The sequence below is a fragment of the Salinivibrio sp. PR5 genome (genome assembly GCF_001996085.1).
GTDB lineage: Bacteria > Pseudomonadota > Gammaproteobacteria > Enterobacterales > Vibrionaceae > Salinivibrio > Salinivibrio proteolyticus.
The window spans coordinates 1-43,774 of sequence record NZ_MUFK01000028.1 but is presented as its reverse complement, the minus strand read 5'-3'; the positions used below and the strand labels follow the sequence as shown (position 1 = coordinate 43,774).

Genomic DNA, 43,774 nt, shown 5'->3' with positions numbered 1-43,774 from the left:
TATTTATATATAGCTAACGCCCAGAGACGATCTTGATCAAGGTTTGGTTCACTGTTGGCAGAAAAAGCGCTAGAATGTCGCCCCTTTTGCTTAGTTCATGCTCACACACTTACCCAGGTTGAGGCTTTAATCATGTTTTACCAGGATCACTTTGACGTCATCGTTGTTGGTGGTGGCCATGCTGGTACCGAAGCGGCACTTGCCGCAGCACGGATGAACCAAAAAACGCTGTTATTGACCCATAACATTGATACGTTGGGTCAAATGTCGTGCAACCCAGCGATCGGTGGGATCGGGAAAGGACACCTGGTAAAAGAGATCGATGCGTTAGGCGGTGCGATGGCGCAAGCCATTGATAAAGGTGGGATCCAATTTCGAATCCTCAATGCGTCGAAAGGTCCAGCGGTACGCGCGACACGTGCTCAAGCAGACCGTGCACTGTACAAGGCAGCCATTCGTCATACTCTTGAAAACACGCCAAATTTGTCACTGTTCCAACAAGCCGTGGTGGATTTGATCGTCGACCAAGATCGTGTCACTGGCGTCGAGACCGAAATGGGGCTCAAATTCAGTGCCACTACCGTGGTCTTGACCGTGGGAACTTTCCTTGGCGGTAAAATCCATATTGGACTGGATAACTATGCCGGCGGTCGTGCTGGGGATCCACCGTCAAACAAACTCGCGGATCGCTTACGTGCCTTGCCATTTCGGGTGGATCGCCTAAAAACCGGCACTCCCCCGCGGATCGATGCCCGCTCGGTCGATTTTAGTGTGATGCAAACCCAACATGGTGATACTCCATGTCCGGTGTTTTCATTTTTAGGCGATGTGTCTGAGCACCCACAACAAGTTCCGTGCTACATCACCTATACCAATGAAAAAACCCATGATGTGATTCGCGCTAATCTTGATCGCAGCCCGATGTATGCTGGGGTGATTGAAGGTATTGGCCCACGTTATTGCCCGTCGATCGAAGACAAGGTGATGCGTTTTGCGGACAAAGACAAACACCAAATTTTCGTCGAGCCGGAAGGGTTGACCAGCACTGAGCTGTATCCAAATGGGATATCCACCAGCTTGCCGTTTGATGTGCAAATGGGGATCATCCACTCGATCAAAGGGTTCGAGAATGCGCGCGTGATCCGCCCAGGCTATGCGATTGAGTATGACTTCTTCGATCCGCGCGATCTCAAGCACACCCTGGAAACCAAATTTATCCACGGTTTGTTCTTTGCTGGACAAATCAATGGCACCACCGGCTATGAAGAAGCTGCAGCACAAGGGTTGTTGGCCGGTTGTAATGCCGCGTTACAAGCACAAGGCAAAGAAGGATGGAGCCCACGTCGCGATCAAGCTTATATGGGCGTGTTGATTGACGACTTGTCCACCATGGGCACCCAAGAGCCTTACCGGATGTTTACCTCGCGCGCCGAGTACCGTTTGCTGTTGCGTGAAGATAACGCCGATATGCGCTTAACCGAAAAAGGGCGAGAGCTGGGACTAGTAGACGATGTGCGCTGGGCTCGCTTCAACCAAAAAATGGAAAACATGGAGCAAGAGCGTCAGCGTCTGCGTAGTACTTGGATTCATCCTCACTCAGACGATGTCCATGCGCTTAATGCCATGCTAAAAACACCGCTGACGCGTGAAGCAAACGGAGAAGATTTACTCCGTCGCCCAGAGCTACGCTATGAAAATATCGTCTCGTTGCCGACCTTTGGTCCGGCGCATGACGATGTTCAAGCTAGCGAGCAAGTTGAGATCCAAGTGAAATACGCCGGCTATATTGAACGTCAGCAAGACGAGATCGAAAAGTCTCAGCGCCATGAAAATACAGTGATCCCATTTGATCTTGATTACATGCAGATCAAAGGCCTTTCAAACGAAGTACGTGGCAAGCTACAAGACGCGCGTCCGGAAACGATCGGTAAAGCATCGCGTATCTCAGGTGTCACGCCGGCGGCTATTTCGATTTTGCTGGTGCATTTGAAAAAGCACGGCATGCTCAAAAAAGGAGCCTAAATGCAACAGCAACTTCAACAAGGGCTGGCGAAAGCCGGCCTTGCGCTTTCTCCGTCGCAACAACAGCAGCTGCTTGATTATGTAGGCTTGCTCGACAAGTGGAACAAAGCCTATAACTTAACCTCGGTTCGTCGCCCAGAAGACATGGTGGTGAAACATATCCTTGATAGCTTGGTAGTATCACCACACTTGGAAGGTGAACGCTTTATCGATGTCGGGACAGGACCAGGTTTGCCCGGGATCCCTTTGGCCATCGCCAACCCAGATAAACAGTTCACCTTGCTCGACAGCTTAGGTAAGCGGATTCGTTTTATTCGCCAAGTGCTGCACGAGCTTGGCATCGACAATGTCACGCCGGTACAAAGCCGTGTCGAAGCGTTTATCCCTGAAACCGGGTTTGATGGTGTGCTAAGTCGCGCGTTTGCGTCGATGAATGACATGGTGAGTTGGTGCCATCACCTCCCTCATGCGCGGGGGCTGTTTTACGCTTTGAAAGGACAGGTGGACCAACAGGAGCTAGATGCCCTGCCGACTGATTGTTCTGTGACCGATATCAAAGCTTTGAAGGTGCCGGGATTGGAAGGGGCGCGTCATCTAGTAATCTTGAGAGCAAAGATTAACGAGTAGAGGTCATAGGCACGTGGGTAAAGTTATCGCGGTAGCAAACCAAAAAGGCGGTGTGGGTAAAACCACCACGAGTGTCAACTTAGCGGCATCGCTGGCAGCCACTAATCGCAAGGTGCTACTTATCGACCTTGACCCACAAGGGAACGCGACCATGGCCAGTGGTGTGGATAAATACGATGTCCATGCCACCGCCTACGATCTACTGGTTGAAGAAGCCCCGTTTGAACAAGTTGTGGTCAGCGATACGTCCGGTGGCTATGACCTGATTGCGGCGAACGGTGATGTCACTGCCGCAGAAATCAAGCTGATGGAAGTATTTGCCCGTGAAGTGCGCCTACGCACCATGCTTGAGCCTGTGGTTGCACGCTACGATTACATTTTTATCGACTGTCCCCCGTCTTTGAACCTCCTTACCATCAATGCGATGACCGCAGCAAACTCGGTACTCGTCCCCATGCAATGTGAATATTTTGCGTTGGAAGGGCTCACTGCATTGATGGATACCATCAGTAAACTGGCTAGCGTCGTGAACGCCGACCTTCATGTTGAAGGTGTATTGCGCACCATGTACGACCCAAGAAACCGATTAGCGACCGAAGTATCGGATCAGATCAAAAAACACTTCGGTGATAAGGTGTATCGTACTGTGATTCCCCGCAATGTGCGGCTCGCGGAAGCGCCAAGTCATGGCCGACCCGCCATGTACTATGACAAGTTATCCAGTGGTGCCAAAGCCTACCTAGCCCTTGCGGGTGAAATTCTGCGTCGAGAAGAGCAATCACGCGCTTCTGCCGACGCTGTCAATGCCTGAGGAACACAATGAATTCAGCGAAACGCGGTCTTGGAAAGGGCCTGGATGCCTTATTGGCGACCAGTGCACAAGCTCAGTCTCGTTATACATCCGAACCTGAATCCACCGATGCGAGCAATAGTGAATTGCAGCAATTATCCGTATCGGCGTTGGTGCCGGGTCTGTACCAGCCACGCCAAGATATGGCGGAAGAGGCGCTGGAAGAGTTAACCGAATCCATTCGCGCTCAAGGTATTATTCAGCCCCTCGTGGTTCGCCACGCAGAAAACGGGCAGTACGAAATTATTGCTGGCGAACGTCGCTGGCGAGCAGCAAAGCAAGCCGGTTTAGCCAAAGTGCCCTGCTTGGTCCGTGAGATGAGTGACAAAGTCGCCAGTGCGGTGGCGTTGATTGAAAATATCCAACGCGAAAACTTGAACGCGATGGAAGAAGCTCAAGCGCTCGAACGCTTGGTCAATGACTTCTCACTCACCCACCAGCAACTGGCTGAATCGCTCGGTAAATCTCGCACCACCATCAGCAATTTATTGCGCTTGAATGGGTTAGAGTCTGGGGTAAAACAACTGCTGCTTAACAAACAACTCGAGATGGGCCACGCACGTGCCCTGCTGGCGTTGGAAGGAGACGCGCAAATTGATGCGGCACTGACTGCCGTCAACAAAAAAATGACCGTCCGCCAGATAGAGAAACTGGTGAAAAAAATGCTTTCACCGCAAGTTGAAGCGAAAAGGCCAGAATTATCACCTGAAGTAGAGGCACTGCAGCAGCGCCTCGGCGACAAGCTTGGGGTGAAAGTGGCATTAACACAACAGAAAAATGGTAGTGGTAAATTGGTGATCAATTTCGAAGAATCTGACAAGTTAGCGCAAATTCTTGCAATTTTCGACGAAGAAGTGTGACCCGTGCCATTCGCTTTTTGTTACATAAAAGCGCTTACTGTGATCAGGTTACTCTGTTGTAAAATTTTCCCCGCTTTTTTACATCGATGCGATTGCATTAGCTGGGGTGAAACGTATAATTTTCGCTGTTTTCCCAGCACGGCAACAGTGCTAAGTGGAACGGAATCGAGGAACAAATACATGGTATCGACGCTCGCGCGGCCGGGTCGTGTTATCGCGACAAAATTGGTGCTTTTGCAAGCTGGCGTCGTATTAGCAACGGCAAGCGTGATGGCACTCGCTATCAATGTCGACTGGGGAAAATCCGCGCTGATCGGCGGCGGCATCTTTGTGATTGCCAATGCTGCATTTGCGTCGTGTGCTTTCCTTTTTAGTGGGGCAAGAGCTGCAAAATTTGTAGTCGCGTCCTTCTTCAGCGGTGAAGTGTTAAAAATTTCACTGACCGTCGTCCTGTTTGTCCTTGCTTACCTGTATATCGAGGTGGAACTCGTTCCCCTCAAACTGGCCTATTTGCTGGCATTAGGGATTAACATCCTCGCGCCAGTTTTATTCATTAACAACAACAAATAGGATGAGTTATGGCTGCGTCAGGTGATGCGCTTACACCGTCTAGCTACATCACTCACCACCTGACTAATTTGTCAGTGGGTGAAGGATTTTGGGCGGTTCACATTGATAGCCTGTTTTTCTCTGTCCTCATCGGTATCGTCTTCCTAGGCATCTTCCGATCGGTGGCAAAGAAAGCATCGACAGGTGTCCCAGGTAAGTTTCAGTGCTTCGTCGAGATTTTGGTTGAGTTCGTTGATGATAACGTTCGCGAAACCTTCCACGGACGAAATCCACTGATTGCACCTTTGGCCCTGACTATCTTCGTTTGGATATTCCTGATGAATACGATGGACTTAATCCCCATCGATTTTCTACCGTATCCAGCGGAACATTGGTTAGGCATTCCTTACTTGAAAGTAGTGCCAACTGCAGACGTAAATATCACCCTTGCGATGGCGCTGGGCGTGTTCTTCTTGATGATTTTCTACAGCATCAAGATTAAGGGCCTAGGCGGCTTTGCAAAAGAGCTGGCTCTGCACCCGTTCAATCACCCTATCATGATCCCGTTCAACCTCCTGTTGGAAGTCGTCTCGCTGCTGGCGAAACCGATTTCTCTTGGGATGCGTCTGTTCGGTAACATGTTTGCCGGTGAGGTGGTATTTATTCTTATCGCGGCATTGCTGCCGTGGTGGGCGCAATGGCTGGGTTCTGTGCCGTGGGCAATCTTCCACATTCTAGTCATTACAATTCAAGCCTTTGTCTTTATGATGTTGACCATCGTGTATCTCTCGCAGGCACACGAAGACTCAGATCATTGATGACATTTTTTAGTTAGTAAGCAATTTGTTAGTCATTATTGGCGTTTACGCCGACAACGAAAACTGGAGATAGTGATGGAAACTTTATTGAGCTTTTCTGCAATTGCCGTGGGCATCATTGTAGGTCTTGCTTCCCTAGGTACTGCGATTGGTTTCGCCCTGCTGGGTGGTAAATTCCTTGAAGGTGCAGCACGTCAACCTGAGATGGCTCCTATGCTGCAAGTGAAGATGTTCATCATCGCGGGTCTTCTGGACGCCGTACCAATGATCGGTATCGTAATCGCACTGCTGTTCACTTTCGCGAACCCATTTGTAGGTCAACTGTAATCTGGCTAGTAGCTGAACAGACCCTTTAGCTAATGATTAAGGAGGCGCTGTTGTGAATATCAACGCAACTCTGCTAGGCCAGGCAATCGCATTCACAATCTTTGTGTGGTTCTGCATGAAATATGTATGGCCACCATTGATGCAAGCGATTGAGGAGCGTCAGAAGAAAATTGCTGACGGACTCGCGGCGGCAGATCGTGCTGCCAAAGACCTGGATTTGGCCCAGGCAAATGCTTCTGAGCAAATGAAAGAAGCGAAGCGCGCTGCAACTGACATCATCGAGCAGGCGAACAAACGCAAAGCACAAATCCTCGACGAGGCGCGTGCTGAAGCGGCTGCTGAGCGCGACAATATCCTGAATCAGGGTAAAGCCGAGTTGGAAGCAGAGCGTAACCGTGCTCGCGATGAGCTGCGTAAGCAAGTTGCATCGCTCGCTGTTATTGGTGCCGAGAAAATTATTGAGCGTTCTATTGATGAGAATGCCCATAAAGATCTTCTCGATAAAATCACTGCAGAACTGTAATAAGGAGGGGCAGCAATGTCTGAACTGACAACAATCGCTCGCCCCTACGCGAAAGCAGCCTTTGATTTTGCGGTAGAAAAAGGCGAGCTGTCCCAATGGGCAGAAATGCTCGCCTTTACTGCTGAGATCGCCCGTGATGAGCGCGTCCAACATATGCTGGACGCCTCTTATTCCGCTGACAAGTTAGCGGAATTATTTATCGCAGTTGGTGGCGATCAGCTCAACACGTTCGGCCAGAACCTGATTAAGGTAATGGCAGAGAACCAGCGCCTAAAAGCCCTGCCTGAGGTTTGTGAACAGTTCCTGGCCATGCGCCGCGATCTGGAAAAAGAAGCGGAAGTCCAAGTGATTTCAGCGACGGCTCTTTCCGAAGAGCAACAACAAGCCATCAGTGACAAGCTCGCCGCGCGTCTTGAGCGCAAAGTAAAGCTGAACTGTAGTGTAGACGAAGCCCTGGTTGCCGGGGTTGTTATTCGAGCTGGAGACTTGGTCATCGATAACTCAGTAAGCGGCCGTATGCGCCGTCTGAGCGATGCATTGCAGTCTTGATTTGGGGAATTGGAGCATGCAACTTAATTCCACGGAAATAAGCGATCTGATCAAGCAGCGTATCGAGAAATTCGACGTTGTAAGTGAAGCGCGTAACGAAGGTACCATCGTGTCAGTCAGCGACGGTATCATTCGCATCCACGGCCTTGCTGATGCTATGCAAGGTGAAATGATTGAACTGCCTGGCAACCGCTATGCACTTGCATTGAACCTTGAGCGTGACTCAGTGGGTGCGGTTGTGATGGGTCCTTATGCGGACCTGCAAGAAGGCATGAAAGTGACCGGTACAGGTCGCATTCTTGAAGTCCCGACTGGCCCTGAACTTCTGGGTCGCGTTGTGAATACGCTGGGTGAGCCGATCGACGGTAAAGGTCCGATCGAAACCAAAACCACTTCGCCAGTCGAAGTGATTGCCCCTGGTGTTATCGCACGTCAATCGGTCGATCAACCTGTTCAAACCGGCTATAAAGCGGTTGACTCGATGATCCCAATCGGCCGTGGTCAGCGTGAGCTGATCATCGGTGACCGCCAAACCGGTAAAACCGCGCTGGCGATCGATGCCATCATCAACCAGAAAGATTCTGGTATTTACTCTATCTACGTTGCGATCGGCCAAAAAGCGTCGACCATTGCGAACGTAGTGCGCAAACTGGAAGAGCATGACGCACTGAAAAACACCATTGTGGTGGTGGCTTCAGCGTCTGAAGCAGCAGCATTGCAATACCTCGCGCCTTACGCGGGTTGTGCAATGGGTGAGTACTTCCGTGACCGCGGTGAAGATGCTCTGATTGTTTACGATGACCTGTCTAAGCAGGCTGTTGCATATCGTCAGATCTCGCTGCTGCTACGTCGTCCACCAGGCCGTGAAGCTTTCCCAGGTGACGTTTTCTACTTGCACTCACGTCTTCTAGAACGTGCGGCACGTGTTAATGCGCACTATGTTGAGCAGTTCACTAAGGGTGAAGTGAAAGGAAAAACCGGTTCGTTGACCGCACTCCCTATCATTGAAACCCAAGCCGGTGACGTATCTGCATTCGTACCGACCAACGTTATCTCGATCACTGATGGTCAGATCTTCCTGCAAACTGAGCTGTTTAACGCAGGTATCCGTCCAGCGGTTGACCCAGGTATTTCGGTATCGCGTGTTGGTGGTTCTGCGCAAACCAAGATCATGAAAAAACTGTCTGGTGGTATTCGTACCGCGCTTGCACAGTATCGTGAACTTGCGGCGTTCGCTCAGTTCTCTTCCGATCTGGATGACGCTACTAAGAAGCAATTGGACCACGGTCAGAAAGTGACCGAGCTGATGAAGCAGATGCAATATGCACCTATGTCTGTGTTTGAGCAGGCGCTGGTGATTTTCGCTGCGGAAAAAGGCTTCCTAGCAGACGTTGAGTTGAACAAAATCGGTGATTTTGAGCGCTCTCTGCTGGCCTTTGCTAAGAGTCAGTACGCTGACCTAGCGGCTCAGATCGATGAGTCTGGTGCTTATAACGATGAAGTTGAAGCACAGCTGAAAAAGCTGTTGGAAGATTTCAAAGCGACCCAGACTTGGTAAAACGTAGGTGACCACTCAGGTGGTCACCCACTAACGGAGAGTAACTATGGCCGGCGCAAAAGAGATTCGTAATAAGATCGGAAGTGTGAAAAACACACAGAAGATCACTAAAGCGATGGAAATGGTGGCAGCCTCCAAAATGCGTAAAACGCAAGAAGCCATGGAGTCGTCACGTCCATACGCTGTCACTATGCGCAAAGTGATCGGTCATCTTGCACTGGGTAACTTGGAGTACCGCCATCCTTATTTGGAAGAGCGGGAAGCCAAGCGCGTTGGTTACATCATCATTTCTACAGACCGTGGGCTGTGTGGTGGCTTGAACATCAATATGTTCAAAAGCGCTATCAGTGACATGGAAAGCTGGACCCAAAAAGGGGCTGAGATTGATTTAGCCTTAGTGGGCGCTAAAGCGACAGCTTTCTTCAACAGCTACGGCGGTAATGTAGTGGCGCAAGTGTCTGGTCTGGGTGATACCCCAGCACTGGAAGACCTCATCGGTACCGTTGGGGTGATGCTGAAAAAATATGATGAAGGTGAGCTGGACCGCTTGTACTTGGTTTTCAATAAGTTTGAGAACACCATGGTGCAGACCCCAGTGATCGATCAATTGCTGCCTTTGCCAAAGTCAGACGACGAGGAAATGCAGCGCAGCCATGCTTGGGATTATATCTATGAGCCTGAGCCAAAGCCGTTGCTCGATACCCTATTGGTCCGTTATGCGGAATCACAGGTGTATCAAGGTGTGGTTGAGAACCTCGCCAGTGAGCAAGCGGCACGTATGGTGGCGATGAAAGCTGCGACTGATAATGCAGGGAATCTGATTGATGATCTGCAATTGGTCTACAACAAAGCCCGTCAGGCTGCGATCACCCAAGAGCTGTCAGAAATTGTTTCTGGCGCAAGCGCGGTGTAAAGGCAAGGGTTAACGAACTAGTTTAGAGGAATAACGATGGCTACAGGTAAGATCGTTCAGATCATCGGTGCGGTAGTCGACGTAGAGTTTCCACAAGACGCAGTACCTCAGGTATATGATGCGTTGAATGTGAAACGTGAAGGCGAGCGTCTGGTGCTGGAAGTTCAGCAGCAGCTAGGTGGTGGCGTAGTCCGTGCCATTGCTATGGGCTCATCTGATGGTCTACGTCGTGGAATCGAAGTAGAAAATACAGGTAAATCAATCGAAGTCCCTGTGGGTGAAGAAACCCTCGGCCGTATCGTCAACGTGCTGGGTGATGCGATTGATGAGCGTGGCGATATCGGTGAGAAAGAGCGTTACTCTATCCACCGTGAAGCGCCAAGCTACGAAGAACAGTCAAGCGCGACTGAGCTTTTGGAAACGGGTGTAAAGGTTATCGACCTTATCTGTCCGTTTGCGAAAGGCGGTAAAATCGGTCTGTTTGGTGGTGCGGGTGTCGGTAAGACCGTTAACATGATGGAGCTTATCAACAACATCGCACTGCAACACTCAGGTCTGTCTGTATTCGCTGGTGTAGGTGAGCGTACTCGTGAGGGTAACGACTTCTACTACGAGATGCAGGAAGCGGGTGTTGTAAACATTGAGAAGCCCGAAGAGTCAAAAGTGGCCATGGTATATGGTCAGATGAACGAGCCACCAGGTAACCGCCTGCGTGTTGCACTGACCGGTTTGACCATGGCGGAAAAATTCCGTGATGACGGCCGTGACGTACTGCTGTTCATCGATAACATCTATCGTTATACCCTTGCCGGTACTGAAGTATCCGCCCTGTTGGGTCGTATGCCATCGGCAGTAGGTTACCAGCCAACACTGGCTGAAGAGATGGGTGTGCTGCAAGAGCGTATTACCTCAACCCGTACCGGTTCTATCACCTCGGTACAGGCGGTTTACGTGCCTGCGGATGACTTGACTGACCCGTCACCAGCAACCACGTTTGCTCACTTGGATGCAACCGTTGTTCTGTCACGTAACATCGCGTCTATGGGTATGTACCCAGCGATCGACCCATTGGACTCAACATCGCGTATGTTGGACCCATTGGTGGTTGGTCAGGACCACTATGATGTGGCACGTGGCGTACAGTCTGTGCTTCAGCGCTATAAAGAGCTGAAAGACATCATTGCCATCCTGGGTATGGACGAGTTGTCTGAAGACGACAAACTGACCGTTGCACGTGCACGTAAGATTGAGCGCTTCTTGACTCAGCCTTACCACGTTGCAGAAGTCTTCACCGGCCAACCAGGTGTCTATGTTTCGCTGAAAGATACCATTGCAAGCTTCAAAGGCCTGCTCAGTGGTGAGTACGACGATATCCCAGAACAGGCATTCCTGTACTGCGGTAACATCGACGAAGTGCTCGAAAAAGCGAAAAACCTGTAAGGCTTGAGTAGGAGGCGATATGGCAGCGATAACCTTCCATCTGGATGTGGTCAGCGCAGAGCGACAATTGTTCTCTGGCCGTGCCGAGCACATTCAGGTGACCGGTAGCGAAGGTGAACTGGGTATTCACGCAGGACACACACCGCTGCTGACCGCTATCACGCCTGGTATGGTTCGCATCGTCAAACTAGGCGGTAGCGAAGAGATTATTTATCTTTCTGGCGGTACCCTTGAAGTACAGCCTGGCACAGTGACTGTGTTGGCTGATACGGCAATTCGGGGTGAAGAGCTAGACCAAGCCAAGGCAGAAGAAGCGAAGCGCCGCGCTGAGGAGCGAATCCATAATCAGCACGGTGACATCGACTTTGCTCAGGCGGCCAGTGACCTGGCTAAGGCGATTGCGAAGCTTCGAGTGATCGAGCTGACCAAGCATAAGCGTTAATCAGGCGCTCACGGTGAAATAAAAGCGACGCGTTGGCGTCGCTTTTTTATTGCCTGTACGAGTGTACTTTTTCGGCGGCGATTCGCTCGCAAGCCAAAACGCGTTACACTAAGCGCAATATCATAGACAACTCATCTCTCTTATCACGGAAAGACTATGCAATACAGTGCAGTAATTCTTGCGGCCGGAAAAGGCACGCGTATGTATTCTAATACCCCCAAAGTGCTTCATACTCTCGCCGGTAAACCTATGGTGAAACATGTGATTGACACTTGCCAAGGGCTAGGCGCCGCGTCGATTCATCTGGTTTATGGTCATGGTGGCGATACCATGAAGCAGGTGCTTGCTGATAGCGATGTGAACTGGTGTTTGCAAGCAGAGCAATTGGGGACTGGTCATGCGGTACAGCAGGCGGCGCCGCATTTTCGTGATGATGAGCAGGTTTTGGTGCTGTATGGCGACGTGCCTTTGATTTCAGAGCAAACCTTAACCCGTTTGCTTGAAGGACAGCCTGAAGGCGGGATTGGTCTATTAACGGTGCATCAAAACGATCCGACCGGTTATGGCCGTATTGTGCGTGAAAACGGGGAAGTGGTCGCGATTGTTGAGCAAAAAGATGCCACTGATAGCCAGCTTGCCATCACTGAAATCAATACCGGTGTGCTGGTGGCGACTGGACGTGACTTGCGTCACTGGTTATCGCAGCTTGATAACAATAACGCGCAAGGTGAGTTTTATCTCACCGATGTGATTGCGCTGGCCCATCAACAAGGCCGTACGATTCAAGCTGTGCACCCTGTGAATGCGATTGAAGTTGAAGGGGTCAATAATCGCCTGCAACTTTCACGCCTTGAGCGGGAATATCAAAAAATGCAGGCTGAACAGTTATTGCTTAGTGGCGTGATGCTCATCGACCCTACGCGCTTTGATTTGCGTGGCCAACTGCAATGTGGGCTGGATGTCACCATTGACGCCAACGTGATTATCGAAGGCAATGTCACCTTAGGGGATAACGTGACCATCGGTGCTGGCAGTGTGCTGATTGATTGTGAGATTGATGACAATACTTTAGTGCGCCCGTACAGCGTCATTGAAGGGGCCAGCGTTGGTGAAGAGTGCACAGTCGGTCCGTTTACGCGGTTGCGTCCGGGGGCCGAACTAGCTCGCGATGCGCATGTCGGTAACTTTGTGGAAATGAAAAAGTCTCGCTTAGGGGAAGGGTCGAAAGCCAACCACTTGACTTATCTGGGTGATACAGAGGTGGGACGCGGCGTGAATATTGGTGCTGGGGTGATCACCTGCAATTACGATGGCGCCAATAAACATAAAACCGTGATTAAAGACAATGCCTTTATCGGCTCAGACTCTCAGCTGGTGGCACCTGTGGTGATTGGCGAAGGGGTGACCGTCGGAGCCGGTAGTACCATCAGCAAAGATGTCTCCGATGGTCAACTTATCATCACTCGCGCTAAACCAAGGACAATTGAGGCTTGGCAACGGCCGAAAAAACAGTAAAATCACTGTCTGTTGAGCGCGTATCAACGGCTTTTTCACGCAAGCGGCTAAAACTTGCGCGGTTGGTAAAATCAGGTGTTGACTCCCGATAAAAACCAGCCTAGTATACGCGCCTCAGTTGGGGTATCGCCAAGCGGTAAGGCAACGGGTTTTGATCCCGTCATTCCCAGGTTCGAATCCTGGTACCCCAGCCAACGCGTCCGTAGCTCAGCTGGATAGAGTACCTGGCTACGAACCAGGCGGTCGGAGGTTCGAATCCTCCCGGACGCGCCATCTTTCTTCAACTACCATGAAGTGAGATGAACAACTTGGAATGCGGAAGTGGCGGAATTGGTAGACGCACCAGATTTAGGTTCTGGCGCCGCAAGGTGTGAGAGTTCAAGTCTCTCCTTCCGCACCATTATTTGAAAGCATGTGGCGTAAAGCGGCATGACTAAGTTGGGGTATCGCCAAGCGGTAAGGCAACGGGTTTTGATCCCGTCATTCCCAGGTTCGAATCCTGGTACCCCAGCCACTTTAGGTTGGCTACGTAGCTCAGTTGGTTAGAGCACATCACTCATAATGATGGGGTCACAGGTTCGAATCCCGTCGTAGCCACCATTCTTTTCGATTTGTCGCCAAAAGCGGTAAATCACACCGGTTTGCGGCGGTGGCGGAATTGGTAGACGCGCTAGCTTCAGGTGCTAGTGTCCGAAAGGACGTGAGGGTTCAAGTCCCTCCCCCCGCACCAAGAAAATTGGTACTCAGCCCGCCCGCTGAGTTATCATAAAAATATGCGGAAGTGGCGGAATTGGTAGACGCACCAGATTTAGGTTCTGGCGCCGCAAGGTGTGAGAGTTCAAGTCTCTCCTTCCGCACCATCTTAGAAGCCCATCAGCTGTTGCTGGCGGGCTTTTTTGTTATTTCTTGTTTATCCGCTTATTTCTCGTCACTTTTTGTGTTCTTTTCTTGATCTTTGATGTGTTTTCACTACCATAAGTTTCGAAACGAAAGTTGGTAGGTTACATGTCGAAACGAAACACGCAACAGCGTCGTCATACCATCGTTACCTTGCTTACCGAGCAGGGCAGCGTCAGCGTTGACGAACTCTCTCAACGCTTTGAAACGTCAGAAGTGACTATCCGTAAGGATCTTGCCGAGCTAGAAAAAAATGGCCTGTTGCTGCGCCGTTATGGCGGAGCGGTGCCTGTGCCGCAAGAAATGGTCTCGGAACAAGCCGTCAAAGTTTCGAAACAAAAGCAAAGCATCGCCGATGCCGCCGCTGCGCGCATTCGGGACCACAACCGTATTGTGGTCGACAGTGGCACGACCACCGCCGCTTTGATCCCTTTATTGGATAAAAAGCGTGGCCTAGTGGTGATGACTAACTCACTCCAGGTGGCCAATGCCATTCGTGAACTCGAACACGAGCCAACGCTGCTGATGACGGGCGGCACTTGGGATACCCATTCTGAATCGTTTCAAGGCCAAGTGGCAGAACAAACCTTACGTGCGTACGACTTTGACCAGCTTTTTGTGGGCGCTGACGGCATTGATGTGGCGCGCGGGACGACCACCTTTAACGAGATGACGGGCCTGACTCGGGTGATGGCGGAAGTCGCGCGAGAGGTGGTGGTGATGATCGAGTCTGAAAAAATTGGCCGTCGGATCCCTAACTTGGAGCTTGCGTGGTCCAGTATCGACACCTTGATCACTGATAATGCGTTGGATGAAGACACTCGGCGCGCGATAGAACAAACCGGCACAGACGTTATCTGTGTAGACAATGTATAAGGACTCACTATGTGTGGAATTGTAGGCGCTGTGGCGCAGCGTGATGTGGCAGAAATTCTGGTTGAAGGCTTACGTCGCTTAGAATATCGCGGATACGACTCAGCAGGGGTCGCCATCACCGATACAACAAGCGGGCAGATGACGCGTTTACGCCGACTGGGTAAAGTAGCGGCGCTTGCGGACGCAGTGGCTGACGCCAACCCTGCGGGAGGCACAGGGATTGCGCACACGCGCTGGGCTACGCACGGTGAGCCAAGCGAAGCCAATGCGCACCCACACATGTCAGGCGATGATATTGCCATTGTGCATAACGGCATTATCGAAAATCACCACAGCTTGCGCGAACAATTGCAAACGCGTGGTTATCAATTCCACTCCCAAACTGATACCGAAGTGATTGCTCACCTCGTTGATTGGGAGCGTCGTCAATGTGGTGATCTCCTCGCCGCTTTCCAGCGCACTGTCAGTCAGCTTGAAGGCGCGTATGGCACTGTGGTGATGGACAAAAACCAACCTGAGCGTTTGATTGCGGCTCGTTCAGGCAGCCCGTTGGTGATTGGCCTGGGTGTGGGAGAAAACTTTCTCGCCTCTGATCAGCTAGCGCTGCTCAATGTTACCCGTCGCTTTATCTACCTTGAAGAAGGCGATGTGGCAGATATTAGTCGTCGTGAAGTGGTGATTTACAACCAAGAAGGTACGCCTGTTGAGCGAGAGGTGCATGAAGCAAGCGCCCAGTACGACGCGGCGGACAAAGGCCAATATCGCCATTACATGCAAAAAGAGATTTACGAGCAACCGACTGCGCTTACCAATACCATGGAAGGGCGTTTGGGCAACGATCATGTGATTGTGGATGCGATTGGTAACGGTGCTAGCGATATTCTTGCTAAAGCGCAGCATATTCAAATCATTGCCTGTGGTACCTCCTATAATGCGGGCATGGTGGCGCGTTATTGGTTTGAATCGCTGGCAGGGATAAGCTGTGATGTGGAAATCGCGTCAGAGTTTCGCTATCGCCAGTTTGTCACCCGTCCGAACAGTGTACTGATCACCTTATCGCAGTCTGGTGAGACCGCAGATACGCTAGCAGCGCTGCGTTTGGCCAAAGAGCGTGGCTATATGGCCACCATGACCATCTGCAACGTGGCGGGCTCCTCGTTGGTACGTGAATCCGATCTGGCCTTTATGACGCGCGCGGGCGCAGAAATCGGTGTCGCATCGACCAAAGCCTTCACCACCCAGCTTTCTGCCCTGCTGATGCTGGTCACTGCACTGGGTAAAATGCAGGGCACCATCGGATACGAAAAAGAGCGTGAGATTGTCGATGCCTTGCATCATCTGCCTTCAAGTATCGAGCAAGCCCTGACCTTTGATAAAGCCATTGAGCAACTGGCGGAAGACTTTGCTGACAAGCATCACTCACTGTTCTTAGGGCGTGGTGAGTTTTATCCGATTGCTGTAGAAGCTGCGCTAAAGCTAAAAGAAATCTCTTACATTCACGCTGAGGCTTATGCCGCTGGTGAGCTAAAGCACGGCCCACTGGCGCTGATTGATGCCGACATGCCAGTGATTGTGATTGCACCGAACAATGAGCTGTTGGAAAAGCTTAAATCCAATATCGAAGAAGTCCGTGCTCGTGGTGGTCAACTGTATGTGTTTGCCGATCAAGATGCCGGCTTTACACCAGAAGAGGGGATGAACATCATCGCCATGCCACACGTGGATGACATCATTGCTCCTGTGTTCTACACCATCCCGATGCAGCAATTGTCGTATCATGTGGCCTTGATTAAAGGCACGGACGTCGACCAACCTCGTAACCTTGCGAAAGCCGTTACTGTAGAGTAAGCCTGCCTAACATTCACCACGCTCTGACTAGGAGCGTGGTTGATCTTTTATCAATTACTGCCGTTTTGCTACAAAAATGCGATCTGCAGTGACACATTTTGCAAAATGCAAATCATTTTGCACTCAATCTCAGACATCCCGCCTGAAAATACAAACAGAACGCCATTCTATACCATAAGTTTATGATTTTTATTGCTTTTAATCCTGCCTAATAACTTGGCCTGCATTGTGCATAGTCGATGGACAAGTACCAACATTGATAAGTTGTAGAGAGGAAGCAATGATTGACTCTAAAAACCAAGTCGCTAAGCGCATCAAAGAAGCCCGTGAGTGGAAAGGGATCACTCAAGTAAAAATGGCCAAGCTACTCAATGTCGCACGCCAAACTTACTTGGATATCGAAAACGGTAAAACCGAACCGCGTGTGCGCATGTTGTCGAACATCGCTGAGCTGACTGAGCGCCCATTAGTTTGGTTTGTGTATGGCGATGAAGACGTCGAGATGCACGATGTGCAGTACAAGCAAGATGTAAACCGCTTGTTGGAGCACTTCTCTCGGTTACCGCATGAAGCACGTACGGCGATCTTGAACCAGAGCGTGAACATGGCCTCATTCTTGGTGAACTATTCTAAGGCCGCACAGCGTGCCTAAAGGCCTGCCTGCCTGATTAGATATGCGGGTAAGTGCCTGCTTACTGAGGTAGGCATCAGCAGCGTAGCATCACACTATCGATGACAACGCCCATGATAGGCCCGCCGAGCCATGCATAATGCAAGGTCGGTGATGTGACGGGAGCCGATGTTTAAACGGCCCGGGTAACAGAGATGAGGCATGGACCATGGTGATTTCGACAGCGCGCATGGCGCAACGGATCCGTGAAGCACGGGAATTCAGTAAAATAACCCAAGTAGACATGGCGAAGCGTTTGAATGTGGCGCGCCAAACCTACTTGGATGTGGAGTCGGGAAAGACCGATCCTAAGATTCTCGCGCTCATCACGATTGCAGAGATCACTGGTCGCCCATTTAATTGGTTTATTTATGGTGAAACAGACGAGCGAGATATTGCCTTCTCTCACCGCGATGATTTAGCGGCATTGACCAGTCTGTTAAGCCAGTTACCTCAAGTGGCGCGCCAAACGGTGATGGATAATGCCTTATCGATTGCCGAGTATCTGGTATCACTCTCGCCAGATAAGCGCGCTTAACCTCTGTTATCGGCCCGGCATCCCCTGTCGGGCCTTTTTGTATTATTCGCTTAACGGCGAGAGAGAAAGAAGCGATAGGCTGGATTAGCCGTTTCGTCCTTCCACGCATAACCCAGTTCACGCAAATGGGCGGTAAACGCGAGTAAGTCCTGCTCGCCAAGTTCAAATCCACACAGCACACGGCCATAATCTGAACCATGGTTGCGGTAGTTGAATAAGCTAATGTTCCAGTGGGTGCCCAAGGTTTGCAAAAAGTGCAGTAATGCCCCGGGGTATTCCGGAAACTCAAAGCTATACAGGCGCTCGTTAAGCGGCACAGATGGTCGCCCACCAATCATGTAGCGTACGTGTACCTTGGCCATCTCATCGTCAGATAAGTCCTCGACCGGATAACCGGCTTGGCGCAAATCATGCAAAATACTGTCGAGCTCTTCTTGCCCGCCCAGTAAACGTACCCCAACAAAAATATTGGCCAATTGGTCGTCGCCATAGCGATAGTTAAATTCGGTAACCGCGCGGCCACCGAGAATATCGCAAAACTGCAAAAATGCACCGGTTTGCTCAGGGATGGTCACCGCCAGTAGGCCTTCACGTTTCTCCCCCAGTTCAGCACGCTCAGACACGTAGCGTAGTGAGTGGAAGTTGGTATTGGCGCCTGACAGTACCGCTCCCAATTGCTTGTTTTGTAGTTGGTGCTTGTCGACATAATGCTTGAGACCGGCGAGTGCTAAGGCACCTGACGGTTCAGAGATAGCGCGCGTGTCTTCGAAAATATCTTGTACGGCAGCACAAATCGCATCACTTGAGACGGTAATACTGTCGTCCAAGTATTGCTGACACAGTCGAAATGATTCGTCACCAATCCGTTTAACCGCCACCCCATCGGCAAAAGTTCCCACCCGCTCTAAGGTGACGGGAAAGCCTGCATCCAAGGCGGCACGCAGACACGCGGAGTCTTCCGCCTCCACTCCGATTACCTTGATATTTGGCATAAGCTGCTTGATAAGCACCGCCACACCGGCAGCAATACCACCGCCGCCGACCGGGACAAAAATGTAATCAAGGTGGCTGTTTTGTTGCACCAGCTCTAGCCCGATCGTGCCTTGTCCGGCAATGACCTGCGGATGATCAAAAGGGGGCACAAAGGTATAGCCGTGTTGGTCGGCCAGCGCTTGTGCTTTGCTTTTCGCTTCATCAAAGTTATTGCCGTGTAGGACCACATTCCCCCCAAAGCCTTTAACGGCTTCAACTTTGATGGCGGGAGTGGTGCGGGGCATGACAATGGTGGCTTTGATACCCAGTTTACTGCCGGACAGGGCGACACCTTGGGCGTGGTTACCCGCTGATGCAGCGATCACCCCCGCTTTTTTCTGCGCCTCTGTCAGCTGCGCCATCATGTTATGCGCGCCGCGTAGCTTAAATGAGTGTACGGGCTGCCGGTCTTCACGTTTGAGCTGAACCTGATTACCTAAGCGTTCAGAGAGCCGCTTCATGGCCTGAAGTGGCGAGACAGTCGCCACTTCATAGACAGGCGCACGTAAAATATTCCTTAAGTAATCCGGGCCATCCATGGGGTGTTCGGGTGACGTTTGCGCCTGTTGCATGGTTATTCCTCCAACTTACTGCGATCGCGCACTGCACCCTTATCGGCACTGGTGGCGAGACTGGCATACGCTTTTAGCGCATAGGAGACTTGGCGTTGGCGGTCTTTAGGCTTCCAACCGCGAGCGTTCACCTCAGCACGGCGGGTGGCGAGGGTGGCTTCATCCACCAGCAGGCTGATTTCGCGGCTAGGAATATCGATACGAATCCGATCGCCATCTTCGACTAAGGCGATGGTGCCGCCATTGGCTGCTTCGGGCGAAACATGGCCGATGGACAGCCCAGATGTCCCCCCAGAGAAACGACCGTCGGTGAGCAGGGCACAGGATTTACCCAATCCCATCGATTTTAAGTAGGTGGTCGGATACAGCATTTCTTGCATACCTGGGCCACCTTTCGGGCCTTCATAGCGGATCACCACCACATCACCCGCTTTCACTTTGCCACCTAAAATGGCATCTACCGCGCTGTCTTGGCTTTCAAACACCACCGCGGGGCCTTCAAAGGTCAGTATGCTTTCATCCACCCCTGCGGTTTTGACGATGCAGCCGTTCAAGGCGATGTTGCCTTGTAGCACGGCAAGTCCGCCATCTTGACTAAAGGCGTATTCATGGGCACGAATACACCCGGATTGGCGATCATCATCCAGGGTGTCCCAACGGCAACGTTGTGAGAACGCTTGGGTGGTGCGGATGCCTGCGGGGCCGGCGCGATAAAAAGACTTCACGTCCTCATCATCGGTTTGCATGATGTCATACCGAGCGAGTTGCTCCTCGAGGCTCATCCCCAGCACGGTTTGTTGTTTGACATTGAGCAGGTTCGCGCGCTGTAGCTCCCCAAGAATGCCCATCACACCCCCAGCACGGTGTACATCTTCCATATGATATTGCTGGGTTGACGGCGCGACTTTGCAAAGGTGAGGTACTTGGCGAGACATGCGGTCGATGTCATCCATATCAAAATCAATTTCGCCTTCTTGCGCGGCGGCCAGTAGGTGTAACACCGTATTGGTGGACCCACCCATAGCAATATCCAGCGCCATAGCATTTTCAAATGAGGCACGGTTCGCGATATTGCGTGGCAAGATGCTGTCATCGTCCTGCTCGTAGTAGCGTTTGGTCAGACCCACAATGCGTTTGCCGGCGTTGATGAACAATTGCTCTCGGTCGGCATGGGTGGCGAGCATGGAACCATTACCCGGCTGGCTCAGCCCCAGCGCTTCGGTCAAACAGTTCATCGAGTTGGCGGTAAACATACCAGAGCACGAGCCACAGGTTGGGCAGGCGGAGCGTTCGATTTGCTCGCTTTGCTCATCGGAGACGTCCGGATTGGCGCCTTGCATCATGGCATCGACCAAATCGAGCTTGAGGATTTGATCGGACAGTTTGGTTTTGCCCGCTTCCATCGGGCCGCCCGACACAAAGATCACCGGGATATTCAGGCGCATAGCGGCCATCAGCATGCCCGGAGTGATCTTGTCGCAGTTGGAAATACACACCATGGCGTCGGCACAGTGCGCGTTGACCATGTACTCCACGGAATCGGCAATGATCTCGCGAGAGGGCAACGAGTAGAGCATGCCGCCGTGACCCATAGCGATACCGTCATCGACCGCGATGGTATTGAACTCTTTGGCGATACCGCCGGCTTGCTCGATTTCTTTCGCCACCAGCTGGCCCATGTCTTTGAGATGGACATGACCGGGAACAAACTGGGTAAAGGAGTTCACCACGGCAATAATGGGTTTGCCAAAGTCGTCATCTTTGACGCCAGTGGCGCGCCATAACGCGCGCGCCCCTGCCATGTTGCGACCGTGGGTGGTAGTAGCGGAACGATAGGTTGGCATAATTACGGCTCCTTTGCCTTTATTCGCTGTGCTGAGGGTTAACGGGGTCAAGCCAGCCCCATTTGTCGTCGGTGGTGCCATCAAACAAGCCGAAAAAGGCTTGTTGTAACGCGGCGGTGATCGGGCCTCGTTGGCCTTCGCCGACCGTGATCTGATCGACGCTGCGTACGGGAACAATCTCGGCCGCGGTGCCAGTCATAAACACCTCATCGGCCAGATAAAGCGCTTCGCGTGCAATTGGCTCTTCGCGCACGGTGTAGCCCTGTTCTTTTGCAAGGGTGATGATCGAATCACGGGTGATCCCAGGCAAAATCGCGCTGGTGGCGGGTGGTGTACTGATCACGCCATTTTTGATCACAAAGAGGTTTTCCCCCGCGCCTTCGGATAAAAAGCCGCGTACGTCCAGAGCAATCCCTTCGGCGTAACCATGGCGGCGAGCTTCGCCTCCTACCAGTAGGGAGGATAAATAGTTTCCGCCAGCTTTAGCGGCGGTGGGGATGGTGTTTGGGGCGGCGCGGTTCCAGCTTGAGATCATCGCATCCACGCCTTGGGCCAGTGCATCTTCACCGAGGTAGCTGCCCCAACTGAACGCGGCAATGATGACATCCATTTCTGTATCTACAGGCGGACAAACGCCTAAACCCACGTTACCCACAAAGCCTAACGGACGGATATACGCCGAGCGCAGTTGATTAACACGCAGGGTTTCGCGGCACCCTTCCATTAGGGCATCGACACTAAAGGGGATCGGGAAGCGGTAGATTTTGGCTGAGTCTTTTAAGCGCTGCATATGCTCACGATGGCGAAAGACCACCGGGCCGTTTGGGGTGTCGTAACAACGGATCCCCTCAAAGACGGAGGTACCATAATGCATCGCGTGAGTCAGTACGTGCACAGTGGCATCCTGCCAAGCGATCATTTCACCGTTAGACCAAATGTAATCAGCGGTATTTGTCGACATGTTATTTTCCTTTTTTATGCGCGTAGGGAATGTGATTGGGTTGAGGGTGTGAGTACCTCAACCACGTCCCATAGCTTAGTCAGTTGTGGTCGCAAGGTCTCGATCGCGCGTTGGCTTTCGACGGTCACGTCAAAGATTACCTCGCCCGCCGCTGTGGGCATGGAGACATTGAGCTGACGCACGGTAAAACCACGGTGACGGATCACGCGCAAGATGCGCTCCAATAATTCTGGACTGTGGGTAGCATGAATCGAAAATTGGTGTTGTGTCATCAGCTTTGCTCCATCATTTGTTGGTTGGCCGCACCGGGTGGCACCAGCGGCCAAACATTTTCCATTTCATCGATAGCAACGTGTAGCAAGTAAGGACCGGGATGGCCCATCATCATGGTCAGCCCAGCATGTATTTCTTCTTTGCAGCGGATACTGTGTCCCGGTATGTCAAAGGCGCGCGCTAAGGTGAGAAAATCAGGGTTGTCAGATAAATTGGTCTCGCTGTAGCGCTGATCAAAAAAGAGCTGTTGCCACTGGCGCACCATGCCTAAGCGTTGATTGTCGAGCAGGATGATTTTCACGCCGATGCCTCGGCGTTTTAAGGTACCAAGCTCTTGGATATTCATCATAAATGAGCCATCACCGGTCACCAGCACCACCTCATTGTGGGGGCGAGCGATCTTCGCACCCATCGCGGCGGGCAAACCAAACCCCATGGTGCCAAGTCCTGCCGAGGTCAATAGGTTTTCGGGCTCGCTAGGCGTCACATGCTGGGCGACCCACATTTGATGCTGACCGACATCGGTGGCGATCACGGTTTGTTCCGGCATGCTGTCTGATAAGGTTTTCAGTAGCGCGGGCGCATAAATGGCATCGCCGGGATGGTCGTAACGCCATGCATGCTGCTGTTGCCAGTGGTGTACTTGCTCTTGCCATGCCGGTGAGGTGTGGGGCGTGGCGAGCTTGGGTAAGACGGTATTCAGCTCAGCGCAAACCGGCGCTTGTGCGCGGCGCAGCTTGTTTAATTCTGCGGCATCAATATCCACATGCACTACCTTTGCGTGAGGAGCAAAGGTATCGAGCTTCCCGGTGACGCGATCATCAAAACGGGCCCCGACGGCAATCAACAAATCACATTGTTGTACCGCAAGGTTGGCGGCTTTGGTGCCGTGCATACCCAACATGCCTAAATAGTGCGGGTAGTCTTTGTTGACGGTGCCTAGCCCTTTAAGGGTGCTGACAACGGGCATTTGACTGCGAGTAAGATAGTCACGAAGCGCCGCCGTTGCTTTGCCTAACACCACGCCACCACCGACATACAGCATAGGGCGCTCGCTTTTTTGGATCAGCGCATTGGCATGTTCGAGCGCGACAGCATCTAGAGGGATGCCAGTGGGCGCAGGCACTGAGGCTTCTCGGGGCGCAGGGATCAGCGCTTGTTGTACGTCTTTAGCAATATCGACTAACACAGGCCCCGGGCGGCCTGATTGTGCCACGACGAACGCCTTTTCGAGCGTGGCGGTAAGGTCTGCGGGGTCTGTGACCAAAAAGCTATGTTTGGTACAGGCCAAAGACAAACCTAAGACATCAATTTCTTGGAAAGCATCCGTGCCGATTAATGGGCTGGCCACTTGGCCTGTGATGGCGACCACTGGGACGGAGTCCATCATGGCATCAGCCAATCCGGTGATCAGATTCGTCGCGCCGGGGCCAGAGGTCGCTAGGCATACGCCGGGACGCCCGCTAGCACGAGCATAACCGATGGCGGCCATGGCAGCGCCTTGTTCATGGCGACATAAAATGTGTTCGACGCCGCCGTCGTATAGCGCATCATAGACTGGCATGATGGCGCCACCCGGATAACCAAATACCGTCTCAACGCCTTGCTTACGTAAGGCTTCCACAACCCATTGTGCACCTGTCATCGTCGCCCCTCCCCGAATGAACGGGGAGGGCAGGTGTGCGAATAGTCAGTGTCTGCGCTCTCCATTTTTGCTGCTTCCGTTTTTGTGTGGCTTGACCACATGAATGAAAAAAGCCCCCGAACCTGGTTGGGTGCGGGGGCTTGGTTGCGATGTTTGCTGCTGTGTTTCGCGTACCTACACCCCTCGCGGTAGAATGACCACGATAAGGCGAATAATGAGGACGGTAGCGAAGTTTGGCATTTGTCTGTCTTTTCTTGTCGTTAGTCGCCCATTTTTGGGCGTTTTGTTAATTATGTTTTTGTTTGCGCCTGCTTGTTACAGGTCAGTCATGAACTCGATCTAGCGCCGAGTCTCATGTTTAATTGTTGTGCATTTGTAGTGGTATCACAGACATCACTCGCATGACAAGAAAAAATTACTCTGAATCACAAATTCTCTCGTCACCATAAGCGCAAGGTTTCATAGTAATAGCAGGATAGAGTCATGGCGCTAGCGATTGTGCATAGCCGAGCGTGTGTCGGGGTAGAGGCTCCCAATGTGACGGTTGAAGTCCATATTTCCAATGGATTGCCAGGGTTTGCGCTGGTGGGGTTACCGGAAACCACGGTTAAAGAAGCGCGCGATCGGGTCAGAAGTGCCATTGTGACCTCCAATTTTGAATTCCCATCACGGCGTATTACTGTCAATTTAGCACCGGCGGATTTACCGAAAGAAGGTGGGCGTTTTGATTTGCCTATCGCGCTTGGCATTTTGGTCGCCTCAGGGCAAATTCCAGCGAAACGGCTGCATGAATTTGAGTTTCTCGGTGAGCTGGCGTTATCCGGGCAGTTGCGTCCCGTCAAAGGGGCATTACCGGCGGCGCTTGCCAGTCAAAAAGCGCAGCGAGCGCTCGTGGTCCCTGATGATAACGCTAGCCAAGTGGCGTTGGTGGACAGCGAGCGCCATGTGTCAGCGCCCGATTTAATCGCAGTGTGTCAGCACTTAGCTGGCCAACAGAGCTTGCAGCTTAACGCGACACCACATGATGATACGACGCCGGCGCCAACTCGCTGCTTACGTGACATCATCGGCCAGCAGCAAGGCAAACGCGCGCTAGAAATCGCCGCCAGTGGTTCACATAATCTGCTTTTTGTTGGCCCGCCCGGAACGGGAAAAACCATGTTAGCGTCGCGTTTGTGCGACTTGCTTCCTCCCATGAACGACGAAGAAGCATTAGCCTCCGCCGCGGTCACGTCATTAACCCAGCAACCTTTGCATGAGGGAAACTGGCGCCAGCGACCGTTTCGAAGTCCTCATCACTCTAGCTCTATGGCGGCACTGGTCGGGGGCGGAACGGTCCCGCGTCCCGGGGAGATCTCATTGTCGCACCAAGGGGTGCTGTTTTTGGATGAAATGCCAGAGTTTGAGCGTCGTGTGCTTGATGCGCTCCGCGAGCCGCTGGAGTCGGGTGAAATTATTATCTCACGTGCTAACGGTAAAACCCGTTTCCCCGCGCGTTTTCAGTTGATTGGCGCATTAAACCCGAGCCCGACAGGCCATCATGAGGGCGAGTTGGCGCGCTCTAATCCACAGCAAGTATTGCGCTATTTGGCGCGTTTATCTGGCCCTTTGCTGGATAGGTTTGATATGTCGATTGAGATCCCGGCACTGCCGCGCGGGATGTTATCGAGCGGCGGCGACCGCGGTGAATCAACCGCAAAGGTGCGGGCGAGAGTTGCGTGTGCCCGTGCGCGTATGTTGGCGAGGCAAGGGAAAGTGAATGCGTTACTCAGCAATCGCGAAATGGAGGAATATTGTCGGCTTGCGCAGGTGGATGCTGCGTTTCTCGAGCAGGCATTGCATCGATTAGGACTATCGGTACGGGCATACCATAGGATCATTAAAGTGGCGAGGACGATTGCCGATCTGGCCGAAGCGGAGGCGATAAGCCGCCCTCATCTTGCCGAGGCCTTGGGATATCGGGCGATGGATGGCTTACTTCGCCATCTCAACGCCCAAGTCAGTTGATTACTTCTGGCTTAACAGGAAGTTAATCAGCTGGAAGTACTCTTCCGGGGTTTCGACGGTTTTCGGTGTCACGTGATATTTACCGTTCACGATCACCGCAGGCACGCCGCGTAGGCCGGCTTTTTCAAAAGATTGATCAAATCGTTTGGCCATCGAGTTGGCGGCAAAGCTGTTGTAAGCCGAATCGAACTCTTTGCCATCGACGCCGTTGTCGACAAACATTTGGCGAACGTCATCTAGCGACTTGGGCGCATTTTGGGCCACATGAATACGGTCAAAAATCACCGGGATCATGGTGTCTTCAACGTTTAAGACCACGGCGGTTGCATAGGCGCGTGTGACCACTTCACCCATGTTGCCGCCCATGAAAGAAACGTGATTTTTTACCACTTTGGCATTGTCTGGCACTTGTTGCTTCAACTGCTGCACCAGTGGCTCAAATTGGAAGCAGTGCGGACAATAAAACGAGAAGAACTCGGTTACCGTTGGGGTGTCGGTCGCTGCGGTATCTAGGATTTGATAATCCTCGCCCGCTTTGAAGCGGCCGGGTTTGGCGGCGGGGACGTCGATCGCTTCTGCTGGCTCAGTTTGGGTTTGAGTTTGCGTCGTGGCCTGTTGGCTTGTCGACTCGACGGTTTCAGGCTCAGAGCAGGCCGCAAGGCCGAGTACGAGCAAGATAGGAAGCAGTTTTTTCAGCATCATTGAATGACTCTCCGTTATCGGTTGAACGCTTACGGGTACAAGGTAAGCGATGGCGCTTGTAAGGCGGCAAGCTGCTCTTTAAAAGCAAGCACCTGACTTTCCCAGTATTTTGCCTCAGCAAACCAGGGGAATGCACGTGGAAATGCCGGGTCTTGCCAGCGTTTTGCTAACCACGCCATATAGTGCACCATTCTCAGACCACGTAAGGGCTCGATCAGTTGCAATTGGTCAGCGGGAAATTCACTAAACTCACGATAGCCTTCGGCAAGGGTATCAAGTTGGGCCAGCTGATCGGCACGGCTGCCGTTTAAAAACAGCCACAGATCTTGAATCGCGGGGCCATTGCGGGTGTCGTCAAAGTCGACAAATAACGGGCCATCGCGCCATAGAATATTGCTCGGGTGGCAGTCGCCATGCAAACGGATAATCGGCCAGTTGGTGTGCCATCTTTCGCTAATGGCATCGATCAGTCGGTCAAGATCGGAGAAAAAGGTCGATTTAATCCCATCGGGGATCAGGTTCGCATGGGTCAATGCTTGGCGAGGTTGGTAGAGGTGGGTGTCGAGATCAAATCGCGCACGTGCCTGAAAAGGTCGAGCGGCACCGACTTGGTGAATACGGCCAAGATAGCGGCCAACCGCTTCGAGCTGGTCCCAGTTGTCGACTTCAAAGTTGCGCCCACCCACGCTGGGAAACAATGCAAAACGGTAGCCGTTGAAATGAAACAAGCTGGTCCCGTCGAGAACGAGTGGGGCGACGACGGGAACCTCCGCGTTGACTAACTCTTGGCAAAACGCGTGTTCTTCAAGAATTTGCTCGTCTGTCCAACGCGCAGGACGATAAAACTTCACCACGTAGCGCTTGCTATCATCGGCAACAAATTGGTAAACCCGATTCTCGTAGCTGTTCAGTGCAAGTAAACCCGATTGTGGGTAAATCCCTACCGACTCAATGGCATCCAGTTGATGCTCAGGGGTGAGGGCGTGAAAATCAAAGCCAGGTTCAGTCATGGTTTGCTACTCATTCAGCACAGAAGTGTCATGGTAACAAATAAAAAGGGCGCTGCATGCGCCCTTGTTACCAATCAGCTGAGTGGCTGATTAAAGGTCTGTAATAAAGCGGCTTTCCGCTTGGACCTCTTTTTGTTTGTCGCCCGATGCACGCTCCATGACAAAAGTGATGTCAGCAATGCGTTGGGTCATCTCGTAGGTGTCTACGCCTAAACTGATGGGCAGTGAGAACACTTCTCCCGCTTGCACTTTAACGGTTTGTGGGCCGTACCATTGCACGTCTTTTAGCCCTTTCACCGAGAGGGTATAGGTTTCATCACTTTGGGTCTTATTGAGGATTTTCAGCGTGTAAGTATTCTCAATCAGCCCTTGATTGTTGACGCGATACAGCTGGTTACGGTCACGAATGACATCCAATTCCATGGGCATCACGGACATGGCTAAGTAGATAAACATAGCCGTGACAATGGTCATAACGACGCCATAACCGACCAGTTTGGGTCGCATAACTGCCGTCTTCTTCCCTTCAAGCTTATGCTCGGTGGTATAGCTTATCAGTCCGCGTTCATAACCCATGCGGTCCATGGTTTGATCACAGGCATCAATACAGGCACCACAGTTGATACATTCATACTGTAGGCCATCGCGAATATCGATGCCGGTTGGGCAGACTTGAACACATAAATTACAGTCAATACAGTCACCCAGCCCCAACTCTTTAGGATCTTTTTTACGTGGACGTGGGCCACGTTTTTCACCCCGTTCGACATCATAGCCGACAATAAAAGTGTCTTTGTCGAACATGGCAGATTGGAAACGTGCATAGGGACACATATGGATACACATAATCGAGCGCATCCATCCCGCATTTCCGTAAGTACAGGCGGCAAAGAAAATCACCCAAAAACCGACCCAGAAACTGGTATCAAAGGTGACTAAGTCCACCGCCAGCTCGCGCATGGGGACAAAATAGCCGACAAAGGTCATGCCCGTAATTAAAGAAATCACCCACCATGCTGCGTGTTTCGCGGTTTTGCGTACGGCTAGCTCAGGCGTCAGTTTTAATGAGTCTTGCTTACGACGCTTGTTGGCGGCGCCTTCGAGCTTTTCTTCAAACCAGATAAACAGGAAGGTCCACACAGTTTGCGGGCAAAGGTATCCGCACCAGACGCGGCCGAGGAAGGTGGTAATAAAAAAGAGTCCGAACGCCCCAAGCATCAACAAGGCTGCCAATAAAGTCAGATCTTGTGGCCAAAGTGTGGTGCCAAAAAAGGTGAACTTCTGGTTGCCGATATCGAGCAAAATCGCTTGGCGTCCTTGATACGGGATCCAAGGAATCGCAAGAAACAGTACCATGAAAAACCAGCCCATGTAGCGGCGCATTTTTTGGTAATAGCCTTTTACCGCGCGTACATAGATGCGATTGCTCGGATTAAAGCGATCGTCGCCCCCTTTATGGGTTTTCGGATTGTATTCTTTTGCGGTCACGTCTTTGACGTCTATCTTTTCTTTGCTCATGACATTGGCGTTCCTTGGGATGTCGAGGCCTTGGTACGTTGCCAGACCCTGTTTATCGTTGTGACGCGTGATTATAGCGTAGCCAGATTCGCGAATACTCTATCAGTGTCATAGTTTGCGAAACAGTCACAAACTAGAACAATTCCAGCTATAACAGCGCTCTATGTGTGCTCCCTGCCTCATTCCGCTTAAGATTGAATACCGCGAGCACGCAAGATAGCGGCTTTGAAGTCCTCTTCGCTGTCTTTTGCCAAGCCGGGAATGGGGGCAGTTTTATCCTCTAGTCGCATTTTGAGTTGATAGATCAAGGTGTCGTCCGAGATGTTATCCAGTCCGTCTTGATGACCAGCCTCTTGGGCAATGACAGTGAGCATCTCGACCAGTGAGCGCTCCGGCGTTTTCTGCCACGACTGATTTAACAGCTCGAGCAGTTCATTGATGCGATGGCAATTCATAGGTGTCCTTTATATGTGGCACGTAAAAAACACCATTTTGCCCGAGCGTATTGGGCTGAAACTTAGCCAAGATCAAATAAGGCGCAGGTGAGGATTAATTTATCGGCATCACGCGATTGCGGCCGAGTTTCTTAGCGCTGTATAAGTGCTTGTCAGCACGATGAATGAGATCTGACGCAGACTCACCCGTTTCATTATCGTACTCCGCAACGCCAATCGATACCGTGATATGGTCGAGCGTGTTGCCACGGCGTCTATCTTTGATAATCATCCGGTCGATAGCGGTGCGTATCGTTTCAGCAATACGCTTGGCGCCATTGAGACGTTTTTGCGGGATGAGCAAAGCAAACTCTTCGCCGCCATAACGAAAGGCTTGGATGCCATCACGACAGTAATCGCTGAGGCGCTTGGCCACTTGTTTTAGCACGGTATCGCCAATCACATGGCCATAGGTGTCGTTGAGCTTTTTAAAGTGGTCAAGGTCAATCATGGCGAGGCAAAAAGGCGGCGTGAGATTGCTGTCGATATAGGCGGTGAGTTCTCGGTCGAAGGCACGGCGGTTTAATAGGCCGGTTAAGCCATCATGCGTGGCTTGCTCTGTCATTTCTGCCAGCGTCTGTTTGAGCTGAGAGATCTCTTGCTGCGCATCACTGAGCTGGTGCTTGAAGTAGCGGGTTGACTGGGTGAGAGAGTGCGAGTCTTTAACCACGTTACGCACGACCGCGATGGTCTCATCGATAGACAAGCCTTCATCTTCCACCCGCGCAAGCTGTTCGAAGGTACGATCCAACACACTCTGGAAGGCATCGGTGTCTTGCAACGTATCCGACATCGAGTGGCTCATCTCGGTCATCATCGACTCGAGGCTTTGCTTGAGAGCGCTCATGTCTTGGCTGTGTTTATCGGCGACGTGTTTTTGGTAGAGCATGTCGCTTTGCAGCGGACTGCAGGTGCCATGATGCGTGAGCGTGTCGTCCACATCCGCATTGAGTTGAGGATCGGTATCTGCGACATAGGTGTACCACAATGCGTAGTTGGTAGGGGTGGTGGGCACCTTGTATTTCATCATTAACGGCACGGCTTTCTTTAGAAAACCGGTCGATTGTTGAAACTGATCATCCGACATGGCTACGTTGATACTCCCTGTCCGGTCGGGGGCCGGAAAAACACGTTATTATCAGTGTATACCCAAATTTAGGGCGCTGGCAGTGCGCGAGCCAAAAGTGTGTACCTGTAGGCCAGATTGGCCTACAGAGCATTGATTTAGAGAAAGAAAGGACTGGGCTGGAACAGGCGCTCTACGTCTGGAATGTATTTTTTATCGACCAAGAACATCACCACATGGTCGTCTTGTTGGATCACGGTTTTATCGTGTGCAATCAAGACTTCTTCGCCACGTACCACTGCCCCGATGGTGGTGCCGGGGGGCAGTTTGATATCGCCAATTTCACGGCCCACGACTTTGGATGTTGCAGCATCACCATGAGCGATGGCCTCGATGGCTTCGGCCGCGCCACGCCGTAGCGATGACACATTGACGATGTCACCACGACGCACATGGGTTAGCAGGGCAGAGATAGTCGCTTGTTGAGGCGAGATGGCAATATCGATCGCGCCGCCTTGTACCAAGTCGACATACGCACCGCGTTGAATCAGCACCATGACTTTCTTTGCCCCAAGGCGTTTGGCCAACATGGCAGACATGATGTTTGCTTCATCTTCGTTGGTCACCGCGATAAAGACATCGATTTGGTCAATGTGCTCTTCGCTCAACAGCTCTTGATCGGAGGCATCGCCACAAAATACCGTGGTATCTTCCAGCAACTCAGAGAGGTGTTCGGCTCGGGCAGGATCGCGCTCGATAAGCTTAACGCTGTATTGGCGTTCAAGTGCCATGGCTAGGCCTGCCCCGATATTCCCGCCCCCGACAATCATGATCCGTTTGTAGGGTTTTTCGAGGCGTTGCAATTCACTCATTACGGAGCGAATGTGGTTACTGGCGGCGACAAAGAACACTTCGTCATCGGCTTCGATAATGGTGGTGCCTTGCGGGCGAATGGGGCGATCGCGACGGAAGATAGCGGCAACACGGGTATCGACGTGCGGCATATGCTCTCGCAGCGCCGACAAAGCCTTTCCGACAAGCGGGCCGCCGTAATACGCTTTGACGGCGACTAAGCCCACTTTGTTATCGGCAAAACCGACCACCTGCAGCGCCCCGGGATATTCAATGAGGCGGCGAATGTAGCGGGTGACGAGCTCTTCGGGCGCAATTAAATGATCGACCGGACAGGCCTCGCGATTAAACAGCTGATCTTTGACTGCCAAGTACTCTGGGCTGCGGATCCGGGCGACACGATTAGGTGTATTAAATCGGGTATACGCAACCTGACAAGCAATCATATTGGTCTCGTCAGAATTGGTGACCGCAACCAACATATCAGCATCTTGTGCGCCAGCTTCTTGCAGCGTTGAGGGATGACTGGCATAGCCTTGCACCACGCGCAGATCGTATTTGTCTTGCAAGTCACGCAGTCGTTCAGGCGCACAATCGACAATGGTGATGTCGTTGTTTTCACCCACCAAGTTTTCTGCCAAGGTGCCGCCGACTTGTCCGGCGCCCAAGATGATGATTTTCATGTTATTAACTCTCCCTGCTTGGCACTTAGGTCAGTGACTTTTCCAAGCATGCGTAGTAAAAGCCGTCCATGTCTTGCTCGCCGGGTAAAATCTGACGTCCCGGCACCTCTGACGAGCCGGTGCGCAAGTTGGCATCAGGTGTACGGGCGAGAAAATCACGGATTTGATGGCGATTTTCATCGGGTAAAACAGAACAGGTTGCATACACAAGGGTACCGCCCGGCTTAAGCTGCTGCCACATTGCATCCAAGATTGCCGCTTGGAGCGTGACGAGGGCGGCAATGTCGCTATCACGGCGTAACCATTTGATATCGGGGTGACGACGGATCACACCGGTTGCCGAACAGGGTGCATCAAGCAAAATACGGTCAAATGCGGGACCTGAATGCCAAGCGCTGGGTTCGCGAGCATCGGCTTGTTTCACCGTGGCATTAAGCCCCAGTCGAGCAAGGTTCTCTTTGACGCGGCTCAATCTTTGCGCATCGGCGTCAATCGCGGTGACATGGGCGCTCGGTTGGTGCTCTAAGATGTGGCAGGTTTTTCCGCCCGGTGCCGCACAGCAATCAAGAATCATCTCGTCTGCTTGCGGAGTCAGGTAGTCGATCGCGAGTTGGGCTGCGGCGTCTTGAACGGATACCCAACCTTGGTCAAACCCCGGTAAGCGCGAGACATCGCACGGCTTGGTCAATTTGATTGCATCACCTGCTTCAACGAGGCACTCCCCATCAATGCCCGCTTCTTTGAGTAGTGCAAGATAGGTATCAGGGCGATGGTACTGACGATTAACCCGCAGCCACATGGGCGCTTTTTGATGGTTGGCTGCGATAATTGCTTGCCATTGCTCGGGATAGGCTTCTTGTAACCGCTTGAGTAGCCAACTGGGGTGGCAAAACTCGCCGGCGGCATTGGCGGTACTGGCTTCATCTAACGCGGTTTGCTCGCGTTGATATTGACGCAAGATGGCATTGATCAACCCACGAAGTTGAGGGCGCTTGAGTGTTTGGGTGGCGTTCACGGTTTCAGCCACTGCTGCATGCGCTGGGATGCGCATATAACCTAATTGATACAAGCCGACCAGAATGAGGTGATGGAAGACACGTTGTTTGCCTTTCAGTGGCTTATCCATCAAGGATTGCACGATTTGCTCAAGGCGTGGCAACCAACGTAAGGTGCCATAACACATCTCTTGTAATAAGGCCGCGTCACGCGGTGCGATACGTTGCTGGGCTAAAGGCAGTTGTTGTGACAGGGACTGACCCTGATCGACAACTTGATACAGAACGCGGGCAGCCGCGGCTCTTACATTCATGCTGTTACCTACATTGCAGCCAAGTGGCGAGTCGTATGCCACCAAGGGGCGTTAACCAATAAAAAAGGCCAGTGGACTGGCCTTTGAATGACGATGACACGGGAAACCGTGTTCATTATAGCTGTGTACCAATCTCAAACCATTCACGGCGCGCGTTGAGCAGCTCATGGGCTTGCATAGCTTTTTTACCGGGAGGCTGAAGCTGTGTTAGCTGGAGTACACCTTTGCCGGTAGCAACCTGAATACCGTGCTTGTCGGTATTGATCACTGTGCCAGGTGTGGCGTCGACATCAATGTCGAGCACATTGGCCTGCCAGACTTTGATATTTTGCTCTCCCAAGGTGAAGTAGCTGACTGGACGTGGATTAAAGGCGCGAATGCAGCGTCCGATAAACGCAGCATCTTGTGTCCAATCAATTTCGGCTTCTTGCTTGGTCAGCTTCTCGGCATAGTTGGCTTTGGCATCGTTTTGTGGCTCGGCAAGAATAATGCCGTTGGCCATGTCATTGAGACAATCAATCAAGGCTTGGGGCCCCAATTCTGCCAAACGCGTATACAAGCTGGCACTGGTATCGGTTTCTTCGATAGGCAGCGTGGCGATTTTTAGCATATCGCCGGTATCAAGGCCTTCGTCCATCTGCATGATAGTGACACCGGTTTCGGTATCGCCCGCCCACACGGCACGCTCAATTGGCGCGGCGCCGCGCCAACGTGGCAAAATAGAGCCGTGGACATTCACACAGCCCAATCGCGGTGTATCCAATACCGCTTTGGGCAGGATCAGCCCGTAAGCGACCACGACCATCACGTCAGCGTTTAAGGCTGCCAGTTCCGCTTGCGCTTGTTCATCACGCAGCGTGCGGGGTTGATACACGGGTAAGTCATGCTCAAGCGCGAGCTTTTTCACTGGGCTTGCCGTGAGCTTCTTGCCTCGGCCTGCCGGTTTATCTTCGCGGCTATAAACCGCAATCACCTCATGCTCGCTGTTGAGCAGGGCTTGCAAATGGCGCGCGGCAAAATCCGGCGTGCCCGCAAATACAATACGCAGCGGTGTACTCAAAGTGACCTCAGCTTGCTTTTTGGTTAGCGCGTTTGATTTTTTCCATCTTCTGCTTGATGCGTTGACGCTTCAATGGCGAGAGGTAGTCAACAAACAGCTTACCTTCTAAATGGTCAAGCTCATGCTGGACACAAATGGCCAACAGGTCGTCAGCATCAAACTGATATGGATTGCCGTCGCGGTCTAACGCTTTCACAGTCACTTCGGCAGCACGTGGCACCAAGGCACGGGAACCCGGTACGGACAGGCAGCCTTCTTCGATACCGTCTTCGCCACGTTTTTCGATGATCTCTGGGTTAATTAACACCATAGGGTCATCACGGGTTTCAGATATATCGATCACCACGATACGTTGGTGAAAATCCACCTGGGTCGCGGCGAGACCAATACCGTCTTCGTCGTACATGGTCTCGAGCATGTCGTCGACCATTTTTTGGATCTCAGGCGTCACTGCTTCGACCGGCTTGGCGACGGTGCGAAGACGCTCATCTGGGAATGTTAATACGTTCAATAAAGCCATAACGTCTCATAAAAATTGAACTGTGCCGAAAGCGGCACGGGGTAATTGGGTTAATTCTAGACATTTTGACAGCCAATTGACAGCATCAGCATCATCCGTCTGGTGAGGAAGACATTGATGACAAGAAAGCTATTCAATCTCGCCGCCGCTGGGCTATTGGCTATCGGGCTACCAGTACTGGCAGCCAGCTCTGCCGAGAGTCAGCGATATGTGGTTGAACGAGGGGATACCTTGTGGGATATCGCCGCTACCTTTTTCGATAACCCTTGGCAATGGCCTGAAGTGTGGTACGCAAATCCGACCATTAAAGATCCCAATCTGATTTATCCCGGCGATGTGCTCACCCTCACATGGCAAGCGGGGAAACCGACCGTTAGCTATAAGCCTAGGCGTGCGATTGCAGCAAAGGGAGATTCGCCTAAGACGCCAGCGCTGAGCAGTGTCGATCCTATGCTGCTTCCGTACTTACAGCAGGACATGTTGGTTGAAAAGGCGCGTTTGGTGGCGCTGCCTCGCGTCCTTGGCTCGACGGATGGGCGTCAATATCTGTCAGTGCACGATACCCTGTATGTGGATGCGTCGCTGAGTGCTAAGGATTGGCAAGTGTTTCGGGTTGAGAAAACCTTTTTACGCCCTGCGACGTCAGAGGCTAGCGCCGAACCTACCGCGATGGTGAGCTTAAAACATGTGGCTGATGGACGCATCCGTGCGCGAAGTGAAGGGCGCAGTGTGATGACATTGACTCGGGTAGTGCAAGAAGTACGCCCCAATGATGTCTTGTTACCTTTACCCGAGAACACGCATCCGCGCTTTTGGCCCCAAGCGGCTCAAACTGATGCCACATTATTAGGGCATCTTTATGGCAGTGAGTATGTCGCGAATGGTCAGCTTGTGGTGCTTGATAAAGGCGCCAATGATGGCGTGGCAGCCGGGCAAATGTTTACTGTCACTGAAGCCGGTGCCAACGTATTAAATGGCCCTGGTGAGTATCGCTATCAAAACGCCAGTGACAGTACTGCGCAGCCGATGACCGCCTTGCCTGATGTGACGGTGGGACAAACCATGGTGGTTCGGGCTTATCCGTGGGTCAGTTTGGCGGTGATCACCCAAGCGCGTCAGCCAATTAAAGCCGGCATGCATGCGGTGCCACCGTCCCCTCAACTGGCCTATGCGCGATAAATCCCTGCGAGGGTGGTTGATACTGACCCAAGTGCCGCGGTTGCGCGTTTCTCAGCGACGCGCGCTGTTGGCCAAAGTGCCCATCGATGCGTTGAGTGAGCAAACTGCTCATGATCTTGCCGCGGTTGGCTTAACCGCGGAGCAATGTCAGGCCGTCACGCATCCCAATCATGCCATGATTGAGCGTAGCCTTGATTGGGCGAGGCAAGAGAATTGCCACCTGATTGGCTTTGACCACCCAGCTTACCCTGCATTACTCCGAGAAATCGCACGGCCGCCTTTGCTCTTGTATGTGCAAGGCGATCTGACTTGTTTGGCGATGCCTCAATTGGCGATGGTGGGCAGTCGTCACGCGACTCCGCAAGGTTTAGAAACGGCGTATCAATTTGCTAAACAACTGGTTGAGCATGGTGTTGCGATTACCAGTGGGCTTGCGCTAGGTATCGATGGGCGGGCACACAAAGGTGCTCTTGAAGGCCACGGCAAGACATTAGCGGTGCTAGGAAGCGGGCTTGCCAATGTGTATCCTGCACGACATCGCGCATTGGCTGAGCGGATTGAAGCACAAGGCGCACTGGTCTCAGAGTTCTGGCCAGAGGCTCCGCCAAGGGCTGAGCACTTTCCGCGCCGCAATCGACTGATCAGTGGGTTATCGGCAGGCGTATTAGTGGTAGAGGCCGCGCCACAAAGTGGATCGCTGATCACGGCACGTTATGCACTTGAGCAAAATCGTGATGTGTTTGCGATTCCCGGGCCCATTGACCAAGTCCAGTCGCGTGGGTGCCACCAATTGATTAAACAAGGGGCCACACTCACAGACTGTGTCGATGATATCTTGCATGAAATTGATAGCCTGATAAGCTTCGCCGCGTGTCAACAAACCGAATTATTTAGTGACGCGCCTAAGTTAGATACACATGAAGGATTGCCATTTCCTGAGCTGTTGGCTAACGTAGGTACTAAAGCGACGTGTGTCGACGTACTGGCTGAGCGCTGCAACCAACCGGTTCACGAAATCATGATGCAGTTGTTAGACTTAGAACTCCAGGGGCTTGTAGCAGCAGTACCCGGTGGCTATGTCAGAACGAGGAGGGGCTAGCCATGATGGACATTCTTATGTACCTGTTCGAAACCTACATCCACAGCGATGTGGAAGTGATGATCGATCAGGACGAGTTAGCAGATGAATTGTCCCGCGCGGGTTTTCATCAAGACGATATATATAAAGCCCTGAACTGGCTTGAAAAGCTGGCACAGTTGCAAAATGCGGATAAACAGCCTTACCTATCAGGCAGTGCCCAAAGCTCGATCCGAATCTATACCGAGCAAGAAACACGCTTTATCGACCAAGAAAGCCGAGGCTTCCTTTTATTCTTGGAGCAGGCTGGGGTGCTTTCACCGGAAACGCGTGAAATGGTCATCGATCGGGTGATGGAGCTCGAGACCCAAGAATTTGGTCTTGATGATCTAAAATGGGTTATTTTGATGGTGCTGTTTAACGTGCCTGGTAACGAACGTGCGTATACACAGATGGAAGAAATGTTGTACGACGCACAAGAGGGATACGTGCACTAACGCTTATCAATGACAGTAAAAGGTGTGAATGAGTAAAGATAACACCCCGAATACCCATGAGCGCTGCCCGGAATGTGGCAGCGCTCTTGCGTTTAAATCGGGCAAACGAGGCCCGTTTCTGGCCTGCACGGCCTACCCAGACTGCCACTATACCAAAGCGTTACATCATGGTGATGGCCATGTAGTAAAAGCGCTTGGCGTGGCTTGCCCGGCGTGTCATCAGGGAGAATTGGTGTTACGCCAAGGTCGATTCGGTATGTTTATTGGCTGTGATCAGTTCCCGCAATGTACGCATATCGAAAAACCGGATGAACCGGATCATACTACCCTCACTTGCCCTGCCTGCCACAAAGGTGAGCTGGTGGAGCGCACCTCGCGTTACGGCAAGCGCTTTTTTGCCTGTGACCAATACCCTAAGTGTCATTTTGCGGTAAACGCACAACCGATAGCCGGCACCTGCGAGCAATGTGGCTTTGCGCTGCTGGTGGAGCGTAAGAAAGGCGGCAAGACAGTACATCAATGTGCCGATAAGTCCTGCAGCGCGATTCAAGGTGAATCGGCTGCAGAATCGGATAGCGAAGGCTAATCGGTTTGCGCGGCGAGAGCTAATGCCGCCGATTTCAAACCGTGAAAAGCATCATCGGGGAGGTAGCTGGCGAGACTGGCTAACTTGGTGGCAAGCGCCGCGTTCGATGTGGCCGTGACATTAATATGACCCACTTTGCGCCCCGGACGAGGCGTTTTGTTGTACCAATGCACATGGGCATCACGATAGGTCGCAAGCGGGACACTGCCTTGGCCCAAGATATTGATCATTGCCGTCGGCTGAATTAACTCGGTTGGGCCGAGGGGTAAGCCGCTGACCGCGCGCAGGTGGTTTTCAAATTGGCAACACGCGCTACCTTGCTGTGTCCAGTGACCGGAGTTGTGCACCCGAGGCGCTATCTCGTTCACCAGCAAGCTGCCGTCTACATCAAAGAATTCCACCGCGAGTACCCCCACATAGTTAAGCGCGCTGGCAATCTTTTCCAACATGTCCGCCGCCTGTGTTTGCAAGGCATGCTCATCCGGGCGCACCACAGACAAGGTTAATATCCCATCATGGTGGTGGTTTTGGGTCAGGCTATAACTGGCAAATTCACCATTCGCGCCACGCACACCAATCAGTGACACTTCTCGGTCAAAAGGGATCATGGCTTCGGCAATGATGGCTTGGCCATCGCGTTGCTCTGGCGCGGTGAGAAAGGCGTCGAGCTCGGCCCATAATGCGTGAAGATCATCGCCGTCACGATAGCGCCACTGTCCTTTGCCGTCATAACCATCCAAGGTGCTTTTGAGGACCAAGGGCGCGCCCAGTGCGTCGACCGCCTTTTCTAAATCAGCCTGTGTATACACCACACGGTACGGTGCATTGGCGACGCCTGCTTGCATCAGCAGCGCTTTTTCAATTTGGCGGTCGCCACCGGTTAGAATCGCTTGGGCACTGGGGCGTAACTTCCCGCTTTGCTCGCATTGGTGCAAGATATCAGCGGGGATATGCTCAAATTCCGCGGTAATAATATCTGCGCCGGCGATGGCCGTATTGAGGCCGTGCCCCAGTGGTTGCAGCGTCAGTGGGTGAACAATGTCGCCACTACGCACATCATAGGCGCTGACGATAAGGTTGAGCGGCGCGCCGGCCAAGGCCATCATCCGGGCCAGTTGTCCCGCGCCTAACACCAGAATATTCATGGCCTTACCCTTGTGGATTGGGTTGAGCGAGAACGGCTTCAGTTTGCGCTTGGCGAAACGCATCCACTTTTGCCATCAAGTCAGGGTCGGCCGTTGCGAGAATTTGTGCGGCAAGGAGGCCTGCATTCGCGGCGCCAGCGTCACCAATGGCAAGCGTGCCCACAGCCACACCTTTGGGCATTTGAGCAATAGAAAGCAATGAGTCCATCCCCTTTAATGCTTTTGACTGGACCGGCACGCCGAGCACCGGCAGGCTGGTGTGTGCAGCGGTCATCCCAGGCAGATGGGCGGCACCACCGGCGCCGGCAATAATCACTTTAATCCCGCGCTCGGCCGCTTGTTGGGCGTAGTTGGCAAGTAACTGTGGTGTGCGATGGGCAGAGACAATACGGGTTTCGTAAGGGATGGCAAAGTGATCCAACATAGCCGCTGCATGTGTCATGGTAGGCCAATCGGATTGCGAGCCCATGATGATACCGACAGTCATAATACGTCCTTCTTGATGACAAGCGTGAATAAGATAAGCTGAGCGTGACGCGAATTATACCCAGATTTCATCGCAAGGAAAACGTTTGCGTCGGCGGTGGGGGATGAAATTCCGTCAAGATCCCACTGCGTGGATCAGGTAAAGTACGCATATAGTCTCAGTAACAAAGGATGTGAGCGTGGCACACGGTCAATCGACAATTGATAAGCAAGCCGTGAAGGCTTTTTTCCTCCAGCTTCAAGATGATATTTGCCAACAGCTTGCGCAAGAAGATGGTCAAGCGCGTTTTATTGAAGATGCGTGGGAGCGTGAGAAAGGGGGCGGTGGCCGCAGTCGCGTCCTGCGTCAGGGCCAAGTATTTGAGCAAGCGGGAGTGAACTTCTCGCACGTATTTGGCGATCAAATGCCTGCCTCGGCGACCGCGCATCGCCCAGAGCTCGCCGGGCGCTGTTTTGAAGCCATGGGGGTGTCGTTGGTAATCCACCCTCACAACCCTTACGTGCCGACCTCGCACGCGAACGTGCGGTTTTTCATTGCTGAAAAGGAAGGCGCCGACCCTGTGTGGTGGTTTGGCGGTGGCTTTGACCTTACGCCTTTCTATCCGTTCGAGGAAGACTGCCAGCATTGGCATGAGACCGCCAAAGCCTTGTGCGCGCCCTTCGGTGATAGCGTGTACGCTGATCACAAGGCGTGGTGCGATCGCTATTTTTATCTACCCCATCGCGATGAAACCCGTGGCGTCGGCGGGCTTTTCTTTGATGATTTGAACCAGTGGCCATTCGAGCAGTGCTTTGCCTACACCCAAGCGGTTGGAAAAGGTTTTATCGATGCTTACCTGCCGATTGTACAGCGCCGCAAGGCAACGCCCTATGGTGAGCGTGAGCGAGATTTCCAGCTTTACCGCCGCGGACGCTATGTCGAATTTAACTTGGTGTATGACAGAGGCACGCTATTTGGCTTACAAAGTGGTGGGCGTACCGAATCTATTCTGATGTCGATGCCGCCGATGGCACGTTGGGAATATAATTGGTCACCCGATGAAGACGCGCCGGAAGCGAGACTCTATCGCGACTACCTTAAACCGAGGGAGTGGTAACAGATGACCGATCGTTATAGTGTGGTCGGCCACCCGATTGGCCATAGCAAGTCGCCGCAGATCCACGCCGCATTTGCGACGCAAACCCAACAAGACATCGACTATCAAGCCATTGAAGCGCCGCTCGAAGGCTTTGTGTCCAGTATGCAGGCGTTTTTTGCGCAAGGAGGGCGCGGCGCCAATGTGACCGTGCCTTTTAAACAGCAAGCGTATGAATGGGCTGATACACTGACAGAGCGTGCCCGCCGCGCCGGTGCCGTGAATACGCTGGTTAAGCAAAGCGATGGTTCCCTACTGGGTGATAATACGGACGGGGCAGGTTTGGTAACTGACTTACACTACCACCATGTGGCACTGCGCGATAAGCGCATTATGGTTGTGGGAGCAGGCGGTGCAGCAAGGGGTGTGTTGCTTCCTTTACTGGAGCAAGAGCCAGCATTGCTGATGATAGTGAATCGCACCGAGCAAAAAGCCCAGCAATTAGCCGCTGCATTTGGTGAGGCCGGACCGATCGCCAGTCATGCCGTGGATAAACCCATGGCGGCGCCCGTGGATGTGATCATTAATGCGACCTCGGCAAGCTTACATCAAAGCCATCCCCCTCTCCCGCAAGGAGCGATTGGTCCAGCGACCACTGTCTATGACATGGTGTATCAAGCTGGCTGTACAACCAGCAACCAATGGGCGCAACGCCAAGGAGCAGGGCGATGTTTAGACGGCTTGGGCATGCTGGTGGAACAAGCGGCGGAAAGCTTTGCTATATGGCGTGGCTGTCGGCCACAAACCGAACGTGTGCGCGAGCAGTTAAGAGAGGCACTCAGTCGATGAATCAATCCCTTATTCTGGCTGCGGACGAAGCGCAGGTCGACACGGCAAAGGCGCGTGTTTGTTTCTACGGCCAACTTAATGGTGCGTTGTTAACATGCGCTGTCCGCTTTACCACCTTATCCGCGCTCGCCGGCTGTGCGGTGGACACGGATAATGCGCAGGCGATCGTCGAACAAGTCTGGTTTGATATAGAAGAGCAAATGGAAGCGGCCATCGAATCAGAAGCGTTTGAAGCCGATGGCAGCTTGGTGATCTAGTGCTCGCAGCGGTAGATGTCTTTGGTGTCGACATAGTTTTGCGCTGAGCGTGCAAAATAGGCACGCTCTTTGTCAGTGAGGGGGCGAACCTGTTTGACCGGTGAGCCAACATACAGGTAGCCGCTCTCTAAGCGTTTTCCGGGCGGGACTAAACTGCCAGCGCCAATTAGCACTTCATCTTCAATCACAGCGTCATCAAGAATAATCGTCCCCATTCCCACTAGAACTCGGTTGCCAATCCGGCAGCCGTGTAACATGACCTTGTGGCCGATTGTCACTTCTTCACCGATGATCAGCGGGTAACCTTGTGGGTTTTCGGCATTTTTATGGGTTACATGAAGGACTGAGCCATCTTGCACATTGGTCCGTGCGCCAATCTGGATATGGTTCACGTCACCACGTGCCGCCACCAGCGGCCAAATACTCACATCATCGCCTAGCGTAATATCGCCAGCCAATACACTGGATTCATCAATATAGACGCGTTCGCCCAGCTGAGGCGTCATGCCTTTATAAGCGCGCAGCTGTTTTGCCATCACAAATCCCTCTTTATATCGCTATACAATGTCAGATAACGCTGACTTTGGTACCAGTTTTACACCCTAGCGAGCAAAAAAACAGCGAGTGACAGTTTTTTTCTAAAAAACCACTAAAAAGGGGTTGCCAATCTGATCAGCTTCCCTATAATGCGCCTCCATCGACACGGCACACAGGGCAAGCGCTCAACGGCCATGTCTGGGCAAAAAATCAAATAAAAATAAACGCTTGACGTCAGTTTTTAAATGATTAAGATAGCCCACCTACTTAACGCCGACAACGCGTTAGGGAAGTCAAAAAGAGGTTTTGTTTTCGCCGGTTGGCATCAACAAAAAGATAAAATTTCTTCTTGACTTYATCGGCAAGGCGAGTAATATACGCAGCCCTGACCGAGCGAAGCAACGCTTCGCAAGTCAACGCTCTTTAACAATTTGACCTATGCAATCTGTGTGGGCACTCGTTGAGAATAGACAAAAAGATTTATTCGATGARCTGAGTGACCAAACGACAACTTTTAYAGTTGTTCGGCACAGTCAATTCGTTTTTCTCTTYGGAGAKAAACAGTAATCAGTATTCATTGAGCTGAAACTTCGGTTTCGAAAAAACTTTAATTGAAGAGTTTGATCATGGCTCAGATTGAACGCTGGCGGCAGGCCTAACACATGCAAGTCGAGCGGAAACGGCAGTATTGAAGCTTCGGTGGATTTACTGGAC

Annotated in this window: 42 protein-coding genes, 7 tRNA genes and 1 pseudogene; 33 read left to right on the top strand and 17 right to left on the bottom strand. The window is 52.1% G+C overall.

The genetic code is table 11. The features are described 5' to 3' along the window. Positions 1-132: 132 nt before the first annotated feature. The 25 genes from mnmG (at position 133) to BZG82_RS10840 (ending at position 17,822) form a co-directional block, all read left to right on the top strand. Positions 133-2,022 (top strand): tRNA uridine-5-carboxymethylaminomethyl(34) synthesis enzyme MnmG, encoded by a 1,890-nt coding sequence (gene mnmG, locus BZG82_RS10960; RefSeq protein WP_077479888.1) that lies wholly within the window; start codon positions 133-135, stop codon positions 2,020-2,022. Beyond that, positions 2,023-2,649 (top strand): 16S rRNA (guanine(527)-N(7))-methyltransferase RsmG, encoded by a 627-nt coding sequence (gene rsmG, locus BZG82_RS10955; protein WP_077479887.1) that lies wholly within the window; start codon positions 2,023-2,025, stop codon positions 2,647-2,649. It abuts the gene before it with no gap. A 13-nt stretch (positions 2,650-2,662) separates the two neighbouring features. After that, positions 2,663-3,460 carry a ParA family protein gene (locus BZG82_RS10950; RefSeq protein WP_069590720.1) on the top strand — a complete coding sequence of 266 codons (798 nt, stop codon included), beginning with the start codon at positions 2,663-2,665 and terminating at the stop codon, positions 3,458-3,460. A gap of 8 nt (positions 3,461-3,468) precedes the next feature. Next, positions 3,469-4,359, top strand: a complete 891-nt coding sequence (locus BZG82_RS10945) for a ParB/RepB/Spo0J family partition protein (RefSeq protein ID WP_069590718.1) — start codon at positions 3,469-3,471, stop codon at positions 4,357-4,359. A gap of 180 nt (positions 4,360-4,539) precedes the next feature. Continuing rightward, a complete protein-coding gene (locus BZG82_RS10940; protein WP_069590716.1) occupies positions 4,540-4,929 on the top strand; it encodes a F0F1 ATP synthase subunit I in 390 nt (129 codons plus the stop codon). 8 nt (positions 4,930-4,937) lie between these two features. Continuing rightward, a complete protein-coding gene (gene atpB / locus BZG82_RS10935; RefSeq protein ID WP_077479886.1) occupies positions 4,938-5,726 on the top strand; it encodes a F0F1 ATP synthase subunit A in 789 nt (262 codons plus the stop codon). A gap of 75 nt (positions 5,727-5,801) precedes the next feature. After that, positions 5,802-6,053 (top strand): F0F1 ATP synthase subunit C, encoded by a 252-nt coding sequence (gene atpE / locus BZG82_RS10930; RefSeq protein WP_025672872.1) that lies wholly within the window; start codon positions 5,802-5,804, stop codon positions 6,051-6,053. Positions 6,054-6,105: 52 nt separating this feature from the next. Continuing rightward, positions 6,106-6,576: a F0F1 ATP synthase subunit B gene (gene atpF, locus BZG82_RS10925; RefSeq protein WP_069590712.1), complete on the top strand. Its 471-nt coding sequence runs from the start codon at positions 6,106-6,108 to the stop codon at positions 6,574-6,576. Positions 6,577-6,591: 15 nt separating this feature from the next. Further along, positions 6,592-7,125 carry a F0F1 ATP synthase subunit delta gene (gene atpH / locus BZG82_RS10920; protein ID WP_069590710.1) on the top strand — a complete coding sequence of 178 codons (534 nt, stop codon included), beginning with the start codon at positions 6,592-6,594 and terminating at the stop codon, positions 7,123-7,125. Positions 7,126-7,141: 16 nt separating this feature from the next. Continuing rightward, positions 7,142-8,683, top strand: coding sequence for a F0F1 ATP synthase subunit alpha (gene atpA, locus BZG82_RS10915; RefSeq protein WP_069590709.1), 1,542 nt, complete (start codon positions 7,142-7,144; stop codon positions 8,681-8,683). 46 nt (positions 8,684-8,729) lie between these two features. Beyond that, positions 8,730-9,596, top strand: a complete 867-nt coding sequence (gene atpG / locus BZG82_RS10910; RefSeq protein ID WP_077663428.1) for a F0F1 ATP synthase subunit gamma — start codon at positions 8,730-8,732, stop codon at positions 9,594-9,596. Between the two features lie 36 nt (positions 9,597-9,632). Further along, positions 9,633-11,036, top strand: a complete 1,404-nt coding sequence (gene atpD / locus BZG82_RS10905; RefSeq protein ID WP_069590705.1) for a F0F1 ATP synthase subunit beta — start codon at positions 9,633-9,635, stop codon at positions 11,034-11,036. Between the two features lie 19 nt (positions 11,037-11,055). Beyond that, a complete protein-coding gene (locus BZG82_RS10900) occupies positions 11,056-11,478 on the top strand; it encodes a F0F1 ATP synthase subunit epsilon (RefSeq protein ID WP_077479883.1) in 423 nt (140 codons plus the stop codon). 156 nt (positions 11,479-11,634) lie between these two features. Beyond that, positions 11,635-12,993: a bifunctional UDP-N-acetylglucosamine diphosphorylase/glucosamine-1-phosphate N-acetyltransferase GlmU gene (glmU, locus tag BZG82_RS10895; protein ID WP_077765839.1), complete on the top strand. Its 1,359-nt coding sequence runs from the start codon at positions 11,635-11,637 to the stop codon at positions 12,991-12,993. A gap of 119 nt (positions 12,994-13,112) precedes the next feature. Then, positions 13,113-13,187, top strand: a tRNA-Gln gene (locus BZG82_RS10890). Between the two features lie 2 nt (positions 13,188-13,189). Then, positions 13,190-13,266, top strand: a tRNA-Arg gene (locus BZG82_RS10885). Positions 13,267-13,308: 42 nt separating this feature from the next. After that, positions 13,309-13,393: transfer RNA gene (locus BZG82_RS10880), tRNA-Leu, on the top strand. A gap of 39 nt (positions 13,394-13,432) precedes the next feature. Further along, positions 13,433-13,507 (top strand) — tRNA-Gln (locus BZG82_RS10875). Positions 13,508-13,516: 9 nt separating this feature from the next. Then, positions 13,517-13,593 (top strand) — tRNA-Met (locus BZG82_RS10870). A 43-nt stretch (positions 13,594-13,636) separates the two neighbouring features. Further along, positions 13,637-13,723: transfer RNA gene (locus BZG82_RS10865), tRNA-Leu, on the top strand. Between the two features lie 45 nt (positions 13,724-13,768). Next, a tRNA-Leu gene (locus tag BZG82_RS10860) sits at positions 13,769-13,853 on the top strand. 145 nt (positions 13,854-13,998) lie between these two features. Beyond that, positions 13,999-14,766 carry a DeoR/GlpR family DNA-binding transcription regulator gene (locus BZG82_RS10855; RefSeq protein ID WP_069590699.1) on the top strand — a complete coding sequence of 256 codons (768 nt, stop codon included), beginning with the start codon at positions 13,999-14,001 and terminating at the stop codon, positions 14,764-14,766. Positions 14,767-14,775: 9 nt separating this feature from the next. Next, on the top strand, positions 14,776-16,614 hold the full coding sequence (glmS, locus tag BZG82_RS10850; RefSeq protein WP_077765838.1) for a glutamine--fructose-6-phosphate transaminase (isomerizing): 1,839 nt from the start codon (positions 14,776-14,778) through the stop codon (positions 16,612-16,614). 280 nt (positions 16,615-16,894) lie between these two features. Continuing rightward, on the top strand, positions 16,895-17,266 hold the full coding sequence (locus tag BZG82_RS10845) for a helix-turn-helix transcriptional regulator (RefSeq protein WP_069588077.1): 372 nt from the start codon (positions 16,895-16,897) through the stop codon (positions 17,264-17,266). Positions 17,267-17,453: 187 nt separating this feature from the next. Next, complete coding sequence (locus BZG82_RS10840; protein ID WP_077663469.1) at positions 17,454-17,822, top strand: helix-turn-helix domain-containing protein; 369 nt, start codon at positions 17,454-17,456, stop codon at positions 17,820-17,822. A gap of 50 nt (positions 17,823-17,872) precedes the next feature. On the opposite strand, the gene ilvA is transcribed toward BZG82_RS10840, so the two are convergent. Genes ilvA through ilvG form a run of 5 tightly spaced genes read right to left on the bottom strand, consistent with a single transcriptional unit; the run spans position 17,873 to position 24,149 of the window. Continuing rightward, the gene (gene ilvA / locus BZG82_RS10835; RefSeq protein WP_077678304.1) at positions 17,873-19,426 is read right to left on the bottom strand and encodes a threonine ammonia-lyase, biosynthetic; all 1,554 of its coding nucleotides are present in this window, start codon (positions 19,424-19,426) and stop codon (positions 17,873-17,875) included. Between the two features lie 2 nt (positions 19,427-19,428). Further along, positions 19,429-21,270, bottom strand: a complete 1,842-nt coding sequence (gene ilvD, locus BZG82_RS10830; protein WP_077663471.1) for a dihydroxy-acid dehydratase — start codon at positions 21,268-21,270, stop codon at positions 19,429-19,431. 19 nt (positions 21,271-21,289) lie between these two features. Beyond that, on the bottom strand, positions 21,290-22,231 hold the full coding sequence (gene ilvE / locus BZG82_RS10825; protein WP_069588071.1) for a branched-chain-amino-acid transaminase: 942 nt from the start codon (positions 22,229-22,231) through the stop codon (positions 21,290-21,292). A gap of 14 nt (positions 22,232-22,245) precedes the next feature. Further along, complete coding sequence (gene ilvM, locus BZG82_RS10820; protein WP_069588069.1) at positions 22,246-22,503, bottom strand: acetolactate synthase 2 small subunit; 258 nt, start codon at positions 22,501-22,503, stop codon at positions 22,246-22,248. Further along, positions 22,503-24,149: an acetolactate synthase 2 catalytic subunit gene (gene ilvG / locus BZG82_RS10815; RefSeq protein ID WP_077765837.1), complete on the bottom strand. Its 1,647-nt coding sequence runs from the start codon at positions 24,147-24,149 to the stop codon at positions 22,503-22,505. The genes ilvM and ilvG overlap by 1 nt, the downstream gene beginning before the upstream one ends. A gap of 483 nt (positions 24,150-24,632) precedes the next feature. On the opposite strand from ilvG, the gene BZG82_RS10810 reads away from it, so the two are divergent. Further along, a complete protein-coding gene (locus tag BZG82_RS10810) occupies positions 24,633-26,156 on the top strand; it encodes a YifB family Mg chelatase-like AAA ATPase (protein WP_077765836.1) in 1,524 nt (507 codons plus the stop codon). On the opposite strand, the gene BZG82_RS10805 is transcribed toward BZG82_RS10810, so the two are convergent. The 9 genes and pseudogenes from BZG82_RS10805 to def form a co-directional block, all read right to left on the bottom strand. Next, positions 26,157-26,858, bottom strand: coding sequence for a thiol:disulfide interchange protein DsbA/DsbL (locus BZG82_RS10805; protein ID WP_232112144.1), 702 nt, complete (start codon positions 26,856-26,858; stop codon positions 26,157-26,159). 29 nt (positions 26,859-26,887) lie between these two features. After that, positions 26,888-27,868 (bottom strand): serine/threonine protein kinase, encoded by a 981-nt coding sequence (locus tag BZG82_RS10800; protein WP_077765835.1) that lies wholly within the window; start codon positions 27,866-27,868, stop codon positions 26,888-26,890. 90 nt (positions 27,869-27,958) lie between these two features. Beyond that, positions 27,959-29,386, bottom strand: a complete 1,428-nt coding sequence (ccoG, locus tag BZG82_RS10795) for a cytochrome c oxidase accessory protein CcoG (RefSeq protein ID WP_077479873.1) — start codon at positions 29,384-29,386, stop codon at positions 27,959-27,961. 188 nt (positions 29,387-29,574) lie between these two features. Then, positions 29,575-29,841: a YihD family protein gene (locus BZG82_RS10790; RefSeq protein WP_077458097.1), complete on the bottom strand. Its 267-nt coding sequence runs from the start codon at positions 29,839-29,841 to the stop codon at positions 29,575-29,577. Positions 29,842-29,935: 94 nt separating this feature from the next. Beyond that, positions 29,936-30,967 (bottom strand): GGDEF domain-containing protein, encoded by a 1,032-nt coding sequence (locus tag BZG82_RS10785; protein WP_077765834.1) that lies wholly within the window; start codon positions 30,965-30,967, stop codon positions 29,936-29,938. Between the two features lie 137 nt (positions 30,968-31,104). Beyond that, positions 31,105-32,487 (bottom strand): annotated as a pseudogene (trkA, locus tag BZG82_RS10780) (Trk system potassium transporter TrkA); the annotation flags it as partial. 19 nt (positions 32,488-32,506) lie between these two features. Further along, positions 32,507-33,790, bottom strand: a complete 1,284-nt coding sequence (gene rsmB, locus BZG82_RS10775; protein WP_077765833.1) for a 16S rRNA (cytosine(967)-C(5))-methyltransferase RsmB — start codon at positions 33,788-33,790, stop codon at positions 32,507-32,509. A gap of 115 nt (positions 33,791-33,905) precedes the next feature. Then, a complete protein-coding gene (gene fmt, locus BZG82_RS10770) occupies positions 33,906-34,850 on the bottom strand; it encodes a methionyl-tRNA formyltransferase (RefSeq protein WP_077765832.1) in 945 nt (314 codons plus the stop codon). A gap of 7 nt (positions 34,851-34,857) precedes the next feature. Beyond that, positions 34,858-35,370 (bottom strand): peptide deformylase, encoded by a 513-nt coding sequence (gene def / locus BZG82_RS10765; protein ID WP_077458105.1) that lies wholly within the window; start codon positions 35,368-35,370, stop codon positions 34,858-34,860. A 117-nt stretch (positions 35,371-35,487) separates the two neighbouring features. Here def and BZG82_RS10760 point away from each other — a divergent pair, with 117 nt between their 5' ends. The 4 genes from BZG82_RS10760 to BZG82_RS10745 are packed head-to-tail and all read left to right on the top strand — an operon-like array spanning position 35,488 to position 38,710. Continuing rightward, positions 35,488-36,549, top strand: a complete 1,062-nt coding sequence (locus tag BZG82_RS10760) for a LysM peptidoglycan-binding domain-containing protein (RefSeq protein WP_077765831.1) — start codon at positions 35,488-35,490, stop codon at positions 36,547-36,549. Next, on the top strand, positions 36,539-37,648 hold the full coding sequence (gene dprA / locus BZG82_RS10755) for a DNA-processing protein DprA (protein WP_077765830.1): 1,110 nt from the start codon (positions 36,539-36,541) through the stop codon (positions 37,646-37,648). Before BZG82_RS10760 ends, dprA begins: the two co-directional genes overlap by 11 nt. A gap of 2 nt (positions 37,649-37,650) precedes the next feature. After that, positions 37,651-38,124: a DUF494 family protein gene (locus BZG82_RS10750; protein WP_046074885.1), complete on the top strand. Its 474-nt coding sequence runs from the start codon at positions 37,651-37,653 to the stop codon at positions 38,122-38,124. Positions 38,125-38,152: 28 nt separating this feature from the next. Then, complete coding sequence (locus tag BZG82_RS10745) at positions 38,153-38,710, top strand: DNA topoisomerase family protein (protein WP_077765829.1); 558 nt, start codon at positions 38,153-38,155, stop codon at positions 38,708-38,710. Here BZG82_RS10745 and BZG82_RS10740 read toward each other — a convergent pair. After that, positions 38,707-39,855 (bottom strand): 5-(carboxyamino)imidazole ribonucleotide synthase, encoded by a 1,149-nt coding sequence (locus BZG82_RS10740; protein WP_077765828.1) that lies wholly within the window; start codon positions 39,853-39,855, stop codon positions 38,707-38,709. The two genes, BZG82_RS10745 and BZG82_RS10740, sit on opposite strands and share 4 nt — an antisense overlap. Positions 39,856-39,859: 4 nt before the next feature. Next, a complete protein-coding gene (purE, locus tag BZG82_RS10735) occupies positions 39,860-40,342 on the bottom strand; it encodes a 5-(carboxyamino)imidazole ribonucleotide mutase (RefSeq protein WP_077765827.1) in 483 nt (160 codons plus the stop codon). A 178-nt stretch (positions 40,343-40,520) separates the two neighbouring features. Here purE and hemF point away from each other — a divergent pair, with 178 nt between their 5' ends. The 3 genes from hemF to BZG82_RS10720 are packed head-to-tail and all read left to right on the top strand — an operon-like array spanning position 40,521 to position 42,523. Beyond that, positions 40,521-41,438, top strand: a complete 918-nt coding sequence (gene hemF, locus BZG82_RS10730; protein ID WP_077765826.1) for an oxygen-dependent coproporphyrinogen oxidase — start codon at positions 40,521-40,523, stop codon at positions 41,436-41,438. A gap of 3 nt (positions 41,439-41,441) precedes the next feature. Next, positions 41,442-42,266: a shikimate dehydrogenase gene (gene aroE, locus BZG82_RS10725; RefSeq protein WP_077765825.1), complete on the top strand. Its 825-nt coding sequence runs from the start codon at positions 41,442-41,444 to the stop codon at positions 42,264-42,266. Beyond that, positions 42,263-42,523, top strand: coding sequence for a DUF1488 family protein (locus BZG82_RS10720; RefSeq protein ID WP_158076001.1), 261 nt, complete (start codon positions 42,263-42,265; stop codon positions 42,521-42,523). Before aroE ends, BZG82_RS10720 begins: the two co-directional genes overlap by 4 nt. Here the strand turns inward: BZG82_RS10720 and BZG82_RS10715 are convergent. Then, a complete protein-coding gene (locus BZG82_RS10715; protein WP_021022715.1) occupies positions 42,520-43,059 on the bottom strand; it encodes a gamma carbonic anhydrase family protein in 540 nt (179 codons plus the stop codon). The genes BZG82_RS10720 and BZG82_RS10715 overlap by 4 nt on opposite strands. Between the last annotated feature and the right edge of the window lie 715 nt (positions 43,060-43,774).

Excerpts from the sequence above, each read along its gene's own strand:
- mnmG (WP_077479888.1), top strand. The coding sequence starts at position 133 with ATGTTTTACCAGGATCACTTTGACGTCATCGTTGTTGGTGGTGGCCAT.
- rsmG (WP_077479887.1), top strand. The coding sequence starts at position 2,023 with ATGCAACAGCAACTTCAACAAGGGCTGGCGAAAGCCGGCCTTGCGCTT.
- BZG82_RS10945 (WP_069590718.1), top strand. The coding sequence starts at position 3,469 with ATGAATTCAGCGAAACGCGGTCTTGGAAAGGGCCTGGATGCCTTATTG.
- BZG82_RS10940 (WP_069590716.1), top strand. The coding sequence starts at position 4,540 with ATGGTATCGACGCTCGCGCGGCCGGGTCGTGTTATCGCGACAAAATTG.
- atpB (WP_077479886.1), top strand. The coding sequence starts at position 4,938 with ATGGCTGCGTCAGGTGATGCGCTTACACCGTCTAGCTACATCACTCAC.
- atpE (WP_025672872.1), top strand. The coding sequence starts at position 5,802 with ATGGAAACTTTATTGAGCTTTTCTGCAATTGCCGTGGGCATCATTGTA.
- atpH (WP_069590710.1), top strand. The coding sequence starts at position 6,592 with ATGTCTGAACTGACAACAATCGCTCGCCCCTACGCGAAAGCAGCCTTT.
- atpA (WP_069590709.1), top strand. The coding sequence starts at position 7,142 with ATGCAACTTAATTCCACGGAAATAAGCGATCTGATCAAGCAGCGTATC.
- atpG (WP_077663428.1), top strand. The coding sequence starts at position 8,730 with ATGGCCGGCGCAAAAGAGATTCGTAATAAGATCGGAAGTGTGAAAAAC.
- atpD (WP_069590705.1), top strand. The coding sequence starts at position 9,633 with ATGGCTACAGGTAAGATCGTTCAGATCATCGGTGCGGTAGTCGACGTA.
- BZG82_RS10900 (WP_077479883.1), top strand. The coding sequence starts at position 11,056 with ATGGCAGCGATAACCTTCCATCTGGATGTGGTCAGCGCAGAGCGACAA.
- glmU (WP_077765839.1), top strand. The coding sequence starts at position 11,635 with ATGCAATACAGTGCAGTAATTCTTGCGGCCGGAAAAGGCACGCGTATG.
- BZG82_RS10855 (WP_069590699.1), top strand. The coding sequence starts at position 13,999 with ATGTCGAAACGAAACACGCAACAGCGTCGTCATACCATCGTTACCTTG.
- glmS (WP_077765838.1), top strand. The coding sequence starts at position 14,776 with ATGTGTGGAATTGTAGGCGCTGTGGCGCAGCGTGATGTGGCAGAAATT.
- BZG82_RS10845 (WP_069588077.1), top strand. The coding sequence starts at position 16,895 with ATGATTGACTCTAAAAACCAAGTCGCTAAGCGCATCAAAGAAGCCCGT.
- BZG82_RS10840 (WP_077663469.1), top strand. The coding sequence starts at position 17,454 with ATGGTGATTTCGACAGCGCGCATGGCGCAACGGATCCGTGAAGCACGG.
- ilvA (WP_077678304.1), bottom strand. The coding sequence starts at position 19,426 with ATGCAACAGGCGCAAACGTCACCCGAACACCCCATGGATGGCCCGGAT.
- ilvD (WP_077663471.1), bottom strand. The coding sequence starts at position 21,270 with ATGCCAACCTATCGTTCCGCTACTACCACCCACGGTCGCAACATGGCA.
- ilvE (WP_069588071.1), bottom strand. The coding sequence starts at position 22,231 with ATGTCGACAAATACCGCTGATTACATTTGGTCTAACGGTGAAATGATC.
- ilvM (WP_069588069.1), bottom strand. The coding sequence starts at position 22,503 with ATGACACAACACCAATTTTCGATTCATGCTACCCACAGTCCAGAATTA.
- ilvG (WP_077765837.1), bottom strand. The coding sequence starts at position 24,149 with ATGACAGGTGCACAATGGGTTGTGGAAGCCTTACGTAAGCAAGGCGTT.
- BZG82_RS10810 (WP_077765836.1), top strand. The coding sequence starts at position 24,633 with ATGGCGCTAGCGATTGTGCATAGCCGAGCGTGTGTCGGGGTAGAGGCT.
- BZG82_RS10805 (WP_232112144.1), bottom strand. The coding sequence starts at position 26,858 with ATGATGCTGAAAAAACTGCTTCCTATCTTGCTCGTACTCGGCCTTGCG.
- BZG82_RS10800 (WP_077765835.1), bottom strand. The coding sequence starts at position 27,868 with ATGACTGAACCTGGCTTTGATTTTCACGCCCTCACCCCTGAGCATCAA.
- ccoG (WP_077479873.1), bottom strand. The coding sequence starts at position 29,386 with ATGAGCAAAGAAAAGATAGACGTCAAAGACGTGACCGCAAAAGAATAC.
- BZG82_RS10790 (WP_077458097.1), bottom strand. The coding sequence starts at position 29,841 with ATGAATTGCCATCGCATCAATGAACTGCTCGAGCTGTTAAATCAGTCG.
- BZG82_RS10785 (WP_077765834.1), bottom strand. The coding sequence starts at position 30,967 with ATGTCGGATGATCAGTTTCAACAATCGACCGGTTTTCTAAAGAAAGCC.
- rsmB (WP_077765833.1), bottom strand. The coding sequence starts at position 33,790 with ATGAATGTAAGAGCCGCGGCTGCCCGCGTTCTGTATCAAGTTGTCGAT.
- def (WP_077458105.1), bottom strand. The coding sequence starts at position 35,370 with ATGGCTTTATTGAACGTATTAACATTCCCAGATGAGCGTCTTCGCACC.
- BZG82_RS10760 (WP_077765831.1), top strand. The coding sequence starts at position 35,488 with ATGACAAGAAAGCTATTCAATCTCGCCGCCGCTGGGCTATTGGCTATC.
- dprA (WP_077765830.1), top strand. The coding sequence starts at position 36,539 with ATGCGCGATAAATCCCTGCGAGGGTGGTTGATACTGACCCAAGTGCCG.
- BZG82_RS10750 (WP_046074885.1), top strand. The coding sequence starts at position 37,651 with ATGATGGACATTCTTATGTACCTGTTCGAAACCTACATCCACAGCGAT.
- BZG82_RS10745 (WP_077765829.1), top strand. The coding sequence starts at position 38,153 with ATGAGTAAAGATAACACCCCGAATACCCATGAGCGCTGCCCGGAATGT.
- BZG82_RS10740 (WP_077765828.1), bottom strand. The coding sequence starts at position 39,855 with ATGAATATTCTGGTGTTAGGCGCGGGACAACTGGCCCGGATGATGGCC.
- purE (WP_077765827.1), bottom strand. The coding sequence starts at position 40,342 with ATGACTGTCGGTATCATCATGGGCTCGCAATCCGATTGGCCTACCATG.
- aroE (WP_077765825.1), top strand. The coding sequence starts at position 41,442 with ATGACCGATCGTTATAGTGTGGTCGGCCACCCGATTGGCCATAGCAAG.
- BZG82_RS10720 (WP_158076001.1), top strand. The coding sequence starts at position 42,263 with ATGAATCAATCCCTTATTCTGGCTGCGGACGAAGCGCAGGTCGACACG.
- BZG82_RS10715 (WP_021022715.1), bottom strand. The coding sequence starts at position 43,059 with ATGGCAAAACAGCTGCGCGCTTATAAAGGCATGACGCCTCAGCTGGGC.